The sequence below is a fragment of the Actinoplanes sp. NPDC051411 genome, from assembly GCF_040682075.1.
Taxonomy (GTDB): domain Bacteria; phylum Actinomycetota; class Actinomycetes; order Mycobacteriales; family Micromonosporaceae; genus Actinoplanes.
The window spans coordinates 1-55,169 of the sequence record NZ_JBFBAD010000019.1 but is presented as its reverse complement, the minus strand read 5'-3'; the positions used below and the strand labels follow the sequence as shown (position 1 = coordinate 55,169).

Here is a 55,169-nt window from a genome sequence, read left to right as displayed (position 1 = left end):
GAGCACGTTCTCGGTGGGCCGGTCGGTGGCCGGCTCGGGCAGGTGGCGCAGCAGGAACACCAGGATCAGCGCGCACGCGGCCGAGATCAGGAACGCCACCCGCCACCCGGCGGCGACGGCCAGGACGCCGGCGCCGGCCGAGGCGAGCGCGGTGCCGAGCGCGACGCCGACCATCAGATTGGTGACCTCGGTCTGCCGGCGCGCGCCGGAGACGGTGTCGCCCACGTAGATGAGGCTGGCCGGGATCGCGGCGCTGAACGCCGCGCCGGCCAGCGCCCGGGCGACGCCCAGCTGGGTCACGTCGGTCACGGCGGCCGACGCGCCGGTGGCGAGAGCGGCCGCGACCAGGGTCACGCGCAGCGTGCGCACCCGGCCGAGCCGGTCCGAGACGACGCCCCAGACGGGCTGCATCAACCCGTACGTGAGGAAGTAGAGGCTGGCGGTGTGCACCACGGCGGAGAGCGGGACGCCCAGCGCCTGCGCCATCACGATCAGCATGGGCGGCATGGCGAACCGGTCCATGGTGCTGACGAACGAGGTGGCCTGCAGCAGCCGCAGCGGGCGGCTCACGCGAGTGCCAGCGCGGCCGCCAGCGGATCGCCGTCGAGCGCCGGGCCGTAGCGGCGGCGCAACCCGACCAGCGTCTCGAGGGAGGCCCGGTCGATCTTCCCGTCCGGGACGAGGCCCTCGGTGGGCGACCGCAGCCGCTTCAGGTAGCGCTCGGCGAGCACCTCGTCGAAACCGAGCGCCGACGCGGCTTCCCCGACGACGATGGCATCGTGCTCCCCCGCGACGATCTGCGCGGCGACGCCGGTGAGGGCCGCCGCGAGCCAGGGAACCGGCTCGAGCGCGGCCAGCACGGTGCCCAGGTAGGGACCGCAGGCGCCGGCGACGCTCAGGACCGGCCGGAAACCGGCGGCCTCGGCGTGCAGTTCGTTCCCGGCGTTGAGCATCGTGGCGTCGCACTCCCCGGCCAGCAGCGCACGCAGCCGCGTCGGCGTCGAGCCCAGCGTCACCAGCTCGTAGTCATCGCGACTGCGGCCGAGCGACTCGGTCAGCGCGTACATCGCGAAGGCGAAACCGGAACCGGGCACGTCGACGCCGAATCTCGCCCCCGCCGGGTCGCCGTAGAGGGCGAGGCCCATCCCCCGGTCGATCGCGGCGAGCATCTCGACCGGCGCCTGAACGCCGAGCGGGTTGACCGGGCTGAACCGGTAGGCCAGGACGTTGTCGGGGCTGGTCAGCACCGCGTCGAACGTGCCGTCGAGCAGCGCGCGGAACTGCGCCGGTGAGGAGGACACGAGCGTCTCGGTCACGTCGTGATCGAGCCGGCCGAGCCGCCGGCACACGCGCAGCAACACCGACGGCGTGAACGTTCCGAGTCTGACTGTAGCGGCCACGCCTGACAGTTCACCGCACTCGATTGCAGTAGCGCAAGCCCGTGATCCAACGAAGATGAGCAGCTTGTCTTTGCAGTCTTGACACGTATGTAACACGACGTACATCCTTGCATCGCAATCGATTGCGGCCTCGCCTTCCCCGCGGTTCACCGGTGGGGAGACCTCGAAGTGGAGGGCCCTTGATGATCGAAAATTCCGTCACCCGACGCTCCGTCCTTGCCTTCTCCCTCGCCGCCACGGTCGGTCTCGGCCTCACCGCGTGCGGCTCCCGTCCCTCGGAGAAGGCGTCGACCGACACCAGCAAGCCGCTCACCATCGGCATCTCGCTGCCGCTGACCGGCGACTTCTCCCAGCCCGGCACCGAGGCCCGACGCGGGTACGAGGTCTGGGCCGATCAGATCAACAAGTCCGGCGGCCTGCTCGGCCGGCAGGTCACCCTCAAGATCGTCGACGACGCCAGCAGCCAGGACACGGTGGTCAGCGACTACACCAAGCTGATCACCCAGGACAAGGTCGACCTGGTCCTCGGCACGTTCTCCTCGCTGCTCAACTACGCCGCCTCGGCCGTCGCCGAGAAGAACGGCATGGTCTTCGTCGAGCCGGCCGGCGGCGCGCCGAACATGTTCACCCGCGGCTTCAAGAACCTGTTCTTCGCCCAGCAGGGCACCGCGCCGCACCAGGCCGACGTCTTCGTCAACTGGATCAAGTCGCTGCCCGCCGACCAGAGGCCGAAGACAGCGGCGTACCCGACCCAGGACGACCCGTTCACGACCCCGGTCATCCAGAGCATGCAGAAGCAGCTCGAGGGCCTCGGCGTGCAGACCGTGTACAGCTCGACGTACCCGGCCGACACCACCAACTTCCAGCCCATCGCGAGCCAGCTCGCCGCCAAGAAGCCCGACCTGATCGCCCAGGGCGCGGTCTTCGAGGACGGCGTCGGCGTGATCCGCTCGCTCAAGCAGCTGCGGTACTCGCCGAAGATCATGTACCAGACGTCGGCCCCCAGCAACGCCGGCCAGTACAGCTCCGGCGTGGGCGTCGGCAGCACCGAGGGCGTCTTCTACACCGTCAGCTGGCACCCGGACGCGAAGACGCCGCACAACCCCGACTTCGTCGCCGGTTACAAGGCGAAGTTCCAGAACGCCGACCCCGCCGAGGACGCGGCGGACGCGTTCGGGGCGGCCGAAGTGCTCCAGGCCGCGATCACCGCGGTCGGCTCGACCGACCAGGTGAAGATCCGCGACTGGCTGCACGCCAACCAGGTGCCGACTATCCTCGGCCCGCTGAGCTGGAAGGACACCGGCGAGCCGAACGGCCAGTTCCTGCTCGGCCAGTGGCAGTCCGGCAAGCCGCAGATCGTGGCCCCGGCCGAAGCGGCCACCTCGCAAACGGTCGTGAATCCCAAGCCCGACTGGAAGTGATCGCCCCATGGCCCATTTCGTCCAGGCCGTCGCGCTCGGCGTCCTCATCGGCGGCATCTACGCGCTGATGGCCTCCGGTCTGACGCTCATCTTCGGAGTGCTGAAGATCGTGAATATCGCCCAGGGTGCTTTCCTCATCCTGGTCGCCACGTTCACCTGGTGGCTGTGGCGCGAGACCGGGCTCGACCCGATCCTCGCCTCGGTGGTCACCGCCCCGCTGATGTTCGGACTCGGCTGGTTGCTCTACCGGTTCGTGATCCGCCGGATCAGCGGGCAGCCGGCGTCGATGTCGGTGCTGCTCACCTTCGGGCTGGCGCTGGTCATCGAAGGCGTGCTCAACGTGGTGGCGGGCAACAAGTTCCGCTCGGCCACCCCGGCGTACTTCGAGCAGAGCTTCCGGATAGGTGGCGTGCTGCTGCCCAAGGCTCAGGTCTACGGCTTCCTCGCGGCGGTCGTGGTGCTGGGCGGCCTGTACATCGTGCTCACGCGGACCTGGACCGGCCGGGCCATCCGGGCCACCTCGCAGAACCCGTCCGCGGCGGCGCTGGTCGGCATCGGCGCGACGGCGACGGCAGCGCTGGCGTTCGCGCTCGGAAGCGCGAGCGCCGGCGTCGGCGGGTCGATCCTCTCGGTGCTCTACCCGTTCTTTCCCGCCTCGCACTACGACTGGATCTCCCGGCTGCTCGGCATCGTGGTGCTGGGCGGCATGGGCAGTCTGCCCGGGGCGCTGACCGGCGCCCTCGTACTCGGGCTGGCCGAGACATTGACCGCAACCTATGGATCGCTGCAGTGGTCGACGCTGGTCTTCTACCTCGTGATCATGGCGGTCCTGCTGGTGCGGCCGCAGGGTCTGTTCGGGGCCCGACTGCGAGAGGACGCGGCATGACCGACTGCACAGGAACGCGCGGCGGGCACGCCCGAGGAGAAGCAGCATGAGGAAGGTACGCAAACAGCACCTGATCGCCGGGATCGCGCTCCTCGGGTTCCTGATCTATCCGCTGGTCAACCCGTGGCAGCCCTATCCGCAGGGCGTCATGCTGACGATGTTCCTGCTTGCCGTCCAGGCCACCAGCTGGAACATCGTCTCGGGCTACGCCGGCTACATCTCGCTGGGCCACAGCATATTCCTCGGCCTGGGCTCCTACACCGCGGCGATCATCGCGCTGCACACCGGCGTCAACCCACTCTGGGTGGCCCCGCTCGGGGGCATCACGGCCGTGGTCGTCGCGGTGCTGTTCGGCTCGGTGGTGCTGCGCACCCGTGGCCACGCCTTCGTGATCATCACGATCGCCCTGCTGCTGTCCTCGCAGATCGTCGCCACCAACTGGAAACCGCTGACCAACGGCTCCGACGGCATCACGCTCGAACTGCCGTTCTGGAGCGCCGACTTCCAGAACATACCGTTCTACTACGCGTTCCTGCTGCTCCTCGTGCTGACCGTTCTGTTCAGCGGGTGGATCGCGCGGACCAAGTTCGGCACCGGCCTGATCGCGATCCGCGAGGACGAGGGCAAGGCGGCGTCGATCGGCGTCAACACCACGGTCTTCAAGATCATCGCGTACGGGGCCAGCAGCTTCTTCATCGGCGTCGCGGGCGGGGTGTACGCCTACTACCAGACCTTCCTCAACCCGGTCGGGTCGTTCGCGATCCTCGGCAGCGTGCTCATCGTCCTGGCCGCGCTGGTCGGCGGCCGGGGCACGCTGTACGGCCCGGTGCTGGGCGCGTTCATCATCTCGCTGGTCAACGAGGGGGCGACCGTCTACGGCGGGAACACGCAGTCCCGCGTACTCATCCTGGGTCTGATCCTGGTCGGGGTCGTGCTCTTCCTGCCCGCCGGGCTGCTGCCCACGATCGAGGCGGCCTGGCGCAGACGCCACCCGGTGAAGGTGGAGTACACCGACCAGGTCGGCGCGCTCTCGCACAACACCGCCGTGGTCCGCGAACGCCTCCCGCAGGAGGCCGGGCCCGGCCCGCTGCTCGAGGTGCGCGGGGTGGTCAAGCGCTTCGGCGGCCTGACCGCCGTCGACGGCGCCGACCTCAGCGTCGAACGCGGCTCGATCACCGCGCTGATCGGGCCGAACGGCTCCGGCAAGACCACCCTGTTCAACCTGATCACCGGCAACATGCCGGCCGACGAGGGCACGGTCACGTTCAACGGCAAGCGGATCGAGAAGCTGCCGCCGTGGACCCGCGGGCACCTCGGGCTGGGCCGCACCTTCCAGGTGACCCGGCTGTTCAAGGACATGACGGTGCTCCAGAACGTGGTCGCCCCGCAGCCCGACGGGAAGCTGCGCACCATGCTGGCCGACGCGGTCAGCGGCGCCGAGGCGTCCCGGGCCCGCGACCTGCTCGACGTGGTCGGGCTCGGTTCGTTCGCCCAGCAGAAGGCCGGCGCCCTCTCCTACGGCCAGCAGAAGCTGGTGGAACTGGCCCAGGTGCTGATGCTGTCGCCCGAGCTGATCCTGCTCGACGAACCGGCCGGCGGCGTCAACCCGAGCCTGCTCGGCCGGCTCACCGAGGTGATCCGCGAGCTCAACCGGGACGGCGTCACGTTCCTGGTGGTCGAGCACAACATCCCGCTGGTGCTCGACCTGTGCGATCCGGTCTACGTGTTCGCCCGGGGCCGGTGCATCGCCTCCGGGCCGCCCGGGCAGATCCGGGAGGACCCCCTCGTGCTGGACGCCTACCTCGGCGACGACTGGAGGAACGCCGATGCTAACGCTTAGCGACGTCACGGCCGGGTACGGCGGCGGCGACGTGCTCCAGGGTGTCGACCTGCACTGCGCCGAACGTACGGTGACCTGCATCGTCGGCCCGAACGGCGCCGGCAAGTCCACGGTGCTCCGGGTCATCAGCGGGCTGCTGCGCTGCCGTACCGGATCGGTCTCGCTCGGCGGGACCCGGATGGACGGCCTCGATCCCGCGAAGATCCTCGGGCTCGGCATCACCCAGGTGCCGCAGTCGCAGGCGCTGTTCCCCGGCATGTCGGTCCGCGAGAACGTGATGCTCGGCGGCTACCTGATCCGCCGCGACCGGAAACTGCTCGCCGCGCGCTACGCGTCCGTCTGCGAGCGCATCCCGATCGTGGCCGAGCGGGCCGGCGACCACGCCGGCAACCTCTCCGGCGGGCAGCGGCGGATGGTCGAGATCGCCCGCTGCCTCATGCTCGACCCCAAGCTGCTGCTGCTCGACGAGCCGTCGCTGGGGCTGGACCCGAAGAGTCTGACCGCGGTGGCCGGCCTGATCCACGGCCTCAACGAGGGCGGCACCACGGTCCTGCTGGTCGAGCAGAACGTGCGGCTCGGCCTCGGCCTGGCCACTCACGGGGTGGTGATGGAGGGCGGCAAGGTGCGGCTCACCGGCACCGCCGCCGAGGTCCGCGACAACCCCGAGATGGCCTCGCTCTATCTGGGCGGCACCGCCGCCTCACCCGCCAAGTAAGGAGCTATTGATGGCTGACAACGACCTCACCGTCGGGTGGATCGGCGCGGGCCGGATGGGCGCCGCCATGGCGATCCGGCTGCGGCGGGCCGGAATGACGCCGTCGGTCTGGAACCGGACCCGGTCGAAGGCCGAGGCCACCGGGTGCGACGTCGTGGACCACATCGCCGACCTGCGCGGCTGCGACGTCGTCTTCACGATGGTCTCCGCCCCGGCCGACCTCGAGGAGGTGCTGCTCGGCGAGGGCGGGCTGCTCGCCGACCCCGCTCACGTGCCCGGCACGCTGGTCGACTGCTCCACCGTCTCCACCGAGTCGTCCGAGCTGGTCCGGGCCGAGTGCCTGGCTCGCGGCGTCGACTTCCTGGCCGCACCGGTCAGCGGCAACGGCAAGGTGGTCAGAGCGGGAAAGCTGAGCATCGCCGTCTCCGGGCCGCTGCCCGTCTACAAGCGGGTGGAGCACCTGCTCCGGCACATCGCGCGGTCCGTCACGTACGTCGGGGACGGCGACGTCGCCCGGCTGGTGAAGATCTGCCACAACCTGATGCTCGGCGTGGTCACCCAGTGCATGGCCGAGATCACCGTACTGGCCGAGAAGGGCGGCGTCTCCCGGGCCGCGTTCCTCGAGTTCCTCAACGACAGCGTGATGGGCTCGACGTTCACGAGATACAAGAGCCCCGCGTTCGTCCACCTCGACTACACGGCGACCTTCACACCGCTGTTGCTGCGCAAAGACTTCGACCTCGGCATGGCCGCCGGCCGCAACCTGGACGTACCGATGCCTCTGGCCGCGCTGACCGCGCAGCTGGTGCAGCAGACGGTGTCGAGCGGCCGGGTCACCGAGGACTTCGCGGTCCTGCTCGACCAGCAGGCGGCCGGCGCCGGGCTGGCGTTGGAGCCGGAGGACACCCCGGTCGACGACGGGCTCTCGTCATGAGCCGGCCGCTCGCCGCACCGGGGCACATGGCGGTCGACTACGAGCAGCGGGTCGACTTCGACCGGCTGCGCCGCTACCGCCTCGAGCGGGCGGTGAAGTCCCTGGCCGGCTCGTCGTGCGGGGCATTCCTGTTGTTCGACTTCTACAACATCCGGTACACGACGCAGACGTGGATCGGCGGGGCGCTCGGCGACAAGATGACCCGCTACGCGCTGCTCACCCGCTCCGGGAAACCCGCGCTGTGGGACTTCGGCTCGGCCGCCCGGCACCACAAGCTGTACTCGCCGTGGCTCGACCCGGACGACTGCCGGGCGGGCATGCTCGGGATGCGGGGTGCGATCGCCCCGGCCGCCGGCCTGATGGAGTCCGCGGTCCGGGAGATCAAGGGCATGCTGGAGGACGCCGGCCTGGCCGGCGAGCCGGTCGGTGTGGACATCGTCGAGCCGGCGTTCCTCTTCGAGATGCAGCGGCAGGGTCTGAAGGTCGTCGACTGCCAGCAGCTCATGCTCGACGCCCGGCTGATCAAGTCGGCCGACGAGATCATGCTCCTCAACCAGGCGGCCGCCATGGTGGACGGCGTCTACCAGGACATCGTCGAGGTGCTCAAGCCCGGCATCCGCGAGAACGAGATCGTGGCGATGGCCAACAAGCGGCTGTACGAGATGGGCTCCGACCAGGTGGAGGCGATCAACGCGGTCTCCGGCGAGCGGTGCAACCCGCACCCGCACAACTTCTCGGACCGCATCATCCGCCCCGGCGACCAGGCGTTCTTCGACATCATCCACTCCTACAACGGGTACCGGACCTGCTACTACCGGACCCTCGGGGTCGGCCGGTCGACGGCGTCACAACGCGAGGCGTACGCGAAGGCCCGGGAATGGATGGACGCCGCGATCGCCGTCGTCCGCCCGGGCGCGGGCACCGACGAGATCGCGGCGGTGTGGCCGAAGGCCACCGAGTTCGGGTTCGAGAACGAGATGGCCGCGTTCGGCCTCCAATTCGGACACGGGCTCGGCCTGGGCCTGCACGAACGGCCGATCATCTCGCGGCTCAACAGCATGACCTCGCCGGTCGAGCTGCGGTCCGGCATGGTGTTCGCGCTGGAGACCTACTGCCCCGCGAGCGATGGCTTCTCGGCCGCCCGCATCGAGGAGGAGGTAGTGGTCACCGACGACGGCCCGCGCATCCTCACGCTGTTCCCGGCCGAAGACCTCGTGGTCGCCAACCCCTATTAGGAGTTTCTGTGGAGACCGATCTCTTCATCGGCGGCAAGTGGATCCCGTCCTCCACCGGTGACCGCTTCGACGTGCGGGACCCGGCGACCGGTTCGGTGATCGCCTCCGTCGCCGACGGCTCGGTGCAAGACGCCCTGGCGGCGGTTGCGGCCGCATCCGACGCGGCGGCTTCCTGGGCGGCAACCCCGGCACGGGTACGCGGTGAGCACCTGCGCCGCGCCTTCGAGCTGATGACCGCGCGCGCCTCGACCTTCGCCCGCCTGATCAGCCAGGAGAACGGCAAAGCGCCGGCCGATGCCCACAGCGAGGTGCTGTACGCCGCCGAGTTCTTCCGCTGGTACGCCGAGGAAGCGGTGCGCGCCCTCGGCTCCGTGGCGACGGCGCCGTCCGGGGCCAACCGCATCCTGGTCGTACGCCAGCCGGTGGGCGTCTGCGTGCTGGTCACCCCCTGGAACTTCCCGGCCGCCATGGCCACGCGCAAGATCGCGCCCGCGCTGGCCGCCGGCTGCACCGTGGTGCTGAAGCCGGCCAGTGACACCCCGCTGACCGCTCTGGCGATGGCCGAGCTCCTGGCCGAGGCGGGTATCCCCGACGGCGTGGTGAACGTGCTGCCCTCGCGCAGCTCGGGCCGGGTCGTGTCGGCGATGCTGCACGACCCGCGGGTCCGCAAGGTGTCGTTCACCGGCTCCACCGAGGTCGGCCGGCTGCTGCTGGCCGAGGCGGCCGACAATGTCGTCAACACGTCCATGGAGTTGGGAGGCAACGCTCCGTTCCTGGTCTTGGCCGACGCCGACCTGGCCGCCGCGGTCGACGGCGCGATGATCGCCAAGATGCGCAACGGCGGCGAGGCGTGCACGGCGGCCAACCGGTTCTACGTCCACCGCTCGGTGGCCGGCGAGTTCACCGAGCAGTTGACCGCCCGCATGGCGGCGTTGCGGCTGGGCCCCGGCACCGACGCGGACACCCAGGTCGGCCCGCTGGTCAACGAGGACATTGCGGCCAAGGTGGACGGGCTCGTGCGGGACGCGCTGGCCGCCGGCGCGACCGCGACCACCGGCGGCACCCGCCCGGACGGGCCCGGCTACTACTACCCGCCCACGGTGCTGACCGACGTCGCCCCCACCGCGGCGATCCTCCGCGAGGAGATCTTCGGCCCGGTCGCCCCCATCGTCACCTTCGACACCGACGAGGAGGCGGTGGCGTACGCGAACGACACCGAGTACGGCCTGGTCGCCTACGTCTACACCCGGGACCTGACCCGGGGCCTGCGGATCAGCGAGGCCCTGGAGGCCGGCATGATCGGCCTGAACCGCGGTGTGGTGAGCGACCCGGCGGCCCCCTTCGGAGGCGTGAAGCAGAGCGGAATCGGCCGGGAGGGCGGCCACGAGGGCCTGCTCGACTACACCGAGTCCAAGTACATCGCAGTGACCTGGTAGCCCGTTGCGGTGGTCACCCTTGTCGTTCGATGGCTGCCACGACCGCCTCCGTGGTCAGCGGCAGATCGCGCACGCGGACGCCGACCGCGGACGCCACCGCGTTCCCGATCGCCGCGGCGGTGGGGCCTTGCGCGGCCTCGCCGGCCCCGACCGACTTTTCCCCGCCGACGTCGACGATCGCGACCTCGATGGCCGGCACCTGTGAGAACCGCAGGATCGGATAGGTCTCCCAGGTGTCGCTGGTGATCTGCCGCCGGTCGAAGCGCACCCGCTCGACGAGCGTCCAGCTGGCCGACTGCACCGCGCCGCCCTCGATCTGATTGCGCACCCCGTCCGGGTTGACGACCTGCCCCACGTCGACCGCCACCCAGAGGCGCCGCACCCGTACCTCGGCCTCGGCCTCGACCTCGGCGACGACCGCGCAGTAGGCGCCGCGCCCCTTGTACCGCGCGTACCCGGTCCCCAGCCCGACGCCGTCGGGAACCTCCCGTCCCCACCCGGCGGCCTCGGCCGCCGCGGCGAGCACCCGCCGGCCGCGCGGATCGCTCAGGTGCGCGAGCCGGAACTCGAGCGGATCCCGTCCGGCGGCCCCGGCGAGCTCGTCCATGAACGACTCGATCGCGAACACGTTGAGGTGGGCCCCGAGCGCGCGCATGGCCGAACTGCGAATCGGCGTGGACAGCAGCCGATGGGCGGTGACCCGCCGATGCGGCAGGTCGTACCCGGGCAGCGCGTTGCGGGCGGTCCCGTGACCGTTGGCCGGCCCCGGATCGACCGCGGCCGGATATTCCGCCGCCGGTTTCCGCAACGTGGCCGACAACAGCCCCGGAATTCCGTTCGCGTATCCCGGCCGGGACGTGTGGCCCTGGCTGTACACGTCGTACCGCCAGGACGAGATCATCCCGTCGGGCGACAGGGTGGCCACGGCGTCCGCCGTCATGGCCGAGCCGAACGGCGCCCAGGACAGCTCGTCCTGGCGGCTCCACAGCACCTGCACCGGCCGGCCGGGGACGGCCCGGGCCAACAGCACCGCGTCGAAGGCGGCGTCGTCAGCCCCGTTGTGGCCGTAACATCCCGCGCTCTCGGCGTGCTCCACGCGCACCGCGCCCGGCTGAAGCCCCAGCGCGATCGTGATGGCCCGCCCGAGCGGATGAACGCCCTGGCTGTGCGACCACACGTCGACCCGTCCCTCGTTCCGCCAGACCGCGACACCGCAGCTCGGCGCCATGGAGGCGTGCGCGAGGAACGGCCGGCTGTAGGTGGCCCGGAGCACCCGGTGCCGCGGCTGCCCGCCTTCGTCGTCGATCACCGCGATGGTCTCGTGCGGCCCGGCCCGCAGGAACTTGTCGAGCTCCTGCTCGTCGGGGAGCGAGTCGTGCTCCGCCCACCGGGCGGACCGGCGCAGCGTCTCGGCCGACGACACCACCGTGGCCTCGTCCGCGCCGACCACGCCGAGGAAGCCGCCGTCCCGGACGACGATCACCTCGTCGGGAACCCGGGCTTTACCGTCCACCGCCGTGATGTCCACCGAGACCAGGCGGGCACCACGCGACGGCGGCCGGACCACCCGCCCGAACATCTGCCCGGGTAGGCGCATGTCCTGGATGTAGCGCGGACGCCCGTAGATCTTGTCCGGCAGGTCGAGCCGCGGAACCGCCTGCCCGACCAGCCGGCTCGCCGACCGCAACGGCACCTCGGGCACCGCCACCACCTCGAGGTCGACCGTTCCCGCCAGTTCGCCGTAGGAGAAGGCGCCGCCCCCCGCGGCGGCGGCGAAGAGCTCGCGCACGTTGGCCGCCGCCACGCGCAGCGCCGACCCCGAATCCATGATCGACATGCTGCCCGAGGTCATGCCCTCGTCCGGTCCGTCGAACCCGGCCGGCAGCATGCGGATCGCGGCGATGTCGACCCCGAGCTCGTCGGAGGCGATCTGCGCGAGCGCGGTGAGAATGCCCTGCCCCAGCTCGACCTTTCCGACCCGTACGTCGATGATGCCGTCGGCCCGCACCCGGATCCATCGCGCGAGCACCGGATTGGCCGCGAGGTCCTTGGGCAGTGCGGCCCACGGCTCAGTCATCGCTTTCGCCCGCCTTCACGATCGCGCGCACCATGCGCTGCTGGGCGCCGCACCGGCACAGATGCCGATCGAGCGCGGCGGCGACGGTCCGCTCCCCCGGCCGTGGCTCGCGCTCCAGCAGCGCGGCGGCGGTCATGATGATCCCGGTGACGCAATAGCCGCACTGGGCCGCCTGTTCATCGAGGAACGCCCGCTGCACGGGATGGGGTGACAGACCCTCGACCGTCGTGACCTCCTTGCCGGCCAGCGACCAGATCGGGGTGTCGCAGGACGCCACCGGGTGGCCGTCGACGTGCACGAAACAGGCTCCGCACAGTCCGAGGCCGCAGCCGAACCGCGCCCCCATCAGGCCGAGGTCGTTGCGCAGGACATAGAGCAACGGAGTGTCCGGATCGGCGGCGATCTCGTGCTCCGCCCCGTTCACCATCAGTTTCATTATCAGTCTCCGAAGACCTCGGGGTGCCGGCCGAGCTCGGTACGCGTCCGCCGGATGTGCCCGGCCAGGAAGCGCCCCGAGTCGATTGCGTCCCGCCGCTCGATGGCGTCCAGCAGCAACCGATGTTCGGCGTTCACGACCCAGCGCCGGCTCGGCCCGGTGAGCTGCATGAACAAGCGGCGGTAATACTGCGTCGAGTTCCACAGGCGGGTCACCGTGGTGGTCAGCTGATCGATCCCGCAGGCGCGGTAGGTGCGCAGATGGAACTCGCGGTCGAGCTGGAGAAACCTCTCGACGTCGACGCCGCCCTCGATCTCGTCCTGGATCTCCCCGAGCTGCAGGAGGTCGTCCGGCCCCAGCCCGGGCAGGCTCTCGGCCAGGGCGAGAGGCTCCAGCTGCTCGCGCATCCGGTACATCACGTCGACCTCGTGCATGGACAGCCAGGGCACGCGGGCGCCCTTGTTGGGCTCGTGCTCGACGAGGCCCTCGGCGGCGAGCATCTGCAGTGCCTCGCGGACCGGGAGGCGGCTGGCGCCGAGTTGCTGGGCGATGTCCTCCTGGCGTACCCGTTCGCCGGGGCCGATCCGGCCGCCGAGGATCGCGCTGCGCAGGTGGTCGGCGACGCGCTGGGTAGCGACGGTCATGTGTTCTCGCCCCGGAAGTAGGCCCGGCCGTGCGGGTAGGAGACCAGCTCGAACTGCATGCCCCATGGTGCCAGGAAGTAGACCCAGCGCTGGCCTTCGTGCGGACCGCGACTCGCCGTCGGCTCACCGAGCACGGTGACGCCGTGGTGTTTCAGGTGGGCCACGGCCGCGTCCAGGTCGTCGACGTAGAGAGCCACGTGGTGGCCGCCGATGTCGCTGTTGCGCGGCGGCTCGGTGCGCTGGCCGGGCGACGTGTACGCGAAGACCTCGAAGATCGCCTGGACGCCGAGCCGGAAGAACCGGTTCTCCGGCACGGTCGCGCGGGGGTGCACGTTGAGGTGCTCGGCCATCCAGTCACCCTCGTCGGCGAACGGGCCCAGCGAATACAGGAACTCACAGCCGAGCACGTCGACGAGGAACCGCTGCGCCACGTCGAGATCGGGAACGGTGAAGCCGACATGGTCGAGCCGCTGCAGCCCCGGGAGCCCCATCGCCCACCTCCTTTTGGATCCAATCGACCCTACCGCCTTGCCATAATCCGAGGAAAGGTCAACTCGGCACTGGAAGATGGATCCAATCGGTGGAAAGCTGTTCCCGACGAAGGAGGCCCGATGCCGGAACACCGCGCACTGCACCCTGACGCCGCCTGGACCGAGCTGGTCGTCACCGACGCCGACTGGGATGCGGCCGACCCCGAGCTGCTGACGACGATGTTCAACCAGCTGGTGCTCATCCGGGCGTTCGAGGAGTTCGTGCTGGAGCTCGCCGCGGCGGGTCTGGTGCACGGCCCCGCACACTCGAGCATCGGCCAGGAGGGTGGCGCGGTCGGCTCGGTGCTCGCGCTCGCCCCCGGCGATGAGGTCAACGGCTCCCATCGCGGTCATCACCAGTTCCTCGCCAAGGCGCTGCAGCACGTGGCCCCGAAGGGTTTCGACCTCACGGCCCCGCTCTCCGAGGAGATCCGCACCGTCCTGCTGCGCACGCTCGCCGAAATCTGCGGCCTCGACCGCGGCTTCAGCCACGGCCGCGGCGGGTCGATGCACCTGCAATGGAAAGAGGCCGGCGCGATGGGCACGAACGCCATCGTGGGCGGCGGAGTCCCGCTCGCCGCCGGCTACGCCTGGGCCGGCCGGCAGGCCGGCACCGATGCCGTCGCGGTCACCTATTTCGGCGACGGTGCCGCCAACATCGGCTCGACGCTGGAGACGTTCAATCTCGCCGCCGCCTGGCGGCTCCCGGTCTGCTTCTTCCTGGAAAACAATCAGTACGCGGTGTCCACCAGCGTCGACGAGGCAACCGGGGAGCCCCGGCTGTCCGCCCGCGGCCCGGGCTTCGGCATCGCCAGCTGGCGTGTCGACGGCATGGACCCGCTGGCGGTCCATCTGACGATGCGCGAGGCGACCGCGCACATGCGCGGCGGCCACGGCCCGGCCCTGGTCGAGGCCGACACCTACCGCTACTTCCATCAGAACGGCCCCTTCCCCGGCAGCGCCTTCCGCTACCGAAGCAAGGAGGAAGAGGCACAGTGGCGCGCGCGTGACCCCATCGATCAGGTGGCCGGCCACCTGATCCGGCGTGGCCTGCTCACCGCCGAGTCGCGCGACGCCGCCGGGGCCGGGGCGAAGGAGGCCGTGGCGGCCGCCGGCCGGACGCTGCTCGAGCCGGTGCCCGGCGGGAAGCCCGGCGAGCGCCGGATCGTCCCGTCCGAGTGGCCCGACCCCGCGTTCGTGAACGTCGGCGTGCGCGGTGACCTCGGCGAGTTCGCCGACGCACGGCTCGCCGACGATGACGTCGCGGTGCGGGAGACCAAGTTCATCGACGCCGTGGCCGAGGTGATGCGGCGGCGCATGGACACCGACGACCGCATCGTCGTCATGGGCGAGGACGTGCATCGTCTGAGCGGCGGCACGAACGGCGCGACCAAGGGCCTCAAGGACGCCTTCCCCGACCGGATCCTCGGCACCCCGATCAGCGAGAACGCGTTCAGCGGGCTGGCCGGCGGCATCGCCCTCGACGGCCGCTTCCGGCCGGTGGTCGAGTTCATGTACGCGGACTTCATGTGGGTCGCCGCCGACCAGCTCTTCAACCAGATCGCCAAGGCGCGGCACATGTTCGGCGGCGACGGCACGGTTCCGCTCGTGCTGCGCAGCAAGGTGGCCACCGGCACCGGGTACGGCTCTCAGCACTCGATGGACCCGGCCGGGATATTCGCCACCGCCGCGGGCTGGCGGATCGTCGCGCCGTCCACGCCGTTCGACTACGTCGGGCTGATGAACGCCGCGCTGCGCTGCGAGGACCCGGTCGTGGTGCTGGAGCATGTCGATCTCTACAACAGCACCGGCCCCGGACCGGTCGACGACTATGACTACTGCCTGCCGGTCGGCAAGGCCGCCGTCCGGCGCGAGGGCAGCGCGGTGACCGTGATCGCGTACCTCTCGATGGTCGCCGAAGCCCTCGCCGCGATCGAGGAGACCGGCGTGGACGCCGAGCTGATCGACCTGCGCTGGCTCGACCGGGCCGGCGTCGACTGGGACACGCTGGGCGAGAGCATCCGCAAGACCAACCGGATCCTCATCGTCGAGCAGGGCGCCGTCGGCACCTCGTACGGCGGGTGGCTGGCCGACGAGATCCAGCGCCGTTTCTTCGACTGGCTGGACGCGCCGGTCGGCCGGGTCACCGGCGGCGAGGCCTCACCGAGCATCAGCAAGGTACTCGAGCGGGCCGCCATCGCCCGCCGCGAGGAGATCGCCGCCGGTCTCCGCCGGATCGTGGAGGCCTGAGATGGCGAGCCTGCTGAGAATGCCGGAGATCTCCGCCAACATGGTCGAGGCGGTGGTCAACGAATGGCCCGTCGCGGAGAACACCACCTTCGCGGCCGGCGATGCGATCGCCACCGTGGAGACCGACAAGGCGGTGGTCGACGTCCCGGCCGAGGCCGACGGCGTGCTGCTGCGCACGCTGGTCGAGCCGGGCAAGCCGGTGTCGGTGGGCACCCCGATGGCCGTGCTCGCCGCCCCCGGCGAGGTCATCGGCGACCTCGACGCTCTGGTCGAGAGCCTGCTGGGCGAAGCTCCGGCCACCGCCGCACCGCCGGCGGCGGGCGCGGTCACGTCCGCCGCGGGACCGGTCCGGCTGTTCTCCAGCCCGCTGGCCCGCCGGCTCGCCCGCGAAAATGGCCTGCGCATCGAGGACATCGCCGGCACGGGGCCGGAAGGGCGCATCGTCCGCGACGATGTCCACCGTGCCCTGGCCGACCGGATACCGGTTCCCGCGTCGCCCGCACCGCCCCCGGCCGGCGCCGCGCCGACCCCCCGGGCAACGGCCACGGACACCGGTTACGACGCGGTCCCGCATTCGCGGATGCGCCGGGCGATCGCCGCCCGGCTCTCCGCCGCCGCGCGGGAGACGCCGGTCTTCACGATTCGGGGCAGCGCGCGGGTCGACGCCCTGCTCGCCTTGCGCACGGAGCTCAACGCGGCCGGCGACACCAGGATCTCCGTGAACGATCTGATCGTCGCGGCAGCGGCCCGGTCCCACGTGGCGGTCCCCGACATGAACGTCGTCTGGACCGACGATGCCGTCCACCGGTTCCACGACGTCGCCGTCTCGATCGCGGTCGCCACCGACAGCGGCCTCGTCACGCCGGTGGTCCGCCACGCGTCGGAACTGACCGTCTCCGCCCTCGCCCGCACGAGCGCCGACCTGGTCGCCCGCGCCCGCGACCACAAGCTACGGCAGGACGAGTTGGACGGCGGCACGCTCACCGTGACCAATCTCGGGGTGTACGGCACCGAGGAGTTCAGCGCCGTGATCAACCCACCGCAGGCGGCGATTCTCGCCGTCGGTGCCGCCCGGAAGGAGGCCGTCGTGGTCGACGGCCAGATCGACGCGGCCACCGTGCTGCGGGTGACCCTCTCGGTCGATCACCGTCCGGTCGACGGCGCGCTCGCCGCCCGCTGGATGGCCCACTTCCTCGGCTTGCTCGAGGCCCCTCTTCGCATCCTGGCCTGACGGAGGTTCCCTTGCCCGACGCCGCAATCGAGACCGCATTGGCCCACTGGGCGCCCCGGCTGATCCAGAACGGGGTCGACTACAACGACATGACCACGACCATCGCGCGCACGCAGACGTGGGCCGACTGGTTGCCGGAGTGGAACCGGACCGCCGACGAGCAGGCCGCCTTCGCCCGCGAGGCGGACGCCACCGGGCACGCCCTCACCGCCGGCCAGGCGTGGCGGCGGGCCTCGGTGAACCGGCACTTCGGCAAGTTCGTCTGGATGGTCGACCTCGACCTCGCCGCCGAGGCCACCCGGGTGTCGGTCCAGGAGACGCTGACGGCGCTGGCCCGTCTCGACCCGTCCGCCGAGCGGCTCGAGGTCCCGTTCACCGACGGCACGGCGTACGCCAACCTCCGGCGTCCGCCCGGTGCCGATCGGCCGCCCTACGTGGTGCTGATCCCCGGGCTCGACTCGACGAAGGAGGAGTTCTTCTACTTCGAGCAGTCGTTCCTCGACCGGGGCCTGGCCACCGTCGCACTGGACGGGCCGGGCCAGGGCGAGACCGGCTTCGCGGTGCCGATCCGGCACGACTACGAGGTGGCGGTCACCGCACTGCTCGACCTGCTGGCCGCCCGCCCCGACCTCGATCACGAGCGGATCGGCCTGGCCGGTGTGAGCCTGGGCGGCTACTACGCGCCCCGGGTCGCCGCACACGAGCCGCGGGTGGCCGCGATGGCCGGCATCAGCGGCCCGTTCCGCTTCGGCGACATGTGGGACGACCTGCCGCCGATGACCCGGCAGACCTTCGTCGTGAAGTCCGGTGCGCGCGACGACGACGAGGGCCGCCGCCTGGCCCTGACTCTCGACCTGGCCGACGAATGCCGGAAGATCACCGTCCCGTCCCTGTACGTGACGGGCAAGCTCGACCGGCTCATCCCCTGGCGGCAGACCCAGCGCCAGGCCGACGAGACCCCGAAGGGAACCTTCGTCTGCTTCCCCGACGGCAACCACGGCGTCTCCAACCTCCCCTCCCGGGCCCGCCCCATGATCGCCGACTGGATGGCCGACCGCCTGGGCCCCGCCACCCCGGCAGCCCGCCGGTAGCCCACCCCGCCGGTGGATCCTCGCCGATCCGGAGGGCAACGAGGCGCGCGGGCCGCGGCGGATGAATCGCTGTTACCGTCGGAACAATGGTCAACCTGGCGGTCGCGGCCGCCCGCCGCATCTGGCTGCGGGCACAGCGGCTCGACACGCCCGAGGCGTTCGGCGGCGGTCCCGGCGCCACCCTCGCCGCGATCGAGCACCTCGGGTACGTGCAGATCGACTCGATCAACGTGATCGAGCGGGCCCACCACCACATCCTCTGGACCCGGATCCCGGCGTACCGCAGGTCCGATGTGTACCGGGCCCAGACCGTCGACAAGACCGTCTTCGAGACCTGGACCCACGCGCTCTCCTACGTCCCGACCGCCGACTTCAAGTACTTCGCCCCGGCCATGCGCGACCTGCGCACCGGCCCCTGGCTGCCGTGGAACAAGGGCGTCACCGCCGCCCACCCCCGAGACGCTCGAGACGGTTCCCGATCCGGTCTCCGGCCTGGTGCACCTGCTCTCTCCGTTCGACCCGCTGGTCATTCTGCGCAAGCGGCTCGAGCTCTTCTTCGGCTACACCCACCTGTTCGAGGCGTACGTGCCGAAGGAAAAAAAACGGGTCTTCGGCTACTTCGGCCTGCCGGTGCTCGTGGACGACGAGATCGTCGCGGTCATCGACCTCAAGGCCGACCGCACCGCGGGCACGATGCTGATCCGGCAGTGGACCTGGGTCGGCACCGGGAACGACCACGCCCACCGGCCGCGGATCGAGGACGCGCTCGCCCGGTTCGAGGAATTCCAGCTCAACCGCACTCCGTCGACTACATGTATCGCCGGCGTATCGAGAACTGCATACGTACCGGCAACACCGCACCCCTTTGACTAGGGGGCATGCCTTTCGGGATCACGATCTACGGGTGCGGGCCGGACGAGGCTCTCTTGTTTCGAGAGCTGGCGCCCCGCCTCGGTGTGTTGCCGACCATCACCGCGGAGGCGGTTTCCGAGGCCACCATCGACCTCGCATTCGGAAACCGTTGCATCAGCGTCGGACACAAGGCTCACGTCGCGAACTCGACCCTTCTCGCACTCAGCCGGGCCGGCGTCACCTATATCTCCACGCGGAGCATCGGTTACAACCACATCGACGTGAGGTACGCCGAGAGCGTCGGCATCGGGGTGGAGAATGTCGCCTACTCGCCCGACAGCGTGGCCGACTTCACGCTGATGCTGATGTTGATGTCCGTGCGGAATGCGAAGTCCGTCGTCCGCCGCGCCGACGTTCACGATTACCGATTGCCTGACGTGCCCGGGAAAGAACTGCGCGACCTGACCGTCGGGGTGATCGGGACGGGCCGGATCGGTTCCGCGGTCATGGACCGCCTGCGTGGTTTCGGCAGCCGGATGTTGACGTTCGACGGCTGCGGTTCTCTCGACGAGCTGCTGCGGGAGAGCGACGTGGTGACGCTTCACGCACCGCTCAACGCCGATACGCGCCATCTTTTGAACCGCGGGCGCATCGAGCGGATGAAGAAGGGCGCCTTCGTCGTCAATACCGGGCGCGGTTCCCTTCTCGACACCGAGGCCCTGGTGTCAGCGCTGGAAAGTGGCCGATTGGGCGGTGCGGCGCTGGACGTTGTCGAAGGCGAAGAGGGAATCTTCTACGCCGACTGCCGTGACCGGCCGATCGAAAACAGCGTGCTGCGCCGCTTGCAACGCCTGTCGAATGTGCTGATCACCGGGCACACCGCCTATTACACCGACCACGCGTTGAGCGACATCGTGGAAAACAGTCTCGTCAATTGCTTGCGATTCGAAGGTGAGATGCAGCATGCCTAGGTTGAAGGTCGGCCTCATTTTCGGGGGCCGTTCGGAAGAGCATCCCGTCTCCGTGAAGTCGGCGCGGGAGGTCGCGGAGAACCTCGATCCCGGGAAGTACGAGCCGTTCTGGATCGGGATCTCGAGGAGCGGCGCGTGGAAGCTGTGCGACGGCCCCGGCGCGAACCTGGACGACGACAGTTGCCGCCCGGCCGTGCTGTCACCGGACCGTGGCGTGCGCGGGCTACTGGTTCTGGACGACGGAAAGTACGAGGTGCTCGACCTGGACCTGGTCTTCCCCGTCCTGCACGGCAAGCTCGGCGAGGACGGCGCGATGCAGGGTCTGCTGGAGTTGTCCGGCGTTCCCTACGTCGGCTGCGATGTCCAGAGCTCGGCTCTGTGCATGGACAAGTCCCTGGCCTACGTCGTCGCGAGAAGCGCCGGAATCGCCGTGCCGAATTTCTGGACCGTCACGGCGAACGGGGACGTCGACCCCGGCCGGCTCACTTATCCGGTCTTTGTGAAGCCGGCGCGATCCGGCTCGTCCTTCGGCGTCAGCAAAGCAGCTCGGAAAGAGGATCTGCCGGGCGCGATCGAGGCCGCGAGGCGGTACGACTCGAAGGTGCTGATCGAGGAGGCCGTCGCCGGCAGCGAGGTCGGCTGTGCGGTGCTGGGCAACGATCAGGATCTGATCACGGGTGAGGTGGACCGCATCGCTCTGTCGCACGGATTTTTCCGGATCCACCAGGAGAGCGAGCCGGAACGCGGCTCCGACAACTCGACACCCGTCGTTCCGGCCGACATCTCGGCCGGATCGCGCTCGCTCGTGCAGGAGACGGCGAAGGCCATCTATCGCGCTCTGGGGTGCCGGGGGCTGTCCCGGGTGGACATGTTCCTCAAGGAGGACGGAACCGTCGTGCTCAACGAGGTCAACACCTTGCCCGGCCTGACGTCGTACAGTCGCTATCCGAGAATGATGGCGGCCGCGGGGCTGCCGTTGGCCGAAGTGATCGACCGGATCGTCTCGGCGGCCCTGGCCGGGCCGAGCCGATGAAGGACGACTTCGTCTTCGTGGACGATCTCGTGCCCGGAGTGCGCTGGGATGCCAAGTACGCCACCTGGGACAACTTCACCGGCCGGCCCGTGGATGGATATCTGGTCAATCGGGTCGCCGGCACGACGGCTCTGTGCGCCGCCCTGGAAAGCGCCCGGGACAAGGCCGCGGCCCTCGGCTTCGGATTGCTCCTCTGGGACGGATATCGCCCCCGGCGTGCCGTGGATTTCTTCCTTCGCTGGTCGGAACAGCCGGAGGACGGCCGGACGAAACAGCGGCACTACCCGCACATCGACCGGGCCGACATGGTCAGAAGGGGATATGTAGCGGCCAGGTCGGGCCACAGCCGGGGCAGCACGGTCGATTTGACGCTCTATCACCTGGCCTCCGGTCACCTGGCCGCGATGGGCGGTGACCACGATCTGATGGACCCCGTCTCACATCACGGAGCCGAGGGCATCACGCCGGTCGAGACGTCAAATCGTCAACACCTCTGTTTCATCATGGAAGCGTGTGGTTTCCGTCGTTACGACTACGAGTGGTGGCACTACACGCTGAAGGACGAACCCTATCCGGACACCTATTTCGACTTTCCCGTCGCGTAGGGCAGTTGCACGGTGACGCGGAGCCCGCCGGCCGCGCGTGGAGTGAGGGTGAGGGTTCCGTCGTGTGCCTGGGTGATGCTCTTGACGATCGCCAGGCCCAGCCCGACGCCCGTATGCCCGGTGCGTACGCGTTCGGCGCCCCGCTGGAACGGCTCGACCAGGGTCGAGACCAGCTGCGGGGCAAGCTCGCCGCCGGTGTTCTCGACCGTCAGCACCGCCGTCCGGTGGTGAACGCCGGTCGTGATCCACACCCTGCCGTCTTCCGACTGGTTGTGAACGATCGCGTTGTGCACGAGGTTGGTGGTCAGCTGCAGCAGCAGCGCGTGCGAGCCGATGGTCGGGGTCACGTCCCCCGAGGTCTCGATGGTGACACCACGCTTCTCGGCCAGGGACAGCAGGGTTTCCGTGGCCTCCTCCGCGAGGAGGGACAGGTCGACCGGCACCCGGGTGAACGACCGCTGGTCGGCCCGGCTGAGCAGGAGCAATGCCTCGGTGAGATCGATCGCTCGGGCGTTGACGACATGGAGGCGCTCGACGACCTCGCCCACGTCGCGGTTCGGATCGCCGCGGGCTACCTCGAGAAGCGTCTGCGTGACCGCCAGCGGCGTGCGCAGTTCGTGGGAGGCGTTGGCGGCGAACCTTCGCTGTTCGGCGAGGTGCGCTTCGAGCTGCGCGAGCATGGCGTCGAAGGCGTCGGCCAGCTCGCGGAACTCATCCTGGCGTCCGGGCAGCCGGATCCGGTAGGAGAGCGATCCGTCCGCCGCCACCCGGGCGGCTTCGGTGATGCGGGTCAGCGGAGCGAGCATCCGGCCGGCCAGAATCCATCCGCCCACCAGACCGAACACCAGCAGGAACACGGACACCTCGGCCGCCCGCGGGGCGAACGCCCGTAGGAGGTCGTCGCGGCTCGGGCCCATGAGGATGAGGCGCTCGTGAACTTGGCGGCCGGGCATAACGGGAACCCCTGGTGGCTGCGGTACATAGCGCAACAGGAACACCCACACGGTCGCGAGCAGCAGGGCGCCCGCGAGCATGAGGAAGCCGGCGTAGCTGAGGGTGAGTTTGAGGCGAATGCTCAAACCTGGGGCTCGGTTCACGGTGTTCCCCTCAAGCTGGGTCGATGCGATAGCCGACGCCGGCCACGGTGGCGATGACCCAGGGCTCGCCGAGTCGCTTGCGCAGTGCCGAGACGGTGATGCGTACGGCGTTGGTGAACGGGTCCGCGTTCTCGTCCCACGCCCGCTCCAGGAGCTCCTCGGCGCTGACGACTCCCCCTTGGGCGGCGACGAGGACCTCGAGCACGGCGAACTGCTTCCGGGTGAGCGCGACGTAGCGGCCGTCGCGATAGACCTCCCGCCGGAACGGGTCCAGGCGCAGGCCGGCGATCTCGCGGACGGGTGGCCGGTTGTGCGCCCGGCGGCGGTCGAGCGCCCGGAGGCGGAGCACCAGCTCCTGCAGCTCGAACGGCTTGGTGAGGTAGTCGTCGGCACCGAGCTCGAAGCCGGAGGCCTTGTCGTCGATCCGGTCGGCGGCGGTGAGCATCAGGATCGGTATGCCGCTGCCGGACGCGACGATGCTTTTCGCGATCTCGTCGCCGGAGGGGCCGGGGATGTCACGGTCGAGGACGGCGATGTCGTAGGTGTTGACGCTCAGCAGGCCGAGAGCGGTGTCGCCGTCACCGGCGATGTCGGCCGCGATCGCCTCCAGCCGCAGGCCGTCGCGGACGGCTTCGGCCAGGTAGGGCTCGTCCTCGACGACCAAGACACGCATCCTCCGATGCTACAAACCCGCGCATATCGCCGGCCTATCGAAAACCGGATACGGCCCGGCAACATGGCCCTCCGTTGACTGAGGGCATGCGTGTGACGGTCTTCGACGACGAGATTCCGGCCGTGGTCAACCTCAACCCCGATCTGCTCGCCGCCCTGCGCCGAGCCGCCACCGACGCCGCGGACGACGGGGTCGAGCTCCTCGTCAACGGCGGCTGGCGCTCCCCCGAGTATCAGAGGCGACTACTCCGGGAAGCCATCTCGAAGTACGGCTCGGCAGAGGCCGCCGCCCGGTGGGTGGCCGCCCCCGAGACGTCTGCTCACGTGCGGGGCGAGGCGGTCGACATCGGGCCGGTCGGCGGCGCGGCGTGGCTCTCGGAGCACGGCGCCGGGTACGGCCTGTGCCAGATCTACCGCAACGAGCCTTGGCACTACGAGCTGCGCCCCGACGCCGTCGATCACGGCTGCCCGCCGATGTACGCCGACCCTTCGCACGATCCGCGGTTGCGGCGGAAGGCAACGCCTCGCGGCGCCTGAACTGTGCTTTTGTCGAGCGCCGACCGCGTACGCCCTCGGTGGGCCGGCCGCGGGCCGTTCAGGGCCGGCGGCCGCGGAAGGTGCGGCGCAGGTCGCCGACCCAGGCATCGGGGTTCTCCCACGGGATCGAGGTCACCGCCGTTGTCGCTCCAGGCGTTCCAGCGTTCCAGCAGCCAGCTGTTCGGCACGCCGTAGGCCAGTCCTCGTTGCCCTCGTCCAGAGGCGGACGGGTGAGTGCGAGGCGGGCACGCAGGTCATGCAGGACGTCGCCCGATACATGGACCGGGACCGGCCGCAGGGAAAGTCGGGCGGGACCATCGTGGTGTCCTCGCTTTCTCTCTAGGTTATTTGAACAACATGCTCGATACCGAGCGGCCGATGATGCCGTCGGGCCGGACCGGAGGCCCGCTGCCGTAGGTCGCATCCCACCGGGCTCGATGAACCGGGTCGACGAGTGGGCCGATGGCTTCCACGTCGATGACGGTGAACGAGGTAGGCCGTAACAGGTCGAGGGTGCTGCGCCCGTCGCGGAGCAGTACGTGCGGTGCCCGCGTGCCCGGCCGGCCACTCGGGTTCGCCGGGTCCTCGGGCGGCCCGCCGTACCTGAGCCCCAGGACCAACGTCGTGGCGTCGATCTCGCCGGGCACCGGCGCCTGCCCCGGTTTCTTGCGCGAGCGCAACAATGCCTGCGCGACCATGAGCTCGGCGACCGGCCGGCGTTCCGTCTCGTAGCCGGCAAGCAGCGCCTCAGTGTCGTCCTCCCGGCGGCAGGCGGCGGCGAGCCTCCATGTGAGATTGTGCGCGTCCTGCACGCCCGTGTTGCCGCCGAACCCGCCGTACGGCGGCATGACATGGGCGGCGTCGCCGACCAGGAACACCGGGCCGGCCCGGAACCGATCTGCCACGTACGCCCCGGTGCGCCACCGGGCGGTGTCCTCGATCACCGGCCGCAGATCGGGAAGGCCCGTCGCCGCGCGGATGACCTCGGTCAGCCGCGTGCCGAGTTCCGCCGGAGCCAGCTCGGCCCAGCCCGGCCGCAGGAAGGTTCCGAGCTGCCAGGAGCGGTCGTCCTTGTTGCCCCGAGCGAACAGAAAGGCATTCGCCGCGCGACACATCACCGCGTTGATCTGGCGGCCGCGCAACGCCGGCTCCAGATCGGCCCGAAAGACCGAGCTCACCGACTCTCCTTCGACATCCTCGCCCCGCAGCGTGATGCCGAGCCGGTCGCGCACCGCGCTGCGGGCGCCGTCCGCCGCGACGAGGAACTGCGAGTGCACCGCCCGTGTCCGGTCGTCGCTGGACAGCTCCACCGTCACGTCGTCGGAGCCGATCTCGACCAGCTCGGCGGATGTGCCGAACGCGACCGTCGCGCCGAGCTCCCGCGCACGGCGCAGGAGAATCGGTTCCAGCCGCTGCTGGTCGCACGAGTAGGGCGTCGTCGGGCTCAGACCGGCCGCCGCCACCTCGTCGGCGGGCGCCGCTATCCAACTCCGCAGCGGTCCGGCGAGCGTGTCGACGATGTCGAACCCGCTGTTCGGCTCGCCCGCCGCACGAACCTCCTCCTCGACGCCCAGCGCCCGGTATATCTCCATCGATCGCACGTTCACCAGGCGCGCCTTCGGGTGCGCCGATGTCGCCGGATGCCGGTCGACGGCCAGAACACGGACGCCGTGCTGAGCCAGGAACGCCGCCGCGGCGAGCCCCACGAGGCCCGCGCCGACGACGATCACCTCGAACCCTTCGTCGTTCCCGGTCATGAACGCCACGGGTTCCGCCTTCCGGCCGCCGTGACCGGCCGTTCCGGCAGGCCGGCCGAGAGCGAGGTGACGAGGCGGTCGAGCTGCCGGGCGAACCGCACGATCTCGGCCGGCTCCCAGTCCGCGAGATGCCGCGAGAACTGTCGGATCAGCTGCCGTCGGAACTCCTGCCGCGCACGCTTCCCGGCCGTGGTCAGCTCGATGACGTACGACCTCCCGTCCGCGCGATCGCCCGCCCGGCGCACGTATCCCCTGGCCTCCAGGTCGGCGATCGCGCGGGTCACCGACTGCGCCGCGACATCCAACTCGTCCGCGGCGTCCTTCGGCCGCAACGAGGGCTGCACGGCAGCCAGATTCAGCAGCCCGAGGCCGACCGGCCCCAACGGCGTCGCGGCCGCGGCCCGGCGCTGCAGCAGCGCCACGCGATGCAAGGAGGTGACGACGCTCCAGATCGAGGTAGTTACTTCCATGCAGGAACTATATCTGATGATTCGGCGCGCAGGCGACGCGCCGGAGGCCTCACGGCTGATGCCGACGACGGTTCCGGTACGGGCACTCCGCTGGTCGGTGACGGTTTTTCGGTATTGTCATGACCTGGTCTCCCCTAGGCTCGCCGCCGTCCCGCCGGCCGGCGAAGAACGCTCCGTGACCGTCGCGCCGGGCCACGACCGGCGCCTCATCCGCCGGAGGTGAACCCGCCGGCCGCCGCCACGGGCATGGCTCTCACCCACCGGGGATGAGGCCCCGTCCCACTTCGCAGCGGCACAATCACCTCATGGCAGTGGGGCCGCTCGAGCTGATCGTGGTGACGTTCCCGCGGGAACACCTCGTGGACGGCGTCCGATCGACCTTGGACCGTCTGGCTTCGATTCGAAGCATGAACGTCGTCGACGTGCTCGTCATCCGCACCGATGCGTCCGCCTCGCCGTGTTCCGTCGAACTGAGCGAGCTGCCGGGACTGGGGGCACTGGGCGGCCTGGCCACCGGCCTCCTGCCGCAGACCGACATCGACGAGGTGTCGGCCGAGCTGCCGGCGGGCACGGATGCCCTGGCCGTGCTTCTCGAACACCGATGGATGCGCGACCTCGCGGGCCCGGTCGACGCTCGAGGAGGAACCATCGTGGCGCTCCATCACATCGCGACCGTCCTCGTGGTGCATGCCAAGGCGATCGCCCGAGTGCCCTGACGCTGCCACCGCACCGTCCGGCTCGACGAGGAGGAGCTCCTCTTCGACACCGGTGGTCAACATGGTCAGCTCCGTGCGCCCTCCGGCGTTCGCGATCATGCCGGTCGGCCGGTGGTGACCATCGGTGTGTCCGGCTCGGACGGTGCGGCCCCGTCCGCCCGGTCGGCGGCGGCCCGCCGCACCGCCTCGGTGGCCGATCGCCGGCGCAGCGAGGCCTTGCGCAGTTCGGCCGGGATCAGGACGGTAAGCCCCGCCACGACGCAGATCAGCCATTGCACCAGGTCGAGGTCGGTGGTGCGCAACATCTTCTGGAGGAGGTCGAGCTCGTCGGCGAGCACGATGGCGGCGATCGACATGCCGCTGGTGATCACGAAACGCCGGTCGTCGAAGGACGGCTCTCCGGTCAGCTCGGCGACCGGCCCGCTGGGAGGACCACCGCGCTGGTCGCCGCCACCGCGGTCATCACCACCACCGCGCTGTTCAGCCCGTCCCTCGGACGCCGGCGGCGAGGCGGCGCCCAGCACCGTCGCGGAAGCGACGACCGTCAGACGACCGCGAGGTGAGGCGGACGGCCACCGTCCACTTGCTAATCGGCCGGGCGGACGACAATCCTCGGAACCTCCCTTGCGGGCCCCTGTGACGCGTGGCACAGTGAATGGCACTCAGTGCCGCTTATCGATCCCTCCGCGGCACAGCGTGCTGGGTCAGGAGGTCCGCCGTGAGTCGAAAACTGCGAGTTCGTGGACGTTCCAAGCGATTCCCCGCCGGCCTGGCGGCCGCCACCGCATTGGTGAGCGTGACCGCGATCTACGGGCCGCTGCCCGCCGCCGCCACGCCGGTCAGCGCGAGCCCGAGATGCGCGGAGTTGGCCGGGACGGAGATCCCGTCATCGGTGATCAGCCTGCCGACCAACGGGGGCCGCGTCGAGTCGGCATCCCTGACGACCCAGGTCGTCAGCGGCCGGGCCATCGAGTACTGCGGCGTAGAGGCGGCACTTCGTCCGAAGGATCCGTCCGCTCCGGACATCAGGCTCCGCCTCGCCATGCCGGTCGGCTGGAACCGCGGCACGATGATGTTCGGCGGCGGCGGATACGACGGAACCATCCCCGACCTCACTCAGATCGTGCCGTTCGGCCGTCCCGATCAACCCGCGCCGCTGGCTCGCGGATACGCGACGTACGGAAGCGACTCAGGCCACCAGGCCGGTCCGGCGGCGTCCCTCGACGGGTCGTTCGGCCTGAACGACGAGGCACTTCGGAACTTCGCCGCCGGCGACGCGCTCAAGAAGACCCACGACGCCGCCATGTACCTGATCCGTCGTGGCTACGGCGCGATGCCCCGCCACACGTACTTCGCGGGCGGCTCGACGGGCGGTCGTGAGGCCCTGGTCGTCGCGCAACGGTGGCCGGACGCCTTCGACGGCGTCATCTCGGCCTACCCGGCCTGGAACAACATGGCCGAAGTCCTCGATCTGGGATACCTCGCGCAGGTGATGTCCCGTCCGGGCGCCTTCCCCGGGCCGGACAAGCAGACCCTGCTCTACAACAGCGTCATCGCGGCCTGCGACGGGCAGGACGGCATCAAGGACAAGATCGTCTCGAATGTCAGCGGATGCCACTTCGATCCCCGCGTGCTTCGCTGCCCCAAGGGCGCCGACACCGGCCCGACCTGTCTCTCCGACGCGCAGATCGCCTCGGTGACGGCCGCGTCCACACCCTTCGGCTGGCCGTACCGCATCGCCAGCGGCGAGCGTTACTATCCCGGCTTCCCTCTTCTGTCGGGCGCGGACATGAGGACGCCCTATCTCGGGTTCGGCACCTCCGCGCCGGCCAACCCCATGCCGGTGACCAGCGGATACGGATTCCAGTACTGGGACCAGTGGGTGAAGTACTTCCTGACCCGGGACCCGGGCTACAACTCCCTCGACGTCGACCCCCGGCGACCGGGAAAGTGGCTGTCCCGCATCAGTTACCTCTCCACCCTCCAGGACCGCAACGACGTGGACCTTCGTCCGTTCGCACGCGCCGGCGGGCGGCTGATCCTGATGCACGGCTCGGCGGACGAACTGGTCTCGCACCGCTCGACGAACGACTACTACCGCCGCGTGCTCGCCACGCTCGGTCCCCGGCCGACCAACGAGTTCATGCGCCATTACGTCGCGCCGGGCGCGAATCACGCCAACTTCGGTGCGCCCGCCTTCGCCCCCGGCTGGGACTCGCTGTCGGCCCTGGAAACGTGGGTCGACAATGGACAGCCGCCAGTCAGGCCGGTGGCCGCCGACATCAGAGACGGCCGGACACGCCCGCTCTGCGAGTACCCCCGCTGGCCGAGGTACCGCTCGGGCGATCCCGATCGCGCGCAGAGCTTCGTGTGCTCGCTCTGAGGTCCACATGCCACCGGGGAAGGAAAGACGGATGACGGCGGGCGGTCGCGTGGCAGTGCGTACCCGGGCCCTGACCAAGGTGTTCCGCGGCTTCCGCGCGGTCGACTCGGTGGACCTGGAGGTTCGCGAGGGCAGCGTGCACGCGCTGGTCGGTCCCAACGGTGCCGGGAAGACGACCTTGTTCAACCTGTTGACCGGGTTCGTGGCGCCGACCTCGGGGGCGATCACGGTGTTCGACGAGGACGTCACCGGCCGCCCGCCCGAGCAGGTCGCGCGCCGGGGCGTGGCCAGGTCGTTCCAGATCACCAGCCTCTTCGAGACCCTCACCAGCCGCGAGCACGTGGAACTCGCGCTCGCAGGACACACCGGGCAGGGATTCCGGTTCTGGCGCTCGGAGAAGCTGCTGGGAAGGAATCGGGCCCGCGTGGAGGAACTGCTCACGCAGGTGGGGCTGATGCCGCTGGCGGACAAGCCGGTGGGGCTGCTCGCGTACGGGCAGAAGCGCGCCCTGGAGTTGTCCCTCGCGCTGGCGCTCGACCCGCCGGTGATGCTCCTCGACGAGCCGACGGCCGGGATGGGCGTCGAGGATGTCGACCGGACCGTCGAACTGGTCCGCCGCATCGCCGCCGGCCGCACCGTCGTGCTGGTCGACCACAACATGCACGTCGTGGGCAGCCTGGCCGACCGGGTGACGGTGCTGCAGCAGGGCCGGATCCTGGCCGAGGGCCCCTACGAACAGGTACGCAACGACGAACGAGTGATCACCGCGTACCTGGGCGAGGCCGGCCATGCTTGAGGTCACCGGGCTGACGGCGTGGTACGGGCAGGCGCAGGCACTGCACGGCGTGGACGTACGCGTGGGAGAGGGTGAGGTAGTCGCCCTGGCCGGCCGCAACGGCGCCGGTAAGACGACCCTGCTGCGGTGCCTGATCGGCCTGCATCGGCAGGCCGGCGGCGTCGTTCACTTCCTCGGCCGCGACGTCACCGGCATGCCGGCACACCGGAGGGCGCGCGCCGGCATGGGGTGGGTCCAGGACGACCGCGGCATCTACGCGAGCCTCACGGTGCAGGAGAACCTGGTTCTCCCGCCCCGGGTCTCCGACCAGGCCTGGCCGCTGGATCGGGTCTACGAGGTGTTCCCGGTGCTCGCCGAACGCCGCAAGGCGCCGGGCACCACGCTGTCGGGCGGGGAGCAGCAGATGCTGGCCATCGCCCGGGCACTGCGGACCGGCGCCCGTCTCCTGCTCATGGACGAGCCCTCCGAGGGCCTGGCCCCGGTGATCGTGGCCCGGATCGGGGCGGTCATCCGCGAGATCAAGGCCACCGGCGCCGGCGTGCTGCTCGTCGAGCAGAACGTCAAGTTCGCGGCCACCGTGGCCGACCGGCACTACCTGCTCAATCAGGGCCGCGTCGTCGAGACCCTCGACAACGCCGAATTCCGGCGGCGCGAGGGCGAACTTCTGAAATACCTCGGCATCTGAACGATTGGGGAGAACACCATGAACGGCAAGCGATTGCGGGCCGGTGTCTCGGCCATGACGGCGGTACTGCTGCTCGGCGCGTGTGGTGGCGGAGGCCCCGGGTCGTCGGGCGGCAGATTCTCGGGCGGCAAGCTGGTGCTGGCCGTGCTCAACGACCAATCCGGGATCTACAAGGACGCGTCGGGACCGAACAGTGTCAAGGCGGTCAAGATGGCGGTCGCCGACTACCTGAAGAAGTACGGCGACAAGGCGGTCGTCAAGAAGATCGACGTGACGTCGGCCGACCACCAGAACAAGCCGGACATCGCGAACACCAAGGCTTCCGAGCTGTACGAGCGCGGGGGCGCGGACGTCATCCTCGACGTGCCGACCTCGTCGGCCGCCCTGGCCGTCGCCAACCAGGCGAAGAAACACAAGAAGCTGTTTCTCGACGTGAGCGCCGCGACGACCGCGCTGACCGGCGCTCAGTGCAACAAGTACACCTTCCAGTGGGCGTACGACACCTACATGCTCGCCAACGGCACGGGCACGACAGTGACCGACAACGGTGGCAAGACCTGGGCGATCATCTATCCGGACTACGAGTTCGGCCAGAACATGACCAAGTCCTTCACCAGTGCGATCAAGAAGGCGGGCGGCACGGTTCAGAGCACCATCGCGACGCCGTTCCCGAACGAGAACTTCGCGACCTTTCTCACCAAGGCCGGCAGCACCAATCCCAGCGTGATCGGCACGATGCAGGCGGGCGGAGACCTGATCAACCTGGTCAAGCAGTTCAACGAGTCGGGGCTGAAGGAGCGGGGCATCAAGCTGGCCGTCGGGCTGATGCTCATCACCGACATCCACTCGCTGGGTGTGGAGCAGTTCGCCGGCACGACGTTCACCGACGCCTGGTACTGGAACATGGACGCCCAGGCGCGCGCCTGGGCGGACCGGTTCCAGGCCGAGACCGGCACCCGGCCGAGCTTCGAGCATGCCGGCAACTATTCCGCGGCGCTGCAGTACCTGGAGGCGGTCCAGGCGGCCGGCACCGACAACGCCGACGCGGTTGTCAAGGAGCTCGAAGGCAAGAAGGTCAACGACGTGTTCCTGCGCAACGGCGAGATACGCGCCCAGGACCACTCGGTTGTCCACGACGCGTACCTCGTCCGCGTCAAGAAGCCGTCGGAAGTGAAAGAGGACTGGGACTACGAGCAGGTCGTCAACACCATCCCCGCGGCGAAGGCTTTCCCTCCCGCCGAGGCATCCGGGTGCTCGATGTGAGTGGACCCGGTCGGAGGAACCCGTGAACGCGGTACCGCAGTACTTCGTGCAGGGACTGGCGGCCGGCAGCTTCTACGCGCTGGCCGCCCTGGGGCTGGCCGTGATCTTCGGCGTCCTGGGCGTGGTGAACTTCGCCCACGGCGCGTTCTACATGCTCGGCGCGGTCACCGCGGCCGTCCTGCTCGACTCCCTCGGCCTCGCGCTCTGGTGGTCGCTGCTCGTCGTGCCGGTGCTGATGTTCGTCTTCGGCGTCGCGGTGGAGCGGCTGCTCGTGCAGTGGCTGCTCCGGCTCGACCCGCTCTACAACCTCCTGCTCACCTTCGGCCTCACGCTGGTTCTCGTCGAGTTGGTCAAACAGAAGTACGGCGTCTCCGGGTTGCCGTACCGGCTTCCGGGCCTGCTCCGGGGACGCGTCGACCTGGCCGGTGTCGTCCTGCCGCGCTACCAGCTGTTCGTCCTGCTGTTCTCGGTGGCGGTCTGTGTGCTCGTCTGGCTGGTGATGACGCGGTCCCGGATCGGCATGATCGTCCGGGCGTCGACCGAGAAACCCGAGCTCGCCCGCGCCCTGGGCATCAACGTGAGCCGGTGGGTGACGCCGGTCTTCGGCTTCGGGGTCGCGCTCGCCGGGCTGGCCGGCGTGCTCGCCGCACCGTTCCGGGCGATCACCGCCGACATGGGCGACAACTTCGCGATCATTCTGTTCGCGGTCGTGGTCATCGGAGGGCTCGGCTCGATCCTCGGCGCGGTCGTCGCGGGCTACGTGGTCGGCCTGGTGGAGGCGTTCGGGCAGGCGTACGCCCCGACGTTCTCGCAGATCCTCATCTTCGTCCTGATGGCCGTGATCATTCTGGTCCGGCCCGCGGGCCTGTTCGGACGCAAGGAGGCGATGGCATGACTCAGTCCGTGGCCACCGAGGCCCCGGTCACCGGGGCCGACGTGCCGGTCGCGAGCAGCGACCCGAGGCTACGGTGGGTGCTGCTGGCCGCCGGCCTGGTGGCGGCGCTGGCACTGCCCTGGTTCATCTATCCGCCGGTCGCGACGGACGTCGCGGCGATGGCACTGTTCGCGATCGCGCTGGACATCCTGCTGGGCTTCACCGGCCTGCTGTCCTTCGGGCACGCGGCGTTCTGGGGCAGCTCGGCCTATGTGACCGGGCTGATCGCGACGCATTACGGCGTGCCGTTCCCGGTGGCCGTCGTCGGCGGGGCGGTGTTCGCGATGATCCTCGCCCTCCCCGTCGGGTACCTGTCGGTGCGCCGCTCCGGGATCTACTTCGCGATGGTGACCCTCGCCTTCGCGCAGATGGTCTACTTCATCGGCTATCAGTGGAGCGGCCTGACCGGCGGCGAGAACGGGCTGCAGGGCGTGCCCCGGAACTTCTTCGGCATCGACCTGGTGGAGAACGAGTCGTTCTACTTCTACTACGCGGCGCTGCCGATCCTCCTGCTCGGCATGTGGGCGGCCTGGCGGATCGTGCACTCGCCGTTCGGGCGGGTCCTGGTGTCGATCCGGGACAACACCCAGCGGGCCCGGGCGCTCGGCTACGAGGTGGAAAAGCACAAGGTCATCGCCTTTGTGCTCTCGGCCGGACTGACCGGCCTGGCCGGTGGCGTCTTCGCGATCAATCACGGCTTCGTCGCCCTGACCGAGCTGAACTGGAGCACCTCGGGCGAGGTCGTGCTGATGACGGTGCTGGGCGGCATCGGCACGCTGTGGGGAGGCGTTCTGGGCGCGTTGCTGACCGTACTGCTCGCCGACTACCTCACCTCGTCCGGCTTCCACGGCATCGACCTGGTCACCGGCTCGGTCTTCATCCTCGTGGTCCTGCTGTTCCGCCGTGGGGTCTGGGGTACCGTCCGTCACCTGTGGCTGGTCCGGCGACAGCGCCGGATTTCGACGCGCAGCAGTTGAGCGCGGTGCGGAGTTACAGTTTTTGCACTACACCTGCAAGGAGAGGCACCTGTCGGTGACGTCGCGGAGAATACTCGAGACCAAGTACCGCATCTCGGAGACGGCGATGGCCTTGTTCCTCAAGGAGGGGTACGCGAACGTCACCGTCGAGGCGGTCGCCGAGGCGTCCAGCGTGTCCCGGCGGACCGTCTTCCGCCACTTCGAGAGCAAAGACGAGATCGTCTTCCCGGATCACACCGAGCGCCTCGGGCTGCTCGAGCGGTGCCTCGCCGATGCCGCTCCCGCCGCGGATCCGGTCGACGCGGTCATCGCGGCCACCGAGGAGGTTCTGCGCGATTTCCTCAGCCGGCCCGAGCTCGTCCTGCGGCGATACAAGCTGACCCGTGTCGTGCCCGAGTTGCGCAAGCGTGAGGTGGTCGAACACGAGCGGTACGTGGCGCTGACACGCTCGTACCTGCGCGATCACCTCCCACCGGACACTCCCCCGTTCCAGCCGATGGCCCTGGCCGCCCTCATCGACGCGATTCACCGCTCGGCGCTCGGGAACTGGGTACGCACCGGTGGCGCGACCGACCCCGCGGCCGAGATGGCGGCGGGCATGGAGTGGGTCCGCCGCCTCATGATCCACCAGTCGGCGTTCTCGACCGCCCCGCGGCTGCTGGCGGTGCTCCCGGACACGCCGCAGACCCGCCGCGTCCTCACCTCGTTGAAAGACAAGGCGGAGGAGCTGCTTTAAACGCGGACGGCTCCGATCTGGACGTAGCACATCAGCGCCGGCTGATCAGCCTTGTTCTTCCACCGGTGCCGGGTGCCGAGCTGCACCAGGCACGTTCCCGGCGTCAGGGTCACCTCCGCCCCGTTGTCGAGCTCGAGGCACAGCTCGCCCTCCAGGCAGATGGCGTAGTCGACGGTGTCGGTGGTGTGCATGCCGTCGCCGTCGTCCTCGAACGGATCCGTCAGCCCGGGCAGCTTCCGCGCGACCTCGTCGGCGACCGCGGCGGGATCCGGTACCGGCTGCGGCTCCGACAAGTACGCCGCCCACCGCAGGAACAGGGCCCGGCTGCCGCCGAGGCCGGGAAAGTACGGCCGCAGGACCGGCTTCGCGTCCCGCTCGCCGACCTTCGCCTCCCCGTCCGGGGTGCCCCACAACAGATAGAAGTCGGCTCCCGGCAGAGCCTGGACGCTCACCGGTTCCGGGTGGTGGTCCTCGACGAAGACCGCATCGCCGTCGGGGCTGTGGCCGGTCACGATCAGGCGCGGTTCGATGGGCATCGCGGATCCTTTCGATGGTTCAGAGTTCTTCGGTCGTCGAGTCGGCGAACCGCTGGCGGAGCGTCTGTTTCGACCACTTGCCGGTGGCGGTCTTGGGTATCGCGGTCATCATCTCGACGCGCTCGGGAATCCACCACGACGCGACCCGGCCGCGCAGGTGCGCTCGTACGTCGTCCGGGGTCAGATTCACGCCTTCGGACGGCACGACGCAGGCCACCGGCCGCTCGCCCCAGCGCGGGTCGGTCACGCCGATCACGGCCGCCTCCCTGACCCGGGGGTCGGTCATGACCGCGTTCTCGAGCGCGACCGACGAGATCCACTCACCGCCGGACTTGATCAGATCCTTGGAGCGGTCGACGATCCGCAGATATCCCCATTCGTCGATGGTCGCCACGTCACCGGTACGCAGCCACCCGTCCGCGGTGAACGCGTCCGCGCCGCTGTCCGCGCCGAAGTAGGCGCCGGCGATCGTCGCCCCGGCGACCTGGAGCTCTCCCTGGCTCCGGCCGTCTCGTGGCAGCTCCGCGCCGTCCTCGGCCACGACGCGGATCTCGGTCAGCGGCACGGCCGGGCCGGGGGTGCCGAGCAGGAGCCGGCGCGCTTCGGCGTCCAGCCCGTCGTGGTGCGTGGCCAGGCGGGAGGTCGTGACGACGGGGCTGGTCTCGGTCATCCCCCACGCGTTGGTCAGCGGAATCCCGATCGCTCTCTCGTACGCGCTGGACAGCGCGTCGTCGACCGCGCCACCCCCACAGGCGATATGGCGAAGGCTGCTGAGGTCGTGACCGCCCAGCACCGGGACCAGATCCCGCCAGACGGTCGCCACGCCCGCGCTGAACGTGACCCGGTGCCGGGACAGCAGCGAGACCAGTTCCTCCGGGCTCCGGACGGGTCCGGGCAGAACCAGGTCGGAACCGCTCTGCAGGGCGGCGTACGGAAGCCCCCAGGCGTTCACGTGGAACATGGGCACGATCGGCGCGACCACGTCCCGTTCGCTCAGCGCGAAGACGTCCGCACCGAGAAGAAGCAGGCTGTGCAACACGACGGAGCGGTGGCTGTAGAGGACGCCTTTGGGATTGCCCGTCGTTCCGGAGGTGTAGCAGAGCGAGGCGGCGAGGTTCTCGTCCTCGATCGGGGTCTCGAAGGGTCCGTCGGCCTGCCCGGCGAGGAGCTCCTCGTAGTCGAGGACCCGCGGATCGTCCGGCAGCGGCGTGTCTCCGCCGTCGTCCATGACGACGACGTGTCGCACCGAGTCGAACGACGCGACCAACGGCCAGATCACCGGCAGGATCGTCCGGTCGACGAACAGGACGTCGTCGGCGGCGTCGTTGACGATGAACGTGATCTGCTCGCGGTAGAGCCGGTGGTTGATGGTGTGCAGGATCCGCCCCGAGCTCGGGATCCCGAGGTAGAGCTCGACGTGCCGCTGGCTGTTCCAGGCGAAGGTCCCGACGCACGCGCCGGCGGGCACCCGGAGGCTCTCGAGGACTCGTGCCAGTCGGCGGACGCGTGGCGCCACCTCACGCCACGTCGCCACCGTTTCCGTGGTCCCGCCGGTGACGATGCGCTTGTGCCCGAAGTCGGTCTCGACCCGGGACAGGAGCGTCGGAATGGTCAGCGGCCGGTCCTGCATCAGCCCGCGCATCAGACGAGTTCCTCGCCGGCCTCGGCCGCTTCGATCCGGCCCGCCCGCCCGGTGGTCTCGGGCGGTTGCCAGCTGTTCGACGTGAGGAGGAAGAGCGTCGTGCCGTGCACTCCGCCGAGCACGCAGTCGGTGGCGCAGCGCCCCTCGACGTCGATCGTCCGGGTGACCCGGCCGCCCGCCTCGACGCGCAGGAACTCCGAGGTCGCGATCGAGGAGACCCACACCGCCCCGGCCTCGTCCACACAGATCCCGTCGGGCGTCGACCCGGGCGGCAGTTCGGCCCACGTCCGCTTGCCGGCCAGATCGCCGCGCTCGTCGACGTCGAACGCGGTCAGACGCGCCGCCCACGTCTCCGCCACCACCAGCGTCGAGGTGCCCGGCAGAACGACCATCCCGTTCGGGAAGACCATGTCGTTCTCGACCACGGTCGCCCGGCCGTCGACGTCGATCCGGAAGATGGGACCGGGCTGCTGCGGAGCGCCGGCGTACAGGTCGTATCCGAAGCCACCCAGAAAGGTCCGGCCCCGGTCGTCGGTGACCAGATCGTTGATCGGTGCGTCGGTGAGGCTCGAGACGTCGGCGAAGACGCTGAGCTTCCCGTCCGGATCCAGCCGCCGGACCTTGCGGTCGATCATGCAGCTGATGAGCAGGGAGCCGTCCGGTAGCCAGCCGAGACCGGACGGTTGATCGTCGACGACCGTCACCTCCTCGAGCGTGCGCGCCGCCGGACTGGCCTTGAACACCTGTCCGGTGTGCATGTCGGAGAACCAGAGCCGGCCGTCGTGCCAGCGGGCGCCCTCGGGGAATCGGAGGTCGGAGTAGAGCAGAGTGAGTTCAGACATGACGCGCTCTCAGATCTGGCCGGTCGGCTGTGCGCCGGCGGGCGAGGGATGAGGACGGCCGGGCCGCAGGCGGGTCCGTTGCCGGACAAGCGCGCTGTGCAGATCGGGGGCGTCGATGACGACGATGATCCCGAGCAGGCCCGCGAAGAAGAGTTGCGATACGTACTGCGGTAGAGCGGCGACCGTCACGATCTCGGCGAGCAGCGCGACCGCCAGGATCCCGCCGAGCAGGCCCAGCGCGTGGCCACGGCCACCGGCGAGGGAGACCCCGCCCAGCAGGGCCGCGGCGGCCGCCACGATCAGTGGCTGGACGCCCGGATCCGGGTTCGCCGATCCCAGGCTGAAGCTCAGCAGCGACCCGCCGAGCGCGGACAACACACCTGAGGCGGCGAAGGTGCCCACGATGAGGCGGTCGACCCGGACCCCGGCGACGCGGCCGGCGCGCCGGTCACCACCGATCGCGCGGAGTTCGCGGCCCCACCGGCTCAGCGACAGGACGCCCGCCGCGACGATGAACAGGCCCAGCGTGATCAGGCTCCGAGGGGAGAAGTACGTGAGGACGGGCTGGTCGACCCAGAGTGTCACGGCCGCCTTCGAGTAGGTCCTGGTGAGTCCGCCGGACAGGGCGCTGGCGAGCCCCAGCAACGCGATGTAGGTCGCCAGGGTCACCGGCATCGACGGGATCCTCAGCCTTGCGATCAGGCCACCCTGCAGCAGCCCGATGGCCGCCCCGGCACCCACCGCGGCCAGCAGGCCCCACGCCCAGTGCCCCTGCCCGGCCTGAACGGTCAGCATCCCGCCGACCGCGTACGTTCCGACCACGGACAGGTCGAACTCGCCGGCGATCATCGTCAGACCCAGCGCGAGGGTGAGGAGGCCGAGTCGCGCGAAGATCTGCAGAGCGTTGTAGACGTCGAACGGGGCGAGGGCCGAATCCGTGTACGCCGGGATCAACGCGAACCCGATGATCGTGATGGCGAGCGCCGCCACGGGCAGCGACACCTCGGGCCGCCGCAAAGACGGACGTTTCATGCGTGACTCCCCCTGGTACGCAGGTGCACGATGACGACCACGATCAGGACGATGACTCCCTTGACCATGATCTGGACTCCGGTGGAATAGCCGCGCAGCAGCAGAATGTCGGACGTGGCGGCGATCAGGACTGCGCCGGCGAGGGTGCGCAGCGCGGAGCCACGCCCGCCGGCGATGGGTGTGCCGCCGGCCAGAACCGCCGCGATGGCGTCGAAGGTGAGCGTGCCGCCGAGGTTCACGTTCGCCGAGGTGTTGAAGGCGGCGGTGAAGGCCGCGGTGACCGCGAACAACGCGCCCGCCCCGAGCCAGGCCACGGCGGTCGTCCACCCGACCGGCAGACCGGCGGCCCGGGCTGCGCGGCGGTTCTCCCCGATGAGGTACAGGGATCGCCCGAAGCCCGTCCGCCGCAGCGTCCATTCGACGATCAGGGCCAGTCCGATCAGGACGTAGACGCTGAGTGCCACGCCGCCGGGCGTCGCGTTCAGGCGGTCGTAGCCGTTCGCGGTGGGCGAGACCGTGGAACCACCGCTGATGCCGGTGGCGATGCCGGTGATGGCGAAGCTGGCCGCGATGGTCAGGACCACGGGGTTCGCCGCGGCATAGCCGACGACCGCACCCTGCATCCCGGTGATCAGGGTTCCGCACACCACGGCGAGGACCAGAGCCGGAATCAGGCCGAGCGACTGCGCCGACAAAAAGATCATCCCGACCGCGGCCACGCTCGGCGAGACGGCGAGCGAGACCGCGGATCCCCCGATGGTGATCAGGGTCAGCCCGAGCGCCGCGATGCCGACCAGACTGGCCGACGTGATGATGGCCTTGGCGTTGGCGACGGTCACGAAGCGATGGGTCGTCAGGCCCAGCACGATCGCCGCCAGCACGGCGAGGACCACCACTACGTTGATGACGAACTCGGCGCGTGACCGCGGCCGGGCTCGCCGGCGGATCGGCGCATCGGAGCGGGACGGGGCGGACATCACGTTCACGGTCGTTCCTTCGTCGAGGTCGCGGCCGGGATTCCACCGTCAGCCGCGCCGTGCGTCATCTCCCGGAGCAGGACGGCGCCGGCCACGTCGCCGTCGTGACGCCGCACCACGACGCCCTTGTGCATGGTGACCACGACGTCGGCGAGGTCCAGCAGCTCCTCGAGTTCGGTCGAGCCGAACAGCACGGCCATGCCCTGGTCGGCGGCGTCCCGCAGCAGCACATGGATCGCCGCCCGGCCACCGACGTCGACGCCGCGGGTCGGATCGTCGAGCAGCAGCACGCGGACGTCGGAGCGGCCGAGACCGCGCCCGACGAAGACCTTCTGCTGGTTGCCGCCGCTCAGCGAGCGCACGCTGTCGCCGGTCCGCCTGCCGTCGAGACCGCACAGACCGACGAGACGGGTCAGGGCCGCCGACCATCGTTGCCGGCTGAGCACGCCCCACCGCGTCACATCCGGCAGGCGGGTGGCGAGCAGGTTCCAGCTGATCGGCTTGTCGAGGAACAACCCTTCGGACTTGCGGTCGTTGGAGACGAACGCGATCCCGGCCCGGGCCGCGGCGATCGGGTAGCCGGTACGGACTCTGACCCCGTCGACCCTGATGTCGCCGGCCGCCGCGGGAACGAGGCCCGCGGTCGCGCGCAACACGTCGGAGGCGCCGGACCCGAGCTGGCCGGCCAGCGCGTACACGTGGCCCGGCCGGAGGACGATGCTGAAGTCTTCGACCCGGCCGGGAACCGACAACCCGCTGACGGTCAGCACGTCAGCGGAATCCTCGGCCGCGCCGCCGGTTCGTTTGCCGAGGCGCTGCGGCGCTTCCCCGAGCATCTGGAGGATGAGGGAGTCGATCGTCAGGTCGGTGACCGAGGTGGTCGCCACCACCGCGCCGTCGCGCATCACGGTGACCCGGTCGCAGAGGTCGAGCACTTCGCCGAGCCGGTGGGAGACGAAGAGGACGGCGCAGCCGGTGGCCGCCACGTTGCGGACCGCCGCATAGACGTACTCGCTCTCGACGTCGCTGAGTGTGGCCGTCGGTTCGTCGAGGATGAGCAGCCGTGCCTCCTGGCCGAGCGCACGCGCTATCTCGATGAGCTGACGCTCGCCGATGCTCAGCTCGGACAGCGGCTGATCGAGATCCACCCGGCCGAGCCCGACGTTGTCGAGCAGGGCGCGCAGCCGGGGGGCCGAGGTACGCCGGCGGTTGAGCCAGCGCGCCTTCAGGTCTCCCAGCATGAGGTTCTCCGCAACGGTGAGCGAGGGCACGACGCTCAGTTCCTGGTCGACCAGGGCGATTCCGCTGCGCTGCGCCACTTGCCGGCTGCGCGGGTCGAGCAGGTCGCCGCCGATACGAATCGCACCGTCGTCCGGCGTCTCCTGCCCGGACAGCATCTTGACGACGGTGCTCTTACCGGCGCCGTTGTGTCCGCACAGGGCGTGGATCTCGCCGGCGGCGATACCGAAGGACGCACCGCGGACGGCCTGCGTGCCGCCGAAGCTCTTGGTGAGATCGTCCACGCGAACCAGCTCCTCGCCGGTGCGCGCGGACGACGACGGCGAGCTCATGCCTTGCTGCACTGTTCCGCGTACTGCGCGACGTTCCTGGCGGTCACCCGTTCCTCCTTGACGAGTTCCTTCGCCGGCGGATTCTGTTGGTTGAAGTACCGGGTCACGTAGTCGGCGGTCTGCTCGGCGATCGTGCCGGGGTCCTCGGTCGCGGTGCCGTAGAGCGTGCCGGCCTTGATGGCGTCGATGCCGACCTTGAAACAGTTGCTGCCCGTGACGATGAGACCGTTCTTGCCACCCACCGGGCAGCCGGCCTGCTTGGCCGCCGCGACGATCGGAAGCGCCTGGTAGTCCGCCATGCCGTAGGCGCCCTGAACGCCCGAGCAGCCGTACTTGGCGAAGAGCTGGGTGGCGATCTTGCTGGAGAGCGTCGGATCCCAGTTGCCGTCCTGGGCGTCCACGACCTGGTATTCCGGCGTCTTCGCCAGCTCGGCGTCGAAGCCCTTCATGCGGTCCTGGGCCGCGAAGCCCGATTTGGTGCCGGTGATCACGATAAGATTGCCGGAGTTCCTGCCCTGCGCCTTCAGGCCCTCGACCAGGTTCTGCGCCGCCGCGGTGCCGAGCGCCTCACTGTCGGAGAGGACCTGCATGACGTCACCGTCGACCGAGGGGTCGGGGCGGCCGTCGAAGACGAGCACCGGAATGCCGGCCTGTTTCGCCTTCTTGATCGGGACCACCATCGACGACGTGTCGAGAAGGGCGGCCACGATCAGGTCAGGCTGGTTGGAGATGCTCTGATTGAAGTTGGTCACTGCGGTGCCGGGGTCCATCGTCGTCAGGTCGACGACCTTCACGCCCTGGGACGTGAGCTTGGGGACGAACACGCCGTTGAAATAGGCACCCCAGGGGTTGTCCTTGCCGTAGCCGACGAAGTCGACGGTCTTGCCCTTGAGTCCCGCGCTGCCCGAGGTGGCGCCGCCGCCGGACGAGCCGCCTCCGCAGGCAGCGGTGACGAGCAGGACACCGGCGAACGCACCGGCGAGTTTCATGGCGGACGACAAGCGGCGGCCCGCCGAGACATAACGTAACTGGATCATGAACGACTCCCGATTTCGCGCCCTGCCTGTGAGGCCTGTCACACGCCCACTGCGGCGAACTTAAGGTGCGCCGGAACCCGCCAGTGAGAGAAGATCACCCCACTGTTTGGCTCGCCACGGTGTACAGGGCACACACCCCGAGAAGGGACCGGACGATGGGCGACACCCCCGTAGTCCGAACGTCAAGCCCCGACCTCGCGTCCTACCGGATCCGCCGGGAGCGCGAACTCAGCTCGTTGTACGCGACCGCCCGGTCGCTGACCGCCCTCGGGGAACTCGACGCGGTCCTCGACTCGATCGTTCGCGAGGCCCACGAACTGATAGGCACCGACTTCACGTACCTCTCGCTGCTCGGAGGCGACGGCGAGCTGATGCTCAAGGCGTCCGAGGGCACCATCTCCTCGACGTTCAACCAGGCCCGGGTGCCGTCCGGAACCGGCGTCGGCGGCCGCGTCATCGCCACCGGCGCCCCGGTCTGGGTCAGCAACTACCTCAAGGCCGGCCACGTTCCGCACGACCGGACGTTCGACGGCCTGGTCATTCCCGAAGGCATGGTCGCGCTGCTCGGCGTGCCTCTGCTGGTGGGCGAGGAAGTCATCGGCGTGCTGTTCGCCGCCGACCGCACCGAACGGCCCTTCGAACCCGACGAGGTCGCGCTTTTCAGCGCCTTCGCCGACCACGCGGCCATCGCCTTGAACAACGCCCGGCTGTACGACGAGAGCCGCGCCGCGCTCAAACAGCTCCAGACCGCGTACCGCACCATCGAACGCCAGGTCGCGATGATGGAACGGGCGCAAGCAGTGCACGAATCCCTCACCCGGGTGGTGCTGACCGGAGGCGGCGCCGACGACATCGCGCGGCTTCTGGTCGAGCACCTGCGAGGCGCGGTCACGGTCTTCGACCGGGCCGGTGCCGTAACCGCCCGGTGCGCCCTCGACCCGGAGAACGGGCCCACCGCCCAGCGGCCGTCACCGGACGCGGTGGAGCAGGCCCGCCAGTCCGGGCGGTGGGCGACAACCACCGACAGCACCGGCCTCTGGCACAGCGCGGCCGCCATTCAAGCCGGTGACACCCACCTCGGCGCGCTCCTGCTCACCCGCGACCAGGAGCCCAGCCCCGTCGACATACGCACCCTGGAGCGTGCCGCTCAGATCATGGGGCTGCTCATCCTCAAGGAGACCGCCGTCGCCGAAGCCGAGGAACGGGTCAGCGGCGAACTGCTGACCGAACTGCTCGTCTCCGCGCCACCGTTGACACCGGCCCAGCGGGCCCGGGCGCACGCGCGCGGCATCGACCTCACCGCGCTGAACGTCATCATCGTCGCGAAGTCCGAGACGAAGACCGTCCCGGAGGTCAGCCGCCGGCTCTACGCGCTGTCCCCACAGTGGAACGGGCTCGCCGGCGAACACCTGGGCCGCGCCACGCTGCTCGCCGCGACCTCGGATGCCGCCCGGCTCGCCGAAACCGTGCACGGTCACCTTCGCCGGGAGCTCGGAACGCCGGTCCGCGTCGTCGCCGAGCCGATCACCGGCCACAACTGGGGGCGGGCGTTCGACATCGCCGGAAAATGCTGCGACCTCATGCAGATCCTCGGCGTGACCGATCAGGGGTCGACGACCGAGCCGTACGCCATGTTCGCCCTGTTGTTCGACGCCGAGCGGGCGAAGGACCTTCACCGGTTCCTCGACAACTCACTGAAGCCGCTCCTGACCCACGACGCGCGACGGTCGACGCAGCTGGTGGCCACCCTGTCGGCGTACTTCGGCAACGCCGGCAACGTCACCCGGACCGCCGCCGCGCTCCACGTGCACATCAACACCCTGCTCAAAAGACTCGACCGGGTCGACAGCATCCTCGGCCGGGGTTGGCGCGCCCCCGACCGGGCCCTGCAACTGCAGGTAGCGCTGCGGCTGCACGACATAGGCACTCAGATGGACGAGCCCCGCCGGCCCTTCCCGGCTGAGCCGTCCGGCAAGGACGCCTGAGGTCGCCGGCTCATCGCGCCCTTGATCAAGCCATGAACCGCCACAGCTGATCAGTCCGTTCAGCGGATGCGGACCTCCTCGATGCGTACGGGGCGGTGCTCGGCGGCCGAGCGGACGCAGGCCTCGGCGATCCAGCCGGCCTCGAGGCCGTCGGCGACCGTGCACGGCGACGGCTGTTTCCCGGCGGCGACATCGAGGAAGGTTTCGAACTCGGCGCGGAAGGCGTCGGCGAAGCGGTCCATGAAGAAACGGTGCGGCCGCGGGTCGGGGTCGGTGGCGCCGGGCGCGGCGGAACGCATCGGCCACTTCGGGTCGATGCCGGCGGCGATGCTGTCAGCCGAGCCGTGCACCTCCAGCCGTACGTCGTAGCCGCGGCCGTTGTAGCGGGTGTTGGACACCACGCCGAGGGTGCCGCCGTCGAAGGTGATCACAACGGTGGCGGTGTCGACGTCCCCGACCTCGGCGAAGAAGGCCGCGCCGCGGTCGCTGCCGGTGGCGTAGACCTCGACCGCCTCCTGCCCGGTCACCCACCGCACGATGTCGAAGTCGTGGACCCCGCAGTCGCGGTAGATCCCGCCCGACCCGGCGATGTACTCGCGCGACGGCGGCTCGGGGTCCATCGTCGTCGATCGCACCGTGGTGAGCCGGCCGAGTTCACCGGCGTCGGCCGCCGCCTTGACCGCCGCCATCGCGACGTCGTAACGGCGCAGAAAACCCATCATGACCGGTACGTCGTAGTCGGCGAGCCGGCGCAGCAGCGCGGCCCCCGAGGCGCCGTCGGACGCGACGGGCTTCTCGCAGAGAACCGGCAGGCCCGCCTCGACACAGGCGAGGATGAGCGGCACGTGCATGTCCGTGTCGGCCGCGATGACGACACCGTCGACCCCGGCCGTGAGCAGCTCGCCGACCGAGCCGACGGCCTCGGCGCCACAGCGGTCGGTGACCTGCCGGACCCGTTCCGGCAGCAGGTCGGTGACGACGAGCGAGTCGACGGCGGCGATGGAGCTCAAGGTGTCGGCGTGGAAGGCGCCGATCCGGCCGAGGCCAATCAGTCCGATACGCATGGCGCTCAGAGTAGGAGCGGGAACTGTGGGTTCCGCCGGGTGGAAACCATCAAAAGCCCCTCAGCCGTGGTTCCCCGGCCCGATCACGGGCAGGATTCGGCCACGAGCCTCCTTGCGACCTGCTGGACCACCGCCGGCGACGCGAACCCCTACCCCGGCAATCAGCGCAGCCCGGTCGGGATCCGCGAGCGCGTCGAGGCCGCCTCCGACGCCGGGTTCCGCGGCATGGGCCTGCTTGCACGCGGACCTGATGCCGGCGCTCGGCGAGTACGGCGTACGCGGCCTGCGCGCCCTGCTCGACGACCACGGCATCGTCGACCTCGAGCTGGAACTGCTCACCGGCTGGTGGGCGCCGGGCCCCGGCCGCGTACGGCGGGATCTGCTCACAGCGGCCGAGCAGCTCGGCGCCCGGCACATCAAGGTCGCCCCCGACGTCACCGACGGCCCGTGGAACCGCGACGAGTGGGTCGCCTCGTTCGCCGCCCTGGCCGCCGACGCCGCGAACGCCGGAACCCGGGTCGGCCTCGAATTCCTGCCCTGGTCCAACATCAAGACCGTGCACGACGGACTCGCACTGGTCCAGGCGGCCGGCGCGGCGGCCGGCGGCCTGATCATCGACGTCTGGCACACCGAACGCGCGCACACTCCCCCGGCCGACCTCGCCGCGGTGCCCTTGCGCCACATCGTGGGCGTCGAACTCAACGACGCCGACGCGGAACCGGTCGGCACGCTCTTCGACGACACCGTCAACCGCCGGCGGCTGTGCGGCCAGGGCGCATTCGACCTCGCCGGCATCATCACGGCGCTGCGCACCGCGGGGTGGGACGGTCCCTGGGGCGTCGAGATCCTCTCCGAGGAACACCGGAAGACCCCGGTGCGTGAGGCCGTCGCCGCCGCTTTCCGTACGGCGGAGGCAGCGCTCACGGCCTAGGAGGCCATTGCGGTCCTAACTCTCGGGGCCGCCCTCACCTGCGCGACGCTCGGCAGACGCCTGCCGCCACAGCCAGCCCCCGGTTCGCCGCACCCGTCTTTCAGGATCTAGCGCTATATCGTCCGGCGTAGTACGTTGAGCGATATAGCGACGGACGGAGTACGGCATGGCGGACGAACTGGGCCGTTGGGCGGAGCCGGGTCTGCTGGTCCTGGCCAGCCTGGCCGACGGGGCGAAGCACGGCTACGCGATCACGACCGATGTCGCCGAGCAGATCGGCGTGACGCTCGGGCCGGGCACGCTTTACGCCGCCCTCGCGCGGCTGGAGGAACGTGGCCTGATCGAGGGGCTGCCGGCCGAGGGGCGGCGCCGGCCGTACCGGTTGACGGCCGCCGGCGCGGCCGAGTTGTCCGCTCAGGCGACGCGGATGCAGCGACTGTCCGCATTGAGCCTGGGCCGGCTGCGGCTGGATCCGGCGTGAGCGGCGACGCGCGGCTGGTTCGCGCACTCGTGGCCTGTTACCCCGTCGGCTGGCGCCGCCGCTACGGCGACGAGTACGCCCAGCTCCTGTGCGACATGCGGGTGCATCGGCGTCCGGTATTGATTCTCGATTCACTGTTCGGTGCTGTTCGCGCCCATGGAGGTGTCGTCGTGTCCCGTCGTTCCCCGATGACCGCGGTGGTGTGGGCGACCGCGCTGTTCACGGTCGCCGGCCTGGGTTTCGCCAAGCTCGCCGAGGACTTCACCGGCCGGGCCGGCAGCTCGTACGCGTTGCTCGTCGCCGGTGCCGCGGTGGCGTTGCTGGCCCTGGCGGTCGCGGCGGCGCCCACCGCGGCGGCGCTGATTCGCGGCCAGGATGTGCGGGCCTGGAAATATGTGGCGGTCCCGGTCGTCGGCGCGGCTCTCTGGTACGGCGTTCTGCGGCTCGCGCAGGCCATCGCCGGCGGGCACGGTGTGCACACCGCACCGAACGTGGCCGGATTCGCCCTGATCGCCGCGGCGGGGATCGCGGTGCTCGCGGCGACCGCATGGGCCGCCGTGATCGTGCTGTCCCGTGTTCCGGGCCACCAGCCGGCCCGGCTGCGTCCGATGGCAACGACCATCGTGACCGCCGGAATGGCGGTCGCCACGATCGCCGCGGTGATCTGGGGTCTGCAGGTGCGCACGGCCGCCGGCAACCATGGCGGCCTTCTGGCCACCCCGTTCGTCCCGAGCTGGATCGGCGTGGTGGTCGCCTTTGCCGCGGCGACCGCGCTCGCGGCCCGGAGCAGCCGGCGCCGACCGGCCCTCGCCGGGTAGACCTCACCCGCTCCAGCTGCCTTTCGGCGATCCGCCGAGAAAGGGCGATACCCCATGTCCACATCCGCCACGATCCAGGCCGACGGGCTGTCCAAACGCTACGGCCGTCAGCAGGCCGTCGACCGGCTCACCTTCACGGTCGAAGCCGGCCAGATCAGCGCCCTGCTCGGCCCGAACGGCGCCGGCAAGACCTCGACCATCCGGATGCTGGTCGGCCTGTCCACGCCCGACGCCGGCACCGTGCTCATCGATCAGTGTCCGGTGAGCCTGGGCGCCGCCGTGCTGCATCGGGTCGGCGTCCTGATCGACGGGCCCGCCTTCGTACCGCACCTGACCGGAACCGCCAACCTGAAGCTGCTGTGGGCCGCGTCGCGCCGGTCGTGGCCGCCGCCCGGCCTGGCCGACGCGCTCGACCTGGCCGGCCTCGGGGCGGCGATCGACCGCAAGGTCAAGGGCTACTCGATGGGCATGAGACAACGGCTGATCCTCGCGAACGCCCTGATGCGCCGGCCGGACGTCCTGATCCTCGACGAACCGGCCAACGGCCTCGACCCGGCCGAGGTCCGCGCCCTGCGGCAGCATCTGGCCGCCCGCGCCGCCGCCGGTGCCACCGTCCTGATCTCGAGCCACCAACTCGCCGAGGTGCAGCAGCTGGCCAGTCACATCCTGGTGATGTCCCACGGCCGCCTGATCGCCTCCGGCCGGCTCGACGACCTCGTCGGCGGCGACCAGTCACTCGAGGACGCCTACCTCGCCATGACCGAAGGGACCGGCCGTGCTGCGCTTTGAGCTCACCACCCAGCTGTACCGGCTGCGTACGCTGATCGCCCTGGCCTGCCTGGCCGGCGTGCCCGCGGCCGCCGCTCTGCCGCTGGCCTCCTCGGCCGGGCACCGCAACGGCACCGAGAGCGGCCTGTTCGGCGCGTCCCCCTACTCGGCGCTCAATCACGCGATGGCCAGCCTGCAGTTCATCGGCCCACTGGTCCTGCCGATCGTGGTCGCCCTGCTCGCCGCCACCATCGCGTCGGCCGACCGCGACTGGGGCATCCTGCGTTACCTGTACGTCGCTCCGGTCACCCGCTTCCGGCTGCTGGCGACCAAGTTCGCCGCCACCGCGCTCGCCACCGTCCTCGCTGTCGTCTGTTCCCTGGCCGGCGGTCTGGTGGCGGGCACGATCGTCTTCGGCTGGCACCCGTTCCACATCATCGGCGCGCCCAACCTCACCACCGGTCAGACAGTCGCACGCACGCTGGCCGCCGGCGGGTACATCGTGCTGTGCATGCTCGCCGTCGCCGCGATCGCGTTCACGCTGGGACTCCTGCTCCCCCGCGGCGCCGAGGCCCTGGCGGTGGCGATCGGCTTCGTCGTGGTCGCCACCATCCTCAACAACCAGGGCGCCCTGCACACCGTCGCGGTGATCCTGCCGGTCCACTACTGGCAGAACTGGGTCGCGCTGTTCGACCCACCCGCCGTGGCGCGCCTCGGGCCGGGCTCAGCCGCCCAGGTCGCCACGATCCTGTTGTGCACGGGGGTCTGCTGGATCGTCCTCCGTCGCCGCGACCCGGCCGGGTAGCCGGCCACGATCAGTCGTGCTCGCGGCCGGCCGGCGTGGTGCTGAAACTGCCGGTCCAGGCCGCCTTGGAGCCGGAGTCGCCGATCCGGTAGATGCCGTAGACCCCGGCCGCGCCCACGATCAGGGCGAGCACCGCGACCACACCGGTCACCGCGGTGGACAGCGGGGCCAGCCAGACCCGCCGCGCGGAGTCGGACCGGGCCTCCCGCTCGCGCCACCAGACGATCAGGGCGAGCACGGCGATCGGAATCGCGTAGAAGATCGCGTTGTCCCCGAGCTCGGTGTGCTTGTGCAGCAGGTCGTTCTGCGGAACCCGCCGCTCGAGCCACTCCCCCGCGCTGGTCGTCAGCGGGACCAGCAGGACGACGAGAATCGACAGGATCGCGTTGGGCGCGGCGAGCCGGGCCCGGGCGGCCGGCCAGAACGCGGTGAGCACGAGCAGCAGCGCGGCCAGCGGCAGCAGCACGACGATCGCGTGCACCAGCAGGATGTGCGCCGGTAGCCCGTTGACGGTGGTCATAGCGATCCTTCCAGAACATCGGCAAATGCCCCGAAAGGCTACGAAGCTGATTCTTCGAGTTCTCCCATTTCCCCACCGCAGACTTGCCGCGTGAACGACGGCCCGGGCCGCCCTGGACGGGGCGCGCTTCGGATGAGCCTGACGGCTGCCAGAGTGGAAGACGTGACCACGACACGGGTGCTGGTCGTCGAGGACGACCGCGAACTCGGTGACCTGCTGCTGCGGCTGTTCGGGGGCGCCGGATACGCCGCCGAGCTGGCCCGCGACGGCCAGGCCGGCCTGCACCGCGCCCTCACCCGCCGCTACGACCTGCTGGTCATCGACCGTGGCCTGCCCGCCATCGAGGGCCTCGACCTGCTGGCCCGGCTGCGGCGCAGCGGCAACCAGACCCCCGCGGTGATCCTGACCGCCCTCGGCACCGTCACCGACCGGGTCGCCGGACTCGACGGCGGCGCCGACGACTACCTGGTCAAACCCTTCGACGTCGACGAACTGCTCGCCCGGGTGCGGGTCGTGCTGCGCCGCCGCCCAACCGGCACCGAGCACGTCCTGCCGGTCGGGGAGGCCGAGTTCGACCTGATCGCCCGCACAGTCACCACCGCCGACGGCGACCAGACGACGCTCTCGGGACGCGAAAGCGACCTGCTGCGCCTGCTCGCCTCCCACCCGTCCCGGGTGTTCAGCCGGCAGGAGATCACGTCGGGCGTCTTTCCCGAAGCGGCCACCGAGACCCTCGCCGACACCTACGTCCACTACCTGCGCCGCAAACTCGGCCCCACCGTGATCACCACCGTGCGCGGCGCCGGCTACCGACTGGGCACCCTGTGAACCGGGCCGACCCCGACCTGCTCCTGCTGCGGCGAGCGCGGCGCATCCTGGCGATCCAGCACACCGCGGCCCTGGCCGTGATCCTCCTGATCGTCGGCGTGGTCGCCCTGCTGATGGTCGGCCACGGACAGCGCGGCGCGCTGGCGCACGGCCTGCGGCAGACCGCGGCGAGCGAGGAGGACGTGGTCGACCCGCCCGAGGACAGCTGGATCTTCCGGCTCGACGCCGCCGGGACACTCACCGCGACCCGGCACCCACCGGCCGGTTTCCCCGACCAGGCGGCGATCGACCGGGTACGCAACGGGGGACCCACCGAGACCGCCTCCCGCGAGATCGACGGCGTCGACTACCTCGTCTACACCCGGCAGCGCAAGGGCACCACCGTCCAAGTCGTCGGCAGCCTCGCCGGCCAGGAGGCCGAACAACGGCGCCTGGCGATGGCGCTCGGCGCGGCCGGCCTGCTCGGCCTGCTCGGCTCGGCGGCCACCGGCCTCGCGCTCGCCCGCCGCGCCACCGCACCGCTGGGCGACGCCCTCGACCGGCAACGCCGGTTCGTCGCCGACGCCAGCCACGAACTACGCACACCGCTCGCCCAGCTGCACACCCGCGCCCAACTACTGCGCCGCGATCTCGGCGACGGTCCGGCCCGCACCGACCTGGACCGCCTGGTCGCCGGCACCCGCGAACTCGGCGAGGTCGTCGACGACCTCCTGCTGTCCACCCACGGCACAGCCGGCGGCAGCACCGAGGTCGACCTCGGCGTCCTCGCCGCCGCAGTGCTCGCCGCCGCCGGCGACCGGGCCCGCGACCAGGACGTGACACTCGACCTGGTCACCGACCCCGACGAACCGTCCCTCGTACGCGGCCGGGAAGCCGCCCTGCGCCGGGTCCTGACCGCGCTGATCGACAACGCGCTCAGCCACACCCCACCCGGCGGCCACATAGCCGTCGAACTCAGCCGCCGGACCGCGCCCCGGCAGGTCACCGTGACCGTCCGCGACGACGGCAGCGGCTTCGACCCGGGCGACGCCCGGCACATCTTCGACCGCTTCGCCCGCGGCCACGACGACCACCGCCGGTTCGGCCTCGGACTCGCCCTGGCCCGGGAAGTGATCACCGGACACAGCGGCACCATCGACGCGCACAGCACACCCGGACACGGCGCCGTCTTCACCATCCGGCTGCCAGCAGGCTGACCCCAGGCCGGTCGTCAGCATTTGTTGACACGACACCCCACGTCAGCATATGTTGACACCATGAGTGAAGTAGTTGATCTTCCGCGGCAGGCCGCGCATACCGATCCGGCGATCGGTCTCAGTGCTGTCGCGGCTCTCCGCGCGCTGACCGAAAGGCTGGAACTCCATCAGGTCGCCAATGCCCGAGCCGGTGGCTGGAGCTGGCAGGCGATCGCGGAAGCGTTGGGCGTCACCAAACAGACCGTGCACCGCAAGTACCACAAAATGGTCCGGTGACGGCGATGCCGACGATAGACGACGCCGCGACGCGCCACGTCGCACGGGTCGCGCAGCAGGCGGCGTGGCGGCTGGGACACACGTGGATCGGTGCGGAGCACCTCTTGTTCGCGGCATCAGCCGGACTGGACCGGACCGGGGAGACCTTGCGCGCCGCCGGGCTGACCCCTCGCCCGGTCTGGAGGCTGATCGAGCAACTGGTCGGGGTAGGAAGGTGGGCCGTGGACCGCGACGCGCTGGCCGCCATCGGCATTGACGTCGACGAGGTTCTCTCCGCCGCCGGAATGCCGTCCGGCATCGCACCGATGCGCGGCTCCGGTCGTCGCCCACGGCGACACCGTCATCTGCCGCTCAACGCCGTCGCCACCCGATGCCTTCTCGCGGCAGCCACTCCGGGCGGATCCTCGGCGTCGATGACCAGCACGGCCGCTGTCGCTCGAGCCGTCATCCACGACGACAGCCGCACGGTTGAACTCCTGCTGCAACGCTGCCATGTCGACCGACCCGGCCTGAGCCAGGCGTTACACCGGATCGCACGCCGGTAGCCGTAGCGTCAGCCGGAGGCGGCGACCGACGCTTGCGTGCCGGCAGCGGGCTGTCGCCGGGATTTGGCGGTGGACGTCGAACGCGAGGGCCTGATCACGGCCAAACTCCTACAAGTTGTGGGATCTGTCATGCGAGGGCCGCCGGGGCGCCCGGCTTCCGGGGGGACTGCGGCGCCCCGGCGGTCATTCCCATGGTCTCCGCGGGCGGCTGAGGGAGCGCTGAACGGGCGGCCGACCCGTGCTCCGGCGTGGCGACCGCATAAACGCGCTGGTGGCGACGGCCGCGTTAGGCTGACACGTTGACGACGTGGAGGGCATGAGGGCGATGACGACGAGGGACAGCCGCCGCGCTCCCGGCACGCTGGAAGCCGAGGTCATGGCGGTGCTGTGGCAGGCCTCGGCGGATCAGCCGCTGGCGCCGAGCGACGTGCAGAGCCGCCTGGGCGGCGACCTGGCGTACAACACCGTCCAGACCATCCTGATCCGCCTGCAGGAAAAGGGCCTGGTCGAGCGGCGGAAAGCGGGTCGCGGTCACGTGTACTGGGCCGTCAACGACGCCGCGGCCACCACCGCGGCCCAGATGAGCGCCCTGCTGGCCGGCCGCGGCGACCGCCATGCCGTGCTGCAGCAGTTCGCGGCGTCGCTCGACGCGCAAGACGCCGCCACGCTGCGGAACCTGCTCGGGGAACTGCCGTGACCGTCGCCGTCTACGTGCCTCTGCTGCTCGGCGTGCCGCTGTGGTGGGTGGCGCCGCGCATGGCCAGACACGGCAGTCCGGCTCTCACCGCCTGGGCCCTCGCCGTCATCGCCGTCGTCGCCGCCGCGGCGACCACGTGGTCGCTCAGCCTCCTGGCCTTGACGCTGTTCGACGACCTGCCGCCCTGGCGCGCCCTCGGCGCGGACCCGTCACGGCAACTGCCGACGCCGGTACCCGATCCGATCGCGGCCGTCGCCGTCCTCCTGCTGATCGGCGCGGCGGTCCGGCTGCTCACCGACGCCCGCCGCCGGCTGACGACGGTCCACCGCCTACGGACGGTCGGCACGCCCCACGACGGCGTCGCCATCGCCGACCTGCCGGAACCGATGGCCGTCGCGGTGCCGGGCCGCCCCGGGCACATCCTCGTGACCACCGCCATGCTGCATCTGCTCGACCACCACGAGCGGCAGGTGATGTTCGCCCACGAGCGCGCCCACCTGCGCCACCGCCACCACACCCTCGTCCTCGCCGCGGCCATGGCCGCGGCGATCAACCCGCTGCTCATCCCGGCCCGGGAAGCGGTGACCTACCTGGTCGAGCGGTGGGCCGACGAAGACGCGGCCGCCGCGGTCGGCGATCGAGGATTGGCGGCCCGGGCGATTGCCCGGGCCGGGCTGGCGACCGTACGCCCGGGGCCGTCACTCGCGGTCGGCGGCGGCCCCGTCGTCCGCCGTGTGCAGGCCCTGACCGGTCCCGCTCCCCGACCGCACCGGCGCCGCCTCGCCGGCCTGCTCGCCCTGCTCGTCACGTTCGGCACGGCCGCGACCATCGCCACCGCCGAGTTCGTCGCCGTCGCCCGCGCCTGGCTCTGAACGCCCGACCGGACCCCGACGCTCGCCACCACCGAGTTCGTCGCCGTCGCCCGGGCCTGGCTCTGAACGCCCGATCGGGCCCCGACTCTCGCCACCGTCGAACTCGCCCCCAGCGGGCGCGACCGGCTCGGAAGACGCGGGCCGGCCGCGACCATCGCCACCGCCGCTTTCGTCACCGTCGGGCGCGACCGGCTCTGAACGCCCGGGCCGGCCACGACCATCGCCGGATTCGTCTCCGCCGCTCGTGCCTGGCCCGGCTCGCCCGAGCGCGCCCCGCACCGGCAGCGCGAGCACGACCACGGTGACGGCCAGCAGCCAGGCCCCGAGAACATCGGTCGGCCAGTGCACCACCAGCGCCACCCGGCTCACCCCGACCGCGACGGCCCACAGCCCGGCCGCTCCCACGACGACGACCCGTCGAAGGCCCCGCAGGAGCGGCCAGAGCAGGGTGATCGCGATCAGCGCGGCCGTCGCCGACCCGGTGGTGTGGCCGGACGGAAACGAGAACCCGGCTGCCGGCGCCAGCCGATCAACCGGCCGCATCCGCCCGACCGCGTTCAGGACGATCAGCCGGATGCCGGCCGCTCCCAGCATGGCCACGGCCACGAAGACGGCGTCGCGCCATCTCCGGAACTCCAGCAGCACCGCGACCGCGGCCACCGCGGCGACCGTCACGACGGCGGGCCCTCCGGTATTGGTGACCACGGTCATCAACCAACGCCACGCCGGATGCCCGACGGCCGCTCGCCACGCAGCCGAGCTGACCGTCGCGTCGAACGTCAGCAACGGGCCGTTCCGCGCCACGACGAGGGCCGTCAACGCCGTGAAGAGCACCGCCGACACCCCGGCAGTGATCAGAACACGGCGGCCGGACATCGATCGAGCCTACTCCTACAATCTGTAGGCATTAGGGCGTGTATCGAAGTCATAGCCACTCGTTGATCGCGGCGATGGTGACGGTGGCTTCGTAGCGCACGGCGAGTTTGTCGAACCTGGTGGCGATAGCGCGGTGGCGTTCAAGCCGGTTAATGCCGCACTCCGCCGCGTGACGCTGCTTGTAGATCGCGGAGTCGAAGGACGGTGGCCGCCCGCCCTTCGACCCGAGTTTGCGGCGATTGGCATCCTGGTCCGCCTTA

The 55,169-nt window shown here is 70.2% G+C and carries 55 protein-coding genes and 3 pseudogenes (1 of these 58 running past the window's edge); 36 read left to right on the top strand and 22 right to left on the bottom strand.

What is annotated here, in order from left to right; genetic code table 11:
- Both AB0M88_RS13330 and AB0M88_RS13325 read right to left on the bottom strand, forming a co-directional pair.
- Positions 1 to 570 carry the 5' end (the start) of an MFS transporter gene (locus AB0M88_RS13330; RefSeq protein WP_364100160.1) on the bottom strand. Its footprint begins 594 nt before the window's first position, so only the first 570 of its 1,164 coding nucleotides appear in the window; it begins with the start codon at positions 568 to 570; the stop codon falls past the left edge of the window.
- Positions 567 to 1,400: a hypothetical protein gene (locus AB0M88_RS13325; RefSeq protein WP_364100157.1), complete on the bottom strand. Its 834-nt coding sequence runs from the start codon at positions 1,398 to 1,400 to the stop codon at positions 567 to 569. The genes AB0M88_RS13330 and AB0M88_RS13325 overlap by 4 nt, the downstream gene beginning before the upstream one ends.
- Before the next feature lie 182 nt (positions 1,401 to 1,582).
- On the opposite strand from AB0M88_RS13325, the gene AB0M88_RS13320 reads away from it, so the two are divergent.
- The 7 genes from AB0M88_RS13320 to AB0M88_RS13290 are packed head-to-tail and all read left to right on the top strand — an operon-like array spanning position 1,583 to position 9,867.
- The gene (locus AB0M88_RS13320) at positions 1,583 to 2,821 is read left to right on the top strand and encodes an amino acid ABC transporter substrate-binding protein (RefSeq protein WP_364100154.1); all 1,239 of its coding nucleotides are present in this window, start codon (positions 1,583 to 1,585) and stop codon (positions 2,819 to 2,821) included.
- Positions 2,822 to 2,828: 7 nt separating this feature from the next.
- A complete protein-coding gene (locus AB0M88_RS13315; protein ID WP_364100151.1) occupies positions 2,829 to 3,707 on the top strand; it encodes a branched-chain amino acid ABC transporter permease in 879 nt (292 codons plus the stop codon).
- A 46-nt stretch (positions 3,708 to 3,753) separates the two neighbouring features.
- On the top strand, positions 3,754 to 5,547 hold the full coding sequence (locus AB0M88_RS13310) for a branched-chain amino acid ABC transporter ATP-binding protein/permease (protein ID WP_364100148.1): 1,794 nt from the start codon (positions 3,754 to 3,756) through the stop codon (positions 5,545 to 5,547).
- The gene (locus AB0M88_RS13305; RefSeq protein ID WP_364100145.1) at positions 5,534 to 6,262 is read left to right on the top strand and encodes an ATP-binding cassette domain-containing protein; all 729 of its coding nucleotides are present in this window, start codon (positions 5,534 to 5,536) and stop codon (positions 6,260 to 6,262) included. Before AB0M88_RS13310 ends, AB0M88_RS13305 begins: the two co-directional genes overlap by 14 nt.
- A gap of 10 nt (positions 6,263 to 6,272) precedes the next feature.
- The gene (locus AB0M88_RS13300; RefSeq protein ID WP_364100142.1) at positions 6,273 to 7,196 is read left to right on the top strand and encodes an NAD(P)-dependent oxidoreductase; all 924 of its coding nucleotides are present in this window, start codon (positions 6,273 to 6,275) and stop codon (positions 7,194 to 7,196) included.
- On the top strand, positions 7,193 to 8,431 hold the full coding sequence (locus AB0M88_RS13295; protein WP_364100139.1) for a Xaa-Pro peptidase family protein: 1,239 nt from the start codon (positions 7,193 to 7,195) through the stop codon (positions 8,429 to 8,431). The genes AB0M88_RS13300 and AB0M88_RS13295 overlap by 4 nt, the downstream gene beginning before the upstream one ends.
- Positions 8,432 to 8,439: 8 nt before the next feature.
- Positions 8,440 to 9,867 carry an NAD-dependent succinate-semialdehyde dehydrogenase gene (locus tag AB0M88_RS13290; protein ID WP_364100136.1) on the top strand — a complete coding sequence of 476 codons (1,428 nt, stop codon included), beginning with the start codon at positions 8,440 to 8,442 and terminating at the stop codon, positions 9,865 to 9,867.
- A gap of 13 nt (positions 9,868 to 9,880) precedes the next feature.
- Here AB0M88_RS13290 and AB0M88_RS13285 read toward each other — a convergent pair whose 3' ends face one another.
- Genes AB0M88_RS13285 through AB0M88_RS13270 form a run of 4 tightly spaced genes read right to left on the bottom strand, consistent with a single transcriptional unit; the run spans position 9,881 to position 13,515 of the window.
- Positions 9,881 to 11,944 carry a molybdopterin cofactor-binding domain-containing protein gene (locus AB0M88_RS13285; RefSeq protein ID WP_364100134.1) on the bottom strand — a complete coding sequence of 688 codons (2,064 nt, stop codon included), beginning with the start codon at positions 11,942 to 11,944 and terminating at the stop codon, positions 9,881 to 9,883.
- Positions 11,937 to 12,371: a (2Fe-2S)-binding protein gene (locus tag AB0M88_RS13280; protein WP_364100131.1), complete on the bottom strand. Its 435-nt coding sequence runs from the start codon at positions 12,369 to 12,371 to the stop codon at positions 11,937 to 11,939. Before AB0M88_RS13280 ends, AB0M88_RS13285 begins: the two co-directional genes overlap by 8 nt.
- Positions 12,372 to 12,382: 11 nt before the next feature.
- Entirely contained in the window at positions 12,383 to 13,024 is a 642-nt protein-coding gene (locus AB0M88_RS13275; RefSeq protein ID WP_364100128.1) for a GntR family transcriptional regulator, read from the bottom strand.
- Positions 13,021 to 13,515, bottom strand: a complete 495-nt coding sequence (locus AB0M88_RS13270; RefSeq protein ID WP_364100125.1) for a VOC family protein — start codon at positions 13,513 to 13,515, stop codon at positions 13,021 to 13,023. Before AB0M88_RS13270 ends, AB0M88_RS13275 begins: the two co-directional genes overlap by 4 nt.
- A 120-nt stretch (positions 13,516 to 13,635) precedes the next feature.
- On the opposite strand from AB0M88_RS13270, the gene AB0M88_RS13265 reads away from it, so the two are divergent.
- The 8 genes and pseudogenes from AB0M88_RS13265 to vanX all read left to right on the top strand — a co-directional run bounded on the left by AB0M88_RS13265 (position 13,636) and on the right by vanX (position 21,587).
- Positions 13,636 to 15,804: a thiamine pyrophosphate-dependent enzyme gene (locus tag AB0M88_RS13265; RefSeq protein WP_364100122.1), complete on the top strand. Its 2,169-nt coding sequence runs from the start codon at positions 13,636 to 13,638 to the stop codon at positions 15,802 to 15,804.
- Between the two features lie 19 nt (positions 15,805 to 15,823).
- Positions 15,824 to 17,035, top strand: coding sequence for a dihydrolipoamide acetyltransferase family protein (locus AB0M88_RS13260; protein WP_364100119.1), 1,212 nt, complete (start codon positions 15,824 to 15,826; stop codon positions 17,033 to 17,035).
- An 11-nt stretch (positions 17,036 to 17,046) separates the two neighbouring features.
- Positions 17,047 to 18,126, top strand: coding sequence for an alpha/beta fold hydrolase (locus AB0M88_RS13255; protein ID WP_364100116.1), 1,080 nt, complete (start codon positions 17,047 to 17,049; stop codon positions 18,124 to 18,126).
- An 86-nt stretch (positions 18,127 to 18,212) separates the two neighbouring features.
- Positions 18,213 to 18,545, top strand: a pseudogene (locus AB0M88_RS13250) (crosslink repair DNA glycosylase YcaQ family protein); the annotation flags it as partial.
- Positions 18,546 to 18,621: 76 nt separating this feature from the next.
- Positions 18,622 to 18,999 carry a crosslink repair DNA glycosylase YcaQ family protein gene (locus tag AB0M88_RS13245; RefSeq protein WP_364100113.1) on the top strand — a complete coding sequence of 126 codons (378 nt, stop codon included), beginning with the start codon at positions 18,622 to 18,624 and terminating at the stop codon, positions 18,997 to 18,999.
- Between the two features lie 5 nt (positions 19,000 to 19,004).
- Complete coding sequence (locus AB0M88_RS13240) at positions 19,005 to 19,949, top strand: NAD(P)-dependent oxidoreductase (protein ID WP_364100110.1); 945 nt, start codon at positions 19,005 to 19,007, stop codon at positions 19,947 to 19,949.
- Positions 19,942 to 20,982: a D-alanine--(R)-lactate ligase gene (gene vanA, locus AB0M88_RS13235; protein ID WP_364100107.1), complete on the top strand. Its 1,041-nt coding sequence runs from the start codon at positions 19,942 to 19,944 to the stop codon at positions 20,980 to 20,982. Before AB0M88_RS13240 ends, vanA begins: the two co-directional genes overlap by 8 nt.
- On the top strand, positions 20,979 to 21,587 hold the full coding sequence (vanX, locus tag AB0M88_RS13230; RefSeq protein ID WP_364100104.1) for a D-Ala-D-Ala dipeptidase VanX: 609 nt from the start codon (positions 20,979 to 20,981) through the stop codon (positions 21,585 to 21,587). Before vanA ends, vanX begins: the two co-directional genes overlap by 4 nt.
- Here the strand turns inward: vanX and AB0M88_RS13225 are convergent.
- Together AB0M88_RS13225 and AB0M88_RS13220 are read right to left on the bottom strand one after the other, a co-directional pair.
- A complete protein-coding gene (locus AB0M88_RS13225; RefSeq protein WP_364100101.1) occupies positions 21,563 to 22,666 on the bottom strand; it encodes a HAMP domain-containing sensor histidine kinase in 1,104 nt (367 codons plus the stop codon). The two genes, vanX and AB0M88_RS13225, sit on opposite strands and share 25 nt — an antisense overlap.
- A gap of 28 nt (positions 22,667 to 22,694) precedes the next feature.
- On the bottom strand, positions 22,695 to 23,357 hold the full coding sequence (locus tag AB0M88_RS13220) for a response regulator transcription factor (RefSeq protein ID WP_364100098.1): 663 nt from the start codon (positions 23,355 to 23,357) through the stop codon (positions 22,695 to 22,697).
- Between the two features lie 86 nt (positions 23,358 to 23,443).
- Here AB0M88_RS13220 and AB0M88_RS13215 point away from each other — a divergent pair, with 86 nt between their 5' ends.
- Complete coding sequence (locus tag AB0M88_RS13215) at positions 23,444 to 23,893, top strand: M15 family metallopeptidase (RefSeq protein ID WP_364100095.1); 450 nt, start codon at positions 23,444 to 23,446, stop codon at positions 23,891 to 23,893.
- Between the two features lie 344 nt (positions 23,894 to 24,237).
- Here AB0M88_RS13215 and AB0M88_RS13210 read toward each other — a convergent pair whose 3' ends face one another.
- Both AB0M88_RS13210 and AB0M88_RS13205 read right to left on the bottom strand, forming a co-directional pair.
- Complete coding sequence (locus AB0M88_RS13210; RefSeq protein ID WP_364100289.1) at positions 24,238 to 25,650, bottom strand: FAD-dependent monooxygenase; 1,413 nt, start codon at positions 25,648 to 25,650, stop codon at positions 24,238 to 24,240.
- Positions 25,647 to 26,120 (bottom strand): MarR family winged helix-turn-helix transcriptional regulator, encoded by a 474-nt coding sequence (locus AB0M88_RS13205; RefSeq protein WP_364100092.1) that lies wholly within the window; start codon positions 26,118 to 26,120, stop codon positions 25,647 to 25,649. Before AB0M88_RS13205 ends, AB0M88_RS13210 begins: the two co-directional genes overlap by 4 nt.
- 305 nt (positions 26,121 to 26,425) lie before the next feature.
- Here AB0M88_RS13205 and AB0M88_RS13200 point away from each other — a divergent pair, with 305 nt between their 5' ends.
- Entirely contained in the window at positions 26,426 to 26,836 is a 411-nt protein-coding gene (locus AB0M88_RS13200) for a DUF6325 family protein (RefSeq protein ID WP_364100089.1), read from the top strand.
- Between the two features lie 95 nt (positions 26,837 to 26,931).
- Here AB0M88_RS13200 and AB0M88_RS13195 read toward each other — a convergent pair whose 3' ends face one another.
- On the bottom strand, positions 26,932 to 27,360 hold the full coding sequence (locus tag AB0M88_RS13195; protein WP_364100086.1) for a cation transporting ATPase C-terminal domain-containing protein: 429 nt from the start codon (positions 27,358 to 27,360) through the stop codon (positions 26,932 to 26,934).
- 194 nt (positions 27,361 to 27,554) lie between these two features.
- Between AB0M88_RS13195 and AB0M88_RS13190 the strand changes: the two genes are divergently transcribed.
- The 7 genes from AB0M88_RS13190 to AB0M88_RS13160 are packed head-to-tail and all read left to right on the top strand — an operon-like array spanning position 27,555 to position 34,610.
- Complete coding sequence (locus AB0M88_RS13190) at positions 27,555 to 29,219, top strand: tannase/feruloyl esterase family alpha/beta hydrolase (protein ID WP_364100083.1); 1,665 nt, start codon at positions 27,555 to 27,557, stop codon at positions 29,217 to 29,219.
- A 49-nt stretch (positions 29,220 to 29,268) separates the two neighbouring features.
- Positions 29,269 to 30,015: an ABC transporter ATP-binding protein gene (locus tag AB0M88_RS13185; RefSeq protein WP_364100080.1), complete on the top strand. Its 747-nt coding sequence runs from the start codon at positions 29,269 to 29,271 to the stop codon at positions 30,013 to 30,015.
- Complete coding sequence (locus AB0M88_RS13180) at positions 30,008 to 30,700, top strand: ABC transporter ATP-binding protein (protein WP_364100077.1); 693 nt, start codon at positions 30,008 to 30,010, stop codon at positions 30,698 to 30,700. Before AB0M88_RS13185 ends, AB0M88_RS13180 begins: the two co-directional genes overlap by 8 nt.
- Before the next feature lie 18 nt (positions 30,701 to 30,718).
- On the top strand, positions 30,719 to 31,963 hold the full coding sequence (locus AB0M88_RS13175) for an ABC transporter substrate-binding protein (protein ID WP_364100074.1): 1,245 nt from the start codon (positions 30,719 to 30,721) through the stop codon (positions 31,961 to 31,963).
- Between the two features lie 22 nt (positions 31,964 to 31,985).
- Positions 31,986 to 32,858, top strand: coding sequence for a branched-chain amino acid ABC transporter permease (locus AB0M88_RS13170; RefSeq protein WP_364100071.1), 873 nt, complete (start codon positions 31,986 to 31,988; stop codon positions 32,856 to 32,858).
- Positions 32,855 to 33,874: a branched-chain amino acid ABC transporter permease gene (locus tag AB0M88_RS13165; RefSeq protein WP_364100068.1), complete on the top strand. Its 1,020-nt coding sequence runs from the start codon at positions 32,855 to 32,857 to the stop codon at positions 33,872 to 33,874. Before AB0M88_RS13170 ends, AB0M88_RS13165 begins: the two co-directional genes overlap by 4 nt.
- Positions 33,875 to 33,929: 55 nt before the next feature.
- On the top strand, positions 33,930 to 34,610 hold the full coding sequence (locus AB0M88_RS13160) for a helix-turn-helix domain-containing protein (RefSeq protein WP_364100065.1): 681 nt from the start codon (positions 33,930 to 33,932) through the stop codon (positions 34,608 to 34,610).
- Here AB0M88_RS13160 and AB0M88_RS13155 read toward each other — a convergent pair.
- The 7 genes from AB0M88_RS13155 to AB0M88_RS13125 are packed head-to-tail and all read right to left on the bottom strand — an operon-like array spanning position 34,607 to position 42,247.
- A complete protein-coding gene (locus tag AB0M88_RS13155) occupies positions 34,607 to 35,146 on the bottom strand; it encodes a cupin domain-containing protein (protein WP_364100062.1) in 540 nt (179 codons plus the stop codon). The two genes, AB0M88_RS13160 and AB0M88_RS13155, sit on opposite strands and share 4 nt — an antisense overlap.
- A 19-nt stretch (positions 35,147 to 35,165) precedes the next feature.
- Positions 35,166 to 36,788 carry a long-chain fatty acid--CoA ligase gene (locus AB0M88_RS13150; protein WP_364100059.1) on the bottom strand — a complete coding sequence of 541 codons (1,623 nt, stop codon included), beginning with the start codon at positions 36,786 to 36,788 and terminating at the stop codon, positions 35,166 to 35,168.
- Positions 36,788 to 37,630: an SMP-30/gluconolactonase/LRE family protein gene (locus AB0M88_RS13145; RefSeq protein ID WP_364100057.1), complete on the bottom strand. Its 843-nt coding sequence runs from the start codon at positions 37,628 to 37,630 to the stop codon at positions 36,788 to 36,790. Before AB0M88_RS13145 ends, AB0M88_RS13150 begins: the two co-directional genes overlap by 1 nt.
- A 9-nt stretch (positions 37,631 to 37,639) precedes the next feature.
- Positions 37,640 to 38,662: an ABC transporter permease gene (locus AB0M88_RS13140; RefSeq protein WP_364100054.1), complete on the bottom strand. Its 1,023-nt coding sequence runs from the start codon at positions 38,660 to 38,662 to the stop codon at positions 37,640 to 37,642.
- On the bottom strand, positions 38,659 to 39,639 hold the full coding sequence (locus AB0M88_RS13135) for an ABC transporter permease (RefSeq protein WP_364100286.1): 981 nt from the start codon (positions 39,637 to 39,639) through the stop codon (positions 38,659 to 38,661). The genes AB0M88_RS13140 and AB0M88_RS13135 overlap by 4 nt, the downstream gene beginning before the upstream one ends.
- A 5-nt stretch (positions 39,640 to 39,644) precedes the next feature.
- On the bottom strand, positions 39,645 to 41,210 hold the full coding sequence (locus AB0M88_RS13130) for a sugar ABC transporter ATP-binding protein (protein ID WP_364100051.1): 1,566 nt from the start codon (positions 41,208 to 41,210) through the stop codon (positions 39,645 to 39,647).
- Positions 41,207 to 42,247 carry a sugar ABC transporter substrate-binding protein gene (locus AB0M88_RS13125; protein ID WP_364100048.1) on the bottom strand — a complete coding sequence of 347 codons (1,041 nt, stop codon included), beginning with the start codon at positions 42,245 to 42,247 and terminating at the stop codon, positions 41,207 to 41,209. The genes AB0M88_RS13130 and AB0M88_RS13125 overlap by 4 nt, the downstream gene beginning before the upstream one ends.
- A 155-nt stretch (positions 42,248 to 42,402) precedes the next feature.
- Here AB0M88_RS13125 and AB0M88_RS13120 point away from each other — a divergent pair, with 155 nt between their 5' ends.
- Positions 42,403 to 44,232: a GAF domain-containing protein gene (locus tag AB0M88_RS13120; RefSeq protein ID WP_364100045.1), complete on the top strand. Its 1,830-nt coding sequence runs from the start codon at positions 42,403 to 42,405 to the stop codon at positions 44,230 to 44,232.
- 59 nt (positions 44,233 to 44,291) lie between these two features.
- Here AB0M88_RS13120 and AB0M88_RS13115 read toward each other — a convergent pair whose 3' ends face one another.
- Complete coding sequence (locus AB0M88_RS13115) at positions 44,292 to 45,296, bottom strand: Gfo/Idh/MocA family oxidoreductase (RefSeq protein WP_364100042.1); 1,005 nt, start codon at positions 45,294 to 45,296, stop codon at positions 44,292 to 44,294.
- A gap of 235 nt (positions 45,297 to 45,531) precedes the next feature.
- Between AB0M88_RS13115 and AB0M88_RS13110 the strand changes: the two genes are divergently transcribed.
- The 5 genes from AB0M88_RS13110 to AB0M88_RS13090 all read left to right on the top strand — a co-directional run bounded on the left by AB0M88_RS13110 (position 45,532) and on the right by AB0M88_RS13090 (position 49,099).
- Positions 45,532 to 46,227, top strand: coding sequence for a TIM barrel protein (locus AB0M88_RS13110; protein ID WP_364100039.1), 696 nt, complete (start codon positions 45,532 to 45,534; stop codon positions 46,225 to 46,227).
- Between the two features lie 166 nt (positions 46,228 to 46,393).
- Positions 46,394 to 46,708, top strand: coding sequence for a helix-turn-helix transcriptional regulator (locus tag AB0M88_RS13105; RefSeq protein ID WP_364100037.1), 315 nt, complete (start codon positions 46,394 to 46,396; stop codon positions 46,706 to 46,708).
- The gene (locus AB0M88_RS13100; protein WP_364100034.1) at positions 46,705 to 47,526 is read left to right on the top strand and encodes a hypothetical protein; all 822 of its coding nucleotides are present in this window, start codon (positions 46,705 to 46,707) and stop codon (positions 47,524 to 47,526) included. The genes AB0M88_RS13105 and AB0M88_RS13100 overlap by 4 nt, the downstream gene beginning before the upstream one ends.
- Positions 47,527 to 47,580: 54 nt before the next feature.
- Positions 47,581 to 48,315 carry an ATP-binding cassette domain-containing protein gene (locus tag AB0M88_RS13095; RefSeq protein ID WP_364100031.1) on the top strand — a complete coding sequence of 245 codons (735 nt, stop codon included), beginning with the start codon at positions 47,581 to 47,583 and terminating at the stop codon, positions 48,313 to 48,315.
- Positions 48,302 to 49,099, top strand: coding sequence for an ABC transporter permease (locus tag AB0M88_RS13090; RefSeq protein WP_364100028.1), 798 nt, complete (start codon positions 48,302 to 48,304; stop codon positions 49,097 to 49,099). The genes AB0M88_RS13095 and AB0M88_RS13090 overlap by 14 nt, the downstream gene beginning before the upstream one ends.
- A gap of 10 nt (positions 49,100 to 49,109) precedes the next feature.
- Here the strand turns inward: AB0M88_RS13090 and AB0M88_RS13085 are convergent, their stop codons facing one another.
- Complete coding sequence (locus AB0M88_RS13085; RefSeq protein WP_364100025.1) at positions 49,110 to 49,619, bottom strand: DUF2231 domain-containing protein; 510 nt, start codon at positions 49,617 to 49,619, stop codon at positions 49,110 to 49,112.
- 162 nt (positions 49,620 to 49,781) lie between these two features.
- Between AB0M88_RS13085 and AB0M88_RS13080 the strand changes: the two genes are divergently transcribed.
- The 6 genes from AB0M88_RS13080 (at position 49,782) to AB0M88_RS13055 (ending at position 54,033) form a co-directional block, all read left to right on the top strand.
- Positions 49,782 to 50,447, top strand: a complete 666-nt coding sequence (locus tag AB0M88_RS13080) for a response regulator transcription factor (protein WP_364100022.1) — start codon at positions 49,782 to 49,784, stop codon at positions 50,445 to 50,447.
- Positions 50,444 to 51,643 (top strand): HAMP domain-containing sensor histidine kinase, encoded by a 1,200-nt coding sequence (locus tag AB0M88_RS13075; RefSeq protein ID WP_364100019.1) that lies wholly within the window; start codon positions 50,444 to 50,446, stop codon positions 51,641 to 51,643. Before AB0M88_RS13080 ends, AB0M88_RS13075 begins: the two co-directional genes overlap by 4 nt.
- A gap of 60 nt (positions 51,644 to 51,703) precedes the next feature.
- A complete protein-coding gene (locus tag AB0M88_RS13070; RefSeq protein ID WP_364100016.1) occupies positions 51,704 to 51,919 on the top strand; it encodes an AsnC family protein in 216 nt (71 codons plus the stop codon).
- Positions 51,916 to 52,464, top strand: a complete 549-nt coding sequence (locus AB0M88_RS13065) for a Clp protease N-terminal domain-containing protein (protein WP_364100013.1) — start codon at positions 51,916 to 51,918, stop codon at positions 52,462 to 52,464. Before AB0M88_RS13070 ends, AB0M88_RS13065 begins: the two co-directional genes overlap by 4 nt.
- 325 nt (positions 52,465 to 52,789) lie before the next feature.
- Complete coding sequence (locus AB0M88_RS13060; RefSeq protein ID WP_364100011.1) at positions 52,790 to 53,161, top strand: BlaI/MecI/CopY family transcriptional regulator; 372 nt, start codon at positions 52,790 to 52,792, stop codon at positions 53,159 to 53,161.
- Positions 53,158 to 54,033: a M56 family metallopeptidase gene (locus AB0M88_RS13055; RefSeq protein ID WP_364100008.1), complete on the top strand. Its 876-nt coding sequence runs from the start codon at positions 53,158 to 53,160 to the stop codon at positions 54,031 to 54,033. Before AB0M88_RS13060 ends, AB0M88_RS13055 begins: the two co-directional genes overlap by 4 nt.
- Before the next feature lie 285 nt (positions 54,034 to 54,318).
- Here the strand turns inward: AB0M88_RS13055 and AB0M88_RS13050 are convergent.
- A pseudogene (locus tag AB0M88_RS13050) lies at positions 54,319 to 54,627 on the bottom strand (phosphatase PAP2 family protein); the annotation flags it as partial.
- 331 nt (positions 54,628 to 54,958) lie between these two features.
- A pseudogene (locus AB0M88_RS13045) lies at positions 54,959 to 55,169 on the bottom strand (IS5/IS1182 family transposase); the annotation flags it as partial.

What these genes read in the sequence shown, in the direction of transcription:
- AB0M88_RS13320 (WP_364100154.1), top strand. Translation starts at nt 1,583, where the DNA reads ATGATCGAAAATTCCGTCACCCGACGCTCCGTCCTTGCCTTCTCCCTC.
- AB0M88_RS13315 (WP_364100151.1), top strand. Translation starts at nt 2,829, where the DNA reads ATGGCCCATTTCGTCCAGGCCGTCGCGCTCGGCGTCCTCATCGGCGGC.
- AB0M88_RS13310 (WP_364100148.1), top strand. Translation starts at nt 3,754, where the DNA reads ATGAGGAAGGTACGCAAACAGCACCTGATCGCCGGGATCGCGCTCCTC.
- AB0M88_RS13305 (WP_364100145.1), top strand. Translation starts at nt 5,534, where the DNA reads ATGCTAACGCTTAGCGACGTCACGGCCGGGTACGGCGGCGGCGACGTG.
- AB0M88_RS13300 (WP_364100142.1), top strand. Translation starts at nt 6,273, where the DNA reads ATGGCTGACAACGACCTCACCGTCGGGTGGATCGGCGCGGGCCGGATG.
- AB0M88_RS13295 (WP_364100139.1), top strand. Translation starts at nt 7,193, where the DNA reads ATGAGCCGGCCGCTCGCCGCACCGGGGCACATGGCGGTCGACTACGAG.
- AB0M88_RS13285 (WP_364100134.1), bottom strand. Translation starts at nt 11,944, where the DNA reads ATGACTGAGCCGTGGGCCGCACTGCCCAAGGACCTCGCGGCCAATCCG.
- AB0M88_RS13280 (WP_364100131.1), bottom strand. Translation starts at nt 12,371, where the DNA reads ATGGTGAACGGGGCGGAGCACGAGATCGCCGCCGATCCGGACACTCCG.
- AB0M88_RS13275 (WP_364100128.1), bottom strand. Translation starts at nt 13,024, where the DNA reads ATGACCGTCGCTACCCAGCGCGTCGCCGACCACCTGCGCAGCGCGATC.
- AB0M88_RS13270 (WP_364100125.1), bottom strand. Translation starts at nt 13,515, where the DNA reads ATGGGGCTCCCGGGGCTGCAGCGGCTCGACCATGTCGGCTTCACCGTT.
- AB0M88_RS13265 (WP_364100122.1), top strand. Translation starts at nt 13,636, where the DNA reads ATGCCGGAACACCGCGCACTGCACCCTGACGCCGCCTGGACCGAGCTG.
- AB0M88_RS13260 (WP_364100119.1), top strand. Translation starts at nt 15,824, where the DNA reads ATGCCGGAGATCTCCGCCAACATGGTCGAGGCGGTGGTCAACGAATGG.
- AB0M88_RS13240 (WP_364100110.1), top strand. Translation starts at nt 19,005, where the DNA reads ATGCCTTTCGGGATCACGATCTACGGGTGCGGGCCGGACGAGGCTCTC.
- vanA (WP_364100107.1), top strand. Translation starts at nt 19,942, where the DNA reads ATGCCTAGGTTGAAGGTCGGCCTCATTTTCGGGGGCCGTTCGGAAGAG.
- vanX (WP_364100104.1), top strand. Translation starts at nt 20,979, where the DNA reads ATGAAGGACGACTTCGTCTTCGTGGACGATCTCGTGCCCGGAGTGCGC.
- AB0M88_RS13220 (WP_364100098.1), bottom strand. Translation starts at nt 23,357, where the DNA reads ATGCGTGTCTTGGTCGTCGAGGACGAGCCCTACCTGGCCGAAGCCGTC.
- AB0M88_RS13215 (WP_364100095.1), top strand. Translation starts at nt 23,444, where the DNA reads ATGCGTGTGACGGTCTTCGACGACGAGATTCCGGCCGTGGTCAACCTC.
- AB0M88_RS13210 (WP_364100289.1), bottom strand. Translation starts at nt 25,650, where the DNA reads ATGACCGGGAACGACGAAGGGTTCGAGGTGATCGTCGTCGGCGCGGGC.
- AB0M88_RS13205 (WP_364100092.1), bottom strand. Translation starts at nt 26,120, where the DNA reads ATGGAAGTAACTACCTCGATCTGGAGCGTCGTCACCTCCTTGCATCGC.
- AB0M88_RS13200 (WP_364100089.1), top strand. Translation starts at nt 26,426, where the DNA reads ATGGCAGTGGGGCCGCTCGAGCTGATCGTGGTGACGTTCCCGCGGGAA.
- AB0M88_RS13180 (WP_364100077.1), top strand. Translation starts at nt 30,008, where the DNA reads ATGCTTGAGGTCACCGGGCTGACGGCGTGGTACGGGCAGGCGCAGGCA.
- AB0M88_RS13175 (WP_364100074.1), top strand. Translation starts at nt 30,719, where the DNA reads ATGAACGGCAAGCGATTGCGGGCCGGTGTCTCGGCCATGACGGCGGTA.
- AB0M88_RS13165 (WP_364100068.1), top strand. Translation starts at nt 32,855, where the DNA reads ATGACTCAGTCCGTGGCCACCGAGGCCCCGGTCACCGGGGCCGACGTG.
- AB0M88_RS13155 (WP_364100062.1), bottom strand. Translation starts at nt 35,146, where the DNA reads ATGCCCATCGAACCGCGCCTGATCGTGACCGGCCACAGCCCCGACGGC.
- AB0M88_RS13150 (WP_364100059.1), bottom strand. Translation starts at nt 36,788, where the DNA reads ATGCGCGGGCTGATGCAGGACCGGCCGCTGACCATTCCGACGCTCCTG.
- AB0M88_RS13145 (WP_364100057.1), bottom strand. Translation starts at nt 37,630, where the DNA reads ATGTCTGAACTCACTCTGCTCTACTCCGACCTCCGATTCCCCGAGGGC.
- AB0M88_RS13140 (WP_364100054.1), bottom strand. Translation starts at nt 38,662, where the DNA reads ATGAAACGTCCGTCTTTGCGGCGGCCCGAGGTGTCGCTGCCCGTGGCG.
- AB0M88_RS13135 (WP_364100286.1), bottom strand. Translation starts at nt 39,639, where the DNA reads ATGTCCGCCCCGTCCCGCTCCGATGCGCCGATCCGCCGGCGAGCCCGG.
- AB0M88_RS13130 (WP_364100051.1), bottom strand. Translation starts at nt 41,210, where the DNA reads ATGAGCTCGCCGTCGTCGTCCGCGCGCACCGGCGAGGAGCTGGTTCGC.
- AB0M88_RS13125 (WP_364100048.1), bottom strand. Translation starts at nt 42,247, where the DNA reads ATGATCCAGTTACGTTATGTCTCGGCGGGCCGCCGCTTGTCGTCCGCC.
- AB0M88_RS13120 (WP_364100045.1), top strand. Translation starts at nt 42,403, where the DNA reads ATGGGCGACACCCCCGTAGTCCGAACGTCAAGCCCCGACCTCGCGTCC.
- AB0M88_RS13115 (WP_364100042.1), bottom strand. Translation starts at nt 45,296, where the DNA reads ATGCGTATCGGACTGATTGGCCTCGGCCGGATCGGCGCCTTCCACGCC.
- AB0M88_RS13105 (WP_364100037.1), top strand. Translation starts at nt 46,394, where the DNA reads ATGGCGGACGAACTGGGCCGTTGGGCGGAGCCGGGTCTGCTGGTCCTG.
- AB0M88_RS13095 (WP_364100031.1), top strand. Translation starts at nt 47,581, where the DNA reads ATGTCCACATCCGCCACGATCCAGGCCGACGGGCTGTCCAAACGCTAC.
- AB0M88_RS13085 (WP_364100025.1), bottom strand. Translation starts at nt 49,619, where the DNA reads ATGACCACCGTCAACGGGCTACCGGCGCACATCCTGCTGGTGCACGCG.
- AB0M88_RS13070 (WP_364100016.1), top strand. Translation starts at nt 51,704, where the DNA reads ATGAGTGAAGTAGTTGATCTTCCGCGGCAGGCCGCGCATACCGATCCG.
- AB0M88_RS13060 (WP_364100011.1), top strand. Translation starts at nt 52,790, where the DNA reads ATGACGACGAGGGACAGCCGCCGCGCTCCCGGCACGCTGGAAGCCGAG.